Annotated in this window: 52 protein-coding genes, 1 other RNA gene and 3 pseudogenes (2 of these 56 running past the window's edge); 24 read left to right on the forward strand and 32 right to left on the reverse strand. The window is 35.1% G+C overall.

The genetic code is table 11. From position 1 onward, the window contains the following. The 5 genes from ACKXGU_RS13525 to ACKXGU_RS13545 all read left to right on the forward strand — a co-directional run. A protein-coding gene (locus ACKXGU_RS13525; RefSeq protein ID WP_463465802.1) for a glycosyltransferase family 2 protein crosses the window boundary here: on the forward strand, positions 1 to 613 show its 3' portion. It extends 395 nt beyond the left edge of the window; the window shows 613 of its 1008 coding nt (coding positions 396-1008); its start codon lies beyond the left edge, outside the window; the stop codon is at positions 611 to 613. 62 nt (positions 614 to 675) lie between these two features. Beyond that, the gene (locus tag ACKXGU_RS13530) at positions 676 to 1572 is read left to right on the forward strand and encodes a CdaR family protein (protein WP_463465803.1); all 897 of its coding nucleotides are present in this window, start codon (positions 676 to 678) and stop codon (positions 1570 to 1572) included. Beyond that, positions 1569 to 2153: a dephospho-CoA kinase gene (gene coaE / locus ACKXGU_RS13535; protein ID WP_463465804.1), complete on the forward strand. Its 585-nt coding sequence runs from the start codon at positions 1569 to 1571 to the stop codon at positions 2151 to 2153. The genes ACKXGU_RS13530 and coaE overlap by 4 nt, the downstream gene beginning before the upstream one ends. Positions 2154 to 2233: 80 nt before the next feature. Further along, positions 2234 to 3808 carry a sensor histidine kinase gene (locus tag ACKXGU_RS13540; RefSeq protein ID WP_463465805.1) on the forward strand — a complete coding sequence of 525 codons (1575 nt, stop codon included), beginning with the start codon at positions 2234 to 2236 and terminating at the stop codon, positions 3806 to 3808. A gap of 3 nt (positions 3809 to 3811) precedes the next feature. Further along, complete coding sequence (locus ACKXGU_RS13545) at positions 3812 to 4522, forward strand: response regulator transcription factor (protein WP_463465806.1); 711 nt, start codon at positions 3812 to 3814, stop codon at positions 4520 to 4522. A gap of 54 nt (positions 4523 to 4576) precedes the next feature. Here the strand turns inward: ACKXGU_RS13545 and ACKXGU_RS13550 are convergent, their stop codons facing one another. Genes ACKXGU_RS13550 through ACKXGU_RS13590 form a run of 9 tightly spaced genes read right to left on the reverse strand, consistent with a single transcriptional unit; the run spans position 4577 to position 14054 of the window. Then, positions 4577 to 5089, reverse strand: coding sequence for a YybH family protein (locus ACKXGU_RS13550; protein WP_463465807.1), 513 nt, complete (start codon positions 5087 to 5089; stop codon positions 4577 to 4579). Continuing rightward, complete coding sequence (miaA, locus tag ACKXGU_RS13555) at positions 5086 to 6048, reverse strand: tRNA (adenosine(37)-N6)-dimethylallyltransferase MiaA (protein WP_463467437.1); 963 nt, start codon at positions 6046 to 6048, stop codon at positions 5086 to 5088. Before miaA ends, ACKXGU_RS13550 begins: the two co-directional genes overlap by 4 nt. Beyond that, positions 5990 to 6865: an ion transporter gene (locus tag ACKXGU_RS13560; RefSeq protein ID WP_463465808.1), complete on the reverse strand. Its 876-nt coding sequence runs from the start codon at positions 6863 to 6865 to the stop codon at positions 5990 to 5992. Before ACKXGU_RS13560 ends, miaA begins: the two co-directional genes overlap by 59 nt. Positions 6866 to 6890: 25 nt before the next feature. Further along, positions 6891 to 8849 (reverse strand): hypothetical protein, encoded by a 1959-nt coding sequence (locus tag ACKXGU_RS13565; protein ID WP_463465809.1) that lies wholly within the window; start codon positions 8847 to 8849, stop codon positions 6891 to 6893. Between the two features lie 2 nt (positions 8850 to 8851). Then, complete coding sequence (locus tag ACKXGU_RS13570) at positions 8852 to 10216, reverse strand: exonuclease domain-containing protein (RefSeq protein ID WP_463465810.1); 1365 nt, start codon at positions 10214 to 10216, stop codon at positions 8852 to 8854. A gap of 22 nt (positions 10217 to 10238) precedes the next feature. Next, on the reverse strand, positions 10239 to 10910 hold the full coding sequence (locus ACKXGU_RS13575; RefSeq protein WP_463467438.1) for a YggS family pyridoxal phosphate-dependent enzyme: 672 nt from the start codon (positions 10908 to 10910) through the stop codon (positions 10239 to 10241). 1 nt (position 10911) lies between these two features. Beyond that, positions 10912 to 12150: a DUF1015 domain-containing protein gene (locus ACKXGU_RS13580; RefSeq protein WP_463465811.1), complete on the reverse strand. Its 1239-nt coding sequence runs from the start codon at positions 12148 to 12150 to the stop codon at positions 10912 to 10914. A gap of 6 nt (positions 12151 to 12156) precedes the next feature. Beyond that, positions 12157 to 13047 carry a 3-hydroxyacyl-CoA dehydrogenase family protein gene (locus tag ACKXGU_RS13585; protein WP_463465812.1) on the reverse strand — a complete coding sequence of 297 codons (891 nt, stop codon included), beginning with the start codon at positions 13045 to 13047 and terminating at the stop codon, positions 12157 to 12159. 41 nt (positions 13048 to 13088) lie between these two features. Then, positions 13089 to 14054 carry a Gfo/Idh/MocA family protein gene (locus tag ACKXGU_RS13590; protein WP_463467439.1) on the reverse strand — a complete coding sequence of 322 codons (966 nt, stop codon included), beginning with the start codon at positions 14052 to 14054 and terminating at the stop codon, positions 13089 to 13091. A gap of 157 nt (positions 14055 to 14211) precedes the next feature. On the opposite strand from ACKXGU_RS13590, the gene ACKXGU_RS13595 reads away from it, so the two are divergent. Then, positions 14212 to 14853 (forward strand): protein-L-isoaspartate(D-aspartate) O-methyltransferase, encoded by a 642-nt coding sequence (locus ACKXGU_RS13595; protein ID WP_463465813.1) that lies wholly within the window; start codon positions 14212 to 14214, stop codon positions 14851 to 14853. On the opposite strand, the gene ACKXGU_RS13600 is transcribed toward ACKXGU_RS13595, so the two are convergent. The 7 genes from ACKXGU_RS13600 to clpB form a co-directional block, all read right to left on the reverse strand. Further along, positions 14850 to 15368 carry a DUF1648 domain-containing protein gene (locus ACKXGU_RS13600; protein WP_463465814.1) on the reverse strand — a complete coding sequence of 173 codons (519 nt, stop codon included), beginning with the start codon at positions 15366 to 15368 and terminating at the stop codon, positions 14850 to 14852. The two genes, ACKXGU_RS13595 and ACKXGU_RS13600, sit on opposite strands and share 4 nt — an antisense overlap. A 12-nt stretch (positions 15369 to 15380) precedes the next feature. Then, positions 15381 to 15908, reverse strand: coding sequence for a hypothetical protein (locus ACKXGU_RS13605; RefSeq protein ID WP_463465815.1), 528 nt, complete (start codon positions 15906 to 15908; stop codon positions 15381 to 15383). Positions 15909 to 15919: 11 nt separating this feature from the next. Beyond that, on the reverse strand, positions 15920 to 16375 hold the full coding sequence (gene smpB, locus ACKXGU_RS13610) for an SsrA-binding protein SmpB (RefSeq protein WP_463465816.1): 456 nt from the start codon (positions 16373 to 16375) through the stop codon (positions 15920 to 15922). Positions 16376 to 16401: 26 nt separating this feature from the next. Continuing rightward, entirely contained in the window at positions 16402 to 16917 is a 516-nt protein-coding gene (locus ACKXGU_RS13615; RefSeq protein WP_463465817.1) for a phosphoglycerate mutase family protein, read from the reverse strand. 41 nt (positions 16918 to 16958) lie between these two features. Then, positions 16959 to 17657 carry a purine-nucleoside phosphorylase gene (deoD, locus tag ACKXGU_RS13620; RefSeq protein WP_463465818.1) on the reverse strand — a complete coding sequence of 233 codons (699 nt, stop codon included), beginning with the start codon at positions 17655 to 17657 and terminating at the stop codon, positions 16959 to 16961. Continuing rightward, entirely contained in the window at positions 17654 to 18325 is a 672-nt protein-coding gene (gene deoC / locus ACKXGU_RS13625) for a deoxyribose-phosphate aldolase (protein WP_463465819.1), read from the reverse strand. Before deoC ends, deoD begins: the two co-directional genes overlap by 4 nt. A gap of 297 nt (positions 18326 to 18622) precedes the next feature. Then, entirely contained in the window at positions 18623 to 21232 is a 2610-nt protein-coding gene (gene clpB, locus ACKXGU_RS13630; protein WP_463465820.1) for an ATP-dependent chaperone ClpB, read from the reverse strand. Positions 21233 to 21551: 319 nt separating this feature from the next. Between clpB and ACKXGU_RS13635 the strand changes: the two genes are divergently transcribed. The 4 genes from ACKXGU_RS13635 to ACKXGU_RS13650 all read left to right on the forward strand — a co-directional run bounded on the left by ACKXGU_RS13635 (position 21552) and on the right by ACKXGU_RS13650 (position 25126). Further along, entirely contained in the window at positions 21552 to 22472 is a 921-nt protein-coding gene (locus tag ACKXGU_RS13635) for a DnaJ C-terminal domain-containing protein (protein ID WP_463465821.1), read from the forward strand. A gap of 1 nt (position 22473) precedes the next feature. Beyond that, positions 22474 to 22764, forward strand: a complete 291-nt coding sequence (locus ACKXGU_RS13640) for a chaperone modulator CbpM (RefSeq protein ID WP_463465822.1) — start codon at positions 22474 to 22476, stop codon at positions 22762 to 22764. Positions 22765 to 22829: 65 nt separating this feature from the next. Continuing rightward, positions 22830 to 23216, forward strand: a complete 387-nt coding sequence (gene ytxJ / locus ACKXGU_RS13645; RefSeq protein WP_463465823.1) for a bacillithiol system redox-active protein YtxJ — start codon at positions 22830 to 22832, stop codon at positions 23214 to 23216. A gap of 86 nt (positions 23217 to 23302) precedes the next feature. Then, positions 23303 to 25126: a M2 family metallopeptidase gene (locus ACKXGU_RS13650; RefSeq protein ID WP_463465824.1), complete on the forward strand. Its 1824-nt coding sequence runs from the start codon at positions 23303 to 23305 to the stop codon at positions 25124 to 25126. Positions 25127 to 25302: 176 nt separating this feature from the next. Here ACKXGU_RS13650 and ACKXGU_RS13655 read toward each other — a convergent pair whose 3' ends face one another. Both ACKXGU_RS13655 and fahA read right to left on the reverse strand, forming a co-directional pair. Further along, positions 25303 to 27717, reverse strand: coding sequence for a hypothetical protein (locus tag ACKXGU_RS13655; protein WP_463465825.1), 2415 nt, complete (start codon positions 27715 to 27717; stop codon positions 25303 to 25305). A gap of 52 nt (positions 27718 to 27769) precedes the next feature. Next, positions 27770 to 29062 carry a fumarylacetoacetase gene (gene fahA, locus ACKXGU_RS13660; RefSeq protein WP_463465826.1) on the reverse strand — a complete coding sequence of 431 codons (1293 nt, stop codon included), beginning with the start codon at positions 29060 to 29062 and terminating at the stop codon, positions 27770 to 27772. Between the two features lie 202 nt (positions 29063 to 29264). Here fahA and glyA point away from each other — a divergent pair, with 202 nt between their 5' ends. Next, positions 29265 to 30536, forward strand: coding sequence for a serine hydroxymethyltransferase (glyA, locus tag ACKXGU_RS13665; protein ID WP_463465827.1), 1272 nt, complete (start codon positions 29265 to 29267; stop codon positions 30534 to 30536). Between the two features lie 50 nt (positions 30537 to 30586). Here glyA and ACKXGU_RS13670 read toward each other — a convergent pair whose 3' ends face one another. The 4 genes from ACKXGU_RS13670 to ACKXGU_RS13685 form a co-directional block, all read right to left on the reverse strand. Beyond that, the gene (locus ACKXGU_RS13670; protein ID WP_463465828.1) at positions 30587 to 31030 is read right to left on the reverse strand and encodes a nuclear transport factor 2 family protein; all 444 of its coding nucleotides are present in this window, start codon (positions 31028 to 31030) and stop codon (positions 30587 to 30589) included. A 93-nt stretch (positions 31031 to 31123) separates the two neighbouring features. Continuing rightward, a complete protein-coding gene (locus ACKXGU_RS13675; RefSeq protein ID WP_463465829.1) occupies positions 31124 to 32689 on the reverse strand; it encodes a hypothetical protein in 1566 nt (521 codons plus the stop codon). A gap of 64 nt (positions 32690 to 32753) precedes the next feature. Continuing rightward, a complete protein-coding gene (locus ACKXGU_RS13680; RefSeq protein WP_463465830.1) occupies positions 32754 to 33137 on the reverse strand; it encodes an acyl-CoA thioesterase in 384 nt (127 codons plus the stop codon). An 8-nt stretch (positions 33138 to 33145) separates the two neighbouring features. After that, positions 33146 to 34180: a glutaminyl-peptide cyclotransferase gene (locus ACKXGU_RS13685; protein WP_463465831.1), complete on the reverse strand. Its 1035-nt coding sequence runs from the start codon at positions 34178 to 34180 to the stop codon at positions 33146 to 33148. Between the two features lie 89 nt (positions 34181 to 34269). Between ACKXGU_RS13685 and ffs the strand changes: the two genes are divergently transcribed. The 3 genes and pseudogenes from ffs to fsa all read left to right on the forward strand — a co-directional run bounded on the left by ffs (position 34270) and on the right by fsa (position 35988). Beyond that, positions 34270 to 34368, forward strand: an RNA gene (gene ffs, locus ACKXGU_RS13690) — signal recognition particle sRNA small type. Between the two features lie 59 nt (positions 34369 to 34427). After that, positions 34428 to 35231: pseudogene (locus tag ACKXGU_RS13695) on the forward strand (SDR family oxidoreductase); the annotation flags it as partial. A 102-nt stretch (positions 35232 to 35333) separates the two neighbouring features. Continuing rightward, positions 35334 to 35988 (forward strand): annotated as a pseudogene (gene fsa, locus ACKXGU_RS13700) (fructose-6-phosphate aldolase). 71 nt (positions 35989 to 36059) lie between these two features. Here the strand turns inward: fsa and ACKXGU_RS13705 are convergent. Next, entirely contained in the window at positions 36060 to 37517 is a 1458-nt protein-coding gene (locus tag ACKXGU_RS13705) for a TlpA family protein disulfide reductase (protein ID WP_463465832.1), read from the reverse strand. A 131-nt stretch (positions 37518 to 37648) separates the two neighbouring features. On the opposite strand from ACKXGU_RS13705, the pseudogene ACKXGU_RS13710 reads away from it, so the two are divergent. Next, positions 37649 to 39275, forward strand: a pseudogene (locus ACKXGU_RS13710) (ABC-F family ATP-binding cassette domain-containing protein). Here ACKXGU_RS13710 and ACKXGU_RS13715 read toward each other — a convergent pair. Continuing rightward, on the reverse strand, positions 39276 to 39509 hold the full coding sequence (locus ACKXGU_RS13715) for a DUF2007 domain-containing protein (protein WP_463465833.1): 234 nt from the start codon (positions 39507 to 39509) through the stop codon (positions 39276 to 39278). It abuts the pseudogene before it with no gap. Positions 39510 to 39684: 175 nt separating this feature from the next. Here ACKXGU_RS13715 and ACKXGU_RS13720 point away from each other — a divergent pair, with 175 nt between their 5' ends. Then, positions 39685 to 39876 carry a cold-shock protein gene (locus tag ACKXGU_RS13720; protein WP_103052527.1) on the forward strand — a complete coding sequence of 64 codons (192 nt, stop codon included), beginning with the start codon at positions 39685 to 39687 and terminating at the stop codon, positions 39874 to 39876. Between the two features lie 62 nt (positions 39877 to 39938). Here ACKXGU_RS13720 and ACKXGU_RS13725 read toward each other — a convergent pair whose 3' ends face one another. Both ACKXGU_RS13725 and pheT read right to left on the reverse strand, forming a co-directional pair. Further along, positions 39939 to 40778 (reverse strand): phosphatase PAP2 family protein, encoded by an 840-nt coding sequence (locus tag ACKXGU_RS13725; protein ID WP_463465834.1) that lies wholly within the window; start codon positions 40776 to 40778, stop codon positions 39939 to 39941. 7 nt (positions 40779 to 40785) lie between these two features. Beyond that, positions 40786 to 43212 (reverse strand): phenylalanine--tRNA ligase subunit beta, encoded by a 2427-nt coding sequence (pheT, locus tag ACKXGU_RS13730; RefSeq protein ID WP_463465835.1) that lies wholly within the window; start codon positions 43210 to 43212, stop codon positions 40786 to 40788. A gap of 95 nt (positions 43213 to 43307) precedes the next feature. Here pheT and ACKXGU_RS13735 point away from each other — a divergent pair, with 95 nt between their 5' ends. From ACKXGU_RS13735 to ACKXGU_RS13750, 4 genes are all read left to right on the forward strand, one after another. Further along, a complete protein-coding gene (locus ACKXGU_RS13735; RefSeq protein ID WP_463465836.1) occupies positions 43308 to 43535 on the forward strand; it encodes a hypothetical protein in 228 nt (75 codons plus the stop codon). 17 nt (positions 43536 to 43552) lie between these two features. Then, a complete protein-coding gene (locus tag ACKXGU_RS13740) occupies positions 43553 to 44143 on the forward strand; it encodes a hypothetical protein (RefSeq protein WP_463465837.1) in 591 nt (196 codons plus the stop codon). A 99-nt stretch (positions 44144 to 44242) separates the two neighbouring features. After that, positions 44243 to 45475 (forward strand): TlpA disulfide reductase family protein, encoded by a 1233-nt coding sequence (locus tag ACKXGU_RS13745; RefSeq protein ID WP_463465838.1) that lies wholly within the window; start codon positions 44243 to 44245, stop codon positions 45473 to 45475. Positions 45476 to 45635: 160 nt separating this feature from the next. Then, positions 45636 to 46556, forward strand: coding sequence for a DUF6268 family outer membrane beta-barrel protein (locus ACKXGU_RS13750; RefSeq protein ID WP_463465839.1), 921 nt, complete (start codon positions 45636 to 45638; stop codon positions 46554 to 46556). Between the two features lie 153 nt (positions 46557 to 46709). Here the strand turns inward: ACKXGU_RS13750 and ACKXGU_RS13755 are convergent, their stop codons facing one another. Then, the gene (locus ACKXGU_RS13755; RefSeq protein ID WP_463465840.1) at positions 46710 to 47288 is read right to left on the reverse strand and encodes a hypothetical protein; all 579 of its coding nucleotides are present in this window, start codon (positions 47286 to 47288) and stop codon (positions 46710 to 46712) included. 170 nt (positions 47289 to 47458) lie between these two features. Here ACKXGU_RS13755 and ACKXGU_RS13760 point away from each other — a divergent pair, with 170 nt between their 5' ends. Further along, a complete protein-coding gene (locus ACKXGU_RS13760; RefSeq protein ID WP_463465841.1) occupies positions 47459 to 48340 on the forward strand; it encodes a bestrophin family protein in 882 nt (293 codons plus the stop codon). Between the two features lie 10 nt (positions 48341 to 48350). Then, the gene (locus ACKXGU_RS13765; protein WP_463465842.1) at positions 48351 to 49247 is read left to right on the forward strand and encodes a bestrophin family protein; all 897 of its coding nucleotides are present in this window, start codon (positions 48351 to 48353) and stop codon (positions 49245 to 49247) included. 197 nt (positions 49248 to 49444) lie between these two features. Here the strand turns inward: ACKXGU_RS13765 and ACKXGU_RS13770 are convergent, their stop codons facing one another. From ACKXGU_RS13770 to ACKXGU_RS13785, 4 genes are all read right to left on the reverse strand, one after another. After that, positions 49445 to 50917, reverse strand: coding sequence for a cryptochrome/photolyase family protein (locus ACKXGU_RS13770; protein ID WP_463465843.1), 1473 nt, complete (start codon positions 50915 to 50917; stop codon positions 49445 to 49447). Between the two features lie 110 nt (positions 50918 to 51027). Beyond that, a complete protein-coding gene (locus ACKXGU_RS13775) occupies positions 51028 to 51297 on the reverse strand; it encodes a TIGR03643 family protein (protein ID WP_463465844.1) in 270 nt (89 codons plus the stop codon). A 6-nt stretch (positions 51298 to 51303) separates the two neighbouring features. Next, positions 51304 to 52611 (reverse strand): ABC1 kinase family protein, encoded by a 1308-nt coding sequence (locus ACKXGU_RS13780; protein WP_463465845.1) that lies wholly within the window; start codon positions 52609 to 52611, stop codon positions 51304 to 51306. An 8-nt stretch (positions 52612 to 52619) separates the two neighbouring features. Beyond that, a complete protein-coding gene (locus tag ACKXGU_RS13785) occupies positions 52620 to 53276 on the reverse strand; it encodes a TetR/AcrR family transcriptional regulator (protein WP_463465846.1) in 657 nt (218 codons plus the stop codon). 193 nt (positions 53277 to 53469) lie between these two features. Between ACKXGU_RS13785 and ACKXGU_RS13790 the strand changes: the two genes are divergently transcribed. Further along, positions 53470 to 54555, forward strand: coding sequence for a DUF2911 domain-containing protein (locus tag ACKXGU_RS13790; RefSeq protein WP_463465847.1), 1086 nt, complete (start codon positions 53470 to 53472; stop codon positions 54553 to 54555). Between the two features lie 62 nt (positions 54556 to 54617). Here ACKXGU_RS13790 and recG read toward each other — a convergent pair whose 3' ends face one another. Next, a complete protein-coding gene (gene recG / locus ACKXGU_RS13795; RefSeq protein WP_463465848.1) occupies positions 54618 to 56756 on the reverse strand; it encodes an ATP-dependent DNA helicase RecG in 2139 nt (712 codons plus the stop codon). Positions 56757 to 56842: 86 nt separating this feature from the next. Here recG and ACKXGU_RS13800 point away from each other — a divergent pair, with 86 nt between their 5' ends. Next, positions 56843 to 57671, forward strand: the 5' portion of a protein-coding gene (locus tag ACKXGU_RS13800; protein WP_463465849.1) for a peptide-N-glycosidase F-related protein. Its footprint extends 860 nt past the window's final position; only the first 829 of its 1689 coding nucleotides appear in the window; it begins with the start codon at positions 56843 to 56845; its stop codon lies off the right edge, out of view.

Genomic DNA, 57671 nt, shown 5'->3' on the forward strand with positions numbered 1-57671 from the left:
CAATTTTGCGATGACCTCTTTTTTAACAACAGGAGGAATAAGGGGTGGTAAACGTAGTATCGATAAATTTCAACCTCGGAGTTTTAATATGGGGATTTCTAAAGAGGCCTTTTTAGCGACTAATGGTTTTGGCAACATTCACCCGGGAGAGGATCCTGACTTATCTATTCGCCTTTGGAAATTGAATTTTAAAACGAAACTTATACCGGAAGCTTTTGTTTATCATAAAAGACGCATTTCATGGGGCAAATTTTATACCCAAGTCAATAAATTCGGTAAAGTTAGACCCATACTCAACCTTTGGCATCCAGAAACGAAAAGGGTAACCTATTGGATCCCATTTTTATTTGTTTTTGGATTATTGATTTCCATTATTTTATTAGTATTTTATAATTGGTTTTGGCCAATATTGGTATATGGGTTTTATGTCACTCTCGTTTTTTTGGTATCCTTATGGAAAACAAAAAGTATATTGGTTGCATGCTATGCTATTATAGCTGTTTTGCTACAATTTATGGGGTATGGTTTTGGATTTATTGAATCTGTTTTTGCAATCAATGTTTTGAAGAAAGATCCAAAAGAACATTTTCCAGAATTATTTTTTAAGGCATGATTAAAAGTCTGAAATCGAAAATTATATCTTCAATAAAGAACAAGAAAATAAATATTTTCATTTTGTTCTTATCGATTTCTTTTGGTATTCTTTTGTTAACTAAACTATCTAGGTCATACACGAATACAATTGCATTTCATATTAATAAACGTAATGTTCCAGAAGAATATGTACTTTTTGATAATGATCGTGTTCTAAATGTAAGCCTGAAGACTCAAGGATTCAATTTATTAAAGTATTACGTCGGCAATCCAGTAATTGACATTGATTTTTCTAAAAACATTGTGAAAAATGATACTTGTTATATTTGGAATAGTTCAGTAGGTTATTCTGACATCATTGCACAATTTGATAAAAACGTTGAAGTGACTAATATCAATCCTGACACGTTAAAGTTTAAATATGATATTAATGCTACTAAAAAGGTACCCATAATTGTCAACCACAAACTAAATTTTAGTTTGGGATATGATTTAATCGAGTCTTTTAAATTACAGCCTGATTCAATCAGGATAATTGGTCCTGAAATGCTCATTTCAGAAATAAGCAGTATTCAAACAGATACCATTTTATTAAAAGATATAAAAAAAGATATTCAGGTTAAAATCAGTCTCAAGTTACCTGAATCAAAAGAAGAATTGAAATTTTCAGATACTTATACCAATGTGACTGCGCAAGTTGGTAAATTTACTGAAGGCAATCTTAAAATTCCTGTTCAAGTCATGAATGTACCCGATAGTTTAAACATTAAGTATTTTCCCAAGTTTGTCAATGTTTCATACTACACGAGTTTACAAAACTTTAATAATGTCAGCAGAGATGATTTTAAAGTTGAATGCAATTTTGCTGACCTTTCAGATAGTCAGCCATTTTTACGCCCCATAGTGGTGAAAAGCCCTAAAACAGTTAAAAATGTTAGAGTTGGTCAGCAGCAAATAGATTATATTATTACTGAATGAAAATAGTAGGTTTAACAGGAGGTATTGGAAGCGGTAAGACTACGGTCGCAAAAGTATTTAATGAGCTGGGAATTGCTGTTTATATAGCTGATGATGAGGCTAAAGCCTTGATGAACAGATCTAAAGTGATTAAACGCAAATTGATTGATTTATTTGGTGAACTAACCTATGCTGATAATGTACTCAACAGACCATTCATAGCTGATAAAATATTTCATGATAAATCATTACTTGAAAAAATGAATGGTATTGTTCACCCTAAAGTTAGACAACATTTTAATAGGTGGGTAAAAAAGCAAAAAGGCCCATATGTTTTGAAGGAATCAGCTATTTTGTTTGAGACAAATGGTTACAAAAACTGTGACTTCATAATTTTGGTAACAGCTCCAATAGATTTGAGAATTAAGCGGGTTATGGAACGCGATCATACTACAGCAAAAAAGGTCCAAGCTATTATGAACAATCAGTTAAGTGATGCTAAAAAAATGACCAAAGCTGATTTTATAATAGAGAATGTTGATTTAGATAAAATGCGTCAGCAAGTAATGGATACTCACGAAAAACTACTGATAATCAATTAATTACACTATTTTTTTAACATTTTTGTTAATGTAAGGTTAAATGCTAAGACATCTAAATGTTAAAATGTTAATTTTGAGCGATGAGCAAAAGGTTATTCATCATATTGGTGTTGTTAATGAGTTTGTCGCTGGTCGGAATTATTTTTGTTCAGGCATATTATATTAACAATTCCATTGAAAACGAAGAAGAGCAATTTGACTTTAATGTAAAAAAGGCATTAAGTTATACGGTTCGACAAATTGAAGAAGATGAATTAGATGGTTATTATAAAAAGTATCAAAGTTTAGTTGATCAAAAAAAACAAGCTGATACAGTAGCCATTTCTCAATTATTTATTTTCCAACAAAACAACGAAACCAATGAAACGCTCATTACCCGTAGTGGTATACTAGAAGAAAACTATAAGTTATCTTCATCGCTCTTTGACATAGGTTTAGATAGTTTAAACATTAAGCGTATTCTTAACAGTTCGGAAACTAAAATTTTTAGTAATCAGCCTTCACTTGATAACGAAATAAATATAAACCCTATTTCCAGTATTATGAAGTCTGGACGGTTAACAGAGGCTGAAAGAATAAGTTTCGACGAATCCTTCAAACTATTTGCTAGCAGAATTCCAATCCACAAGCGTGTTGATGAAAAGGAAATATCAAGATTGTTGAGTGAAAAATTAGAAGAAGATGGGATTGATTTAAATTATGAGTTTGCTATTTATAGTAATGATTTAGCAACAAAAGTACAAAGTGACAATTTTGAATTACAAAAGGCATCTACATTCAGTATTCCGGTTTTTACTAGTGAGATAAGTAAAAATGATTACAGATTGTTAGTGAACTTCCCCAAGAGAAATAAGTTTGTGCAGTCTTCTATAATCAGAATGACATTGTTGTCCATCATATTCACCTCTATTATTATCATTGCATACTCGAGTGCGTTATTGCAATTATTCAAGCAACGTAAAATTTCGGAAATTAAGACTGATTTTATCAATAATATGACGCATGAGTTTAAAACGCCCATTGCAACCATTAACTTGGCATTGGATGCTATAAAGAATCCTAAAGTTATTGAGGACAAAGAGCGGGTTATGAGATATCTTCAAATGATTAAGGATGAGAACAAGCGTATGCATGCCCAGGTAGAAAATGTATTGAGAATATCTAAACTTGAAAAAAATGAATTAAACATTAGTAAAGACCGTGTAAAATTGCATGACTTAATTGAAGATGCCATTACACATGTGGAGCTTATTGTTGAGGACAGAAAGGGATTTATTAAAACCCATTTGGAAGCAGATAAATCATCGATTTTAGCAAATGAATCACATTTTACTAATGTAATCGTTAATATTCTGGATAATGCCATTAAGTATTCTCCAGATGCTCCTAAAATTGATGTTTACACTGAAAATGTAGGTACAAACATCATTTTAAAAATAAAAGATCAGGGTAGTGGTATGAGTAAAGCTGCCCAAAAACGTGTGTTTGAAAAGTTTTACAGAGAGCACACAGGTAATATACATAATGTAAAAGGACATGGGCTTGGATTAGCATACGTCAAACGTATAGTTGACGATCACCAAGGGCACATATCTGTAGAAAGTGAAAAAGAAAAAGGAAGTACCTTTATTATAAAACTTCCATTAATATCATAAGTTATGAGTGACGTACAAAAGAAAATTTTATTAGTAGAAGACGACCCGAATTTCGGAACCATTTTAAAGGATTATTTAATCATGAACGACTATGAAGTAACCCATGCCAAAAATGGCATGGAAGGTTTTGAGAAGTTCAAAAAAGATGATTTTGATCTTTGTATTTTGGACGTCATGATGCCTTATAAAGATGGTTTTACGCTTGCGAAAGAAATCAGGGAAAAAAACACCGAAGTGCCTATAGTCTTTTTAACCGCTAAAGCTATGAAAGAAGATGTTTTAAAAGGTTATAAAGTAGGTGCTGATGATTATTTAAATAAACCTTTTGATAGTGAAGTACTACTAATGAAAATAAAAGCTATCATGCAGCGTAAGGCTACCGAAACGGTTGCAGATAGTAAGCAGTTCCAATTTAAAATTGGGGACTTTGATCTAAACTCGAAACTTCGCTTCTTGACTTATAATGGAGGCGAGCAAATTAAACTGTCTCCCAAAGAAAATGAATTGTTACGCCTTTTGGCATTGCATGAAAACGATTTGATGCCACGGGAATTAGCTTTGACGAAGATCTGGAGGGATGATAACTATTTCACATCAAGAAGTATGGATGTTTATATTGCCAAATTACGAAAGTATTTAAAACTGGATCCAAAAGTTGAAATTCTAAATATTCATGGAGAAGGGTTTAGGCTAGTCATTAACAATGAAGAATAGAATTCAATAAGTTTCTTTTAATTATAATTAAAAACCCAGCATTGCTGGGTTTTTTTAATACTTGTCATAGTCATCAATGCCAAAGGCTTTATTGTAGGAATCTTGGTCAATACTATTGCCTTCCGATGAATCATAGTCAACGGCAATTTTCCAAACACCATTTACTTGTCTTAATATCACATGAAATTTACCATAATAATTTTGCTCTTGTTCGGTGTTGGGATTCAAGGATAATTTATAAATGCCTCTTTCCGAAGCGGCATTATCATCGTGCAATCGTTCTAAAAACCGGAAAGAAATAGTTTGTTTACTCGAACTGTTATTCCATCTTTCTTTGTATCCGGCAATGTAAGTTTCTTTACCTTGAACGCGTTTGCCATCACCACTTATTCGCACTAGATCGTCAGTATGTAACTTGCCAAAAAGACTGTAATTATGGGTTTCAAATGCGATAGTGAATGGTTTCCAAATTTGATTATCTATAGCTTTCAGAGTTTCTTCGTTTTGGGAATAGCTAAATGAAATTCCAAAAACACAGATTAAAATGAATAATTTTAGTTTTCTCATGATGAAATTAATTTTCTATCAATATAATCAATAACAGTATTTAATTTATATTCAAAGTCAAACCATTCAATGGTTTCATCTTTTCTAAACCAAGTCAGCTGTCTTTTAGCGAAGCGTCTAGTGTTTTTCTTAATTTCGGAAATAGCAAATTCCAAAGACCATTCATTGTCCAAATAATTAAACAACTCTTTATAGCCAACGGTATTTAAACTATTTAAATTTCTATGTTGATATAAACTTTTTACTTCATCTAATAACCCATCTTTCATCATGTTATCGACTCGTTGATTAATTCGGTCGTAAATAACTTTACGATCAGCTGTTAAACCAATACTTATGGTTTGGAATGGCCTATTGCTTTTACTTTTATTGATAAATGATGAATAGGGTTTGCCAGTACCAATACAAATCTCCAGAGCGCGCATCACACGATGTGGATTATCAATGGCAATTATTTTATATGTTTTGGGGTCCAACACCTCAAGTTGTTTTTGCAGCGGTAATAAACCATCCTCATTAAAAGTTTCAGTTAATGATTTTCTTATGGTTGAATCTACTTTTGGAAAATCATCAAGCCCTTTCGTAACGGCATCCACATAAAGTCCTGAACCACCAACCATGATGATAACATCGTGTTTTTTAAAGAGCTCTTCCAATTTAGTTAAGGCATCTGTCTCAAATGATCCCACATTATAATCTTCCGTTATGGATTTGTGGTGTATGAAATGATGTGGTGCTTCCTGAAGTTCATCGGGAGTTGGTGCTGCAGTTCCAATTTGCATTTCTTTAAAGAATTGACGTGAATCTGCAGAAATAATTTCCGTTTTAAAGTGTTTTGCTAAAGCAATACTTAAGGATGTTTTGCCTATTGCTGTGGGACCAACAATTGAAATAAGTGTTTTATTTGTCATGGTGTAATTTACAACCACATTTAAAACAATATTCAGCACCATCAACATGTTGTTCATTTAAACAATTTGCGCAGCATTGTGAGTTTAAGTGAACTATGGGTTCATTGGGATGTGGTGGTATTGGTCCTGAGTTTAAATCATCATTGGCTTTCTTGGTATATTCCGCGGAAACAATGCCTGTTGGTACAGCAATAATACCATAACCAAGAATCATAATAATGGTTGCAATAAATTGTCCCAATGGCGTTACTGGCGCAATATCTCCAAAGCCAACCGTTGTTAAGGTTACAATACACCAATACACACTTTTCGGGATATTGGTAAAACCACTCTCTTCACCTTCAACTAGATACATAATGGTTCCAAATATGACAGCTGCAATCAATACGGCAAACAAAAAAACAGAAATTTTAGCACGACTGGCCTTTATAGCTGAAGCTAAATGGTTTGAAGCCCCTAAATAACGCGCTAACTTTAGAATTCTGAAAACTCGTAATAATCGTAATGCCCGTAATGCAATCAATGCATGAGTTCCTGCAAATATGAGTGATAAATATTTTGGAATGGTTGAAAGTAAATCTATAACCCCATAAAAACTGGTGATATATTTTATGGGTTTTTTAACGGTAATGATTCGTAATACGTATTCGATGGTAAACAGAATAGTGATAACCCATTCAGAAATATTAAGAAATGTATGGTATTTGGCATCAATGCTTTTAACACTTTCCAGCATGACCAATAAAATACTCGCTAAAATAGCTATGAGAAGAACAACATCAAATAATTTTCCGGCAGGTGTGTCGGCCTCATAAATAATTTCATGAAGTTGATCTTTCCAATTTTTTAGTTTTCTTTCTGTCATAAACCGATATGATACTAAAGATAATTTATTTTTTCTTAATGACTATGAGTGAATTATTTTCAGAGTTAACAATTTGATCCATAAACTTTTTTAAATAACGATAGTATTCACGCTCATATATTTCCTTATCAAAATCAATTTTATAATAAATTCGAACTATGTTGCCGTCTTTTAAAACCTTAAAAATTAACTCTCCTGAATTATTAGGTAGTTTAGCATTAAGAGGTTTTGGAACTTCAACTATCTCGTAGCTTTCATCAACATGCACCGTTAAATTGTATAAGAAAGAGTCTTTGTATCCAAAATCTATTGGATAGGTTCTTTCTTGGAGTTTGAATGGGTTCTCTTTGAAAAACTTGAATACAAAAGGATCTAAATAAATGACACCTCCTAAATCTTCTGCAGAAAACTCGAATCCCACAGTCTCAACAAAATTGAAACTAGTTTTTTCTTTTTGCTCCACTTCATGATTAAAGATATCTAATTCGGGATAATTGTCTTTTATAGATTTATAATAATTATCAGGATTATCAGCATAGGCTTCTTTTTTGGAAAGAGCATGATAACCGGTAATATTTGCATTCAGTATGCCAGAAATAGACCCTCCAGAATCGACTTCTAGTTCAACCTTTCTAGAGATTGTGGAACTTTTACTAGGTTTAATATCTACCCATTCACTCCCATTTTTAAAATCTAATTTCCTTCCATATTGGTTTAGAGCTCTAAATGGCAACATTCCAAAACTTAAGTATGGATCGGTAGCATCCAAATGATATATTTTATTATTTATTTTTGCTTGAACGATTAAATAATTAAAGTCAGATATTACTGGGTATATTTTTGTTGGTAAACCATTATTTCTTGTAGATAATAATATTGGGTATACCTCTATATTGTTTTCGTTTAAAAGATTGTGCAAGAGGATATTGATTTCTGCTACATTTCCAGATTTTTCACGCACTAAATCTTTAACTGATGATTCATTGTAAATGCTGTAGCGTTCATTCCATTTAAAATTATCTTGTACAAACTTGTATATAGCTTCAGCTCGTATTAACGGATTATTTTCATTTGCAATTTCACTAGGAAGATCTACATCCGAAGAAACATTTTTTTTAAGCTGTCGTCCAATGCTTTGTTCGGTTTTCAATTCTTTATCCACCGCATCCCAAGTTTTTGAGATATGATCTACAGTTCCATCAAACTTATTTACTGTTCGTAATTCATAATCAATTCTTGATAAGTAGTTTTCTCGAGTGGTCATGTAATCTTCTTCGATGAATGCTGGTATGTCCTTCATGATGTATACAGAATTTGCACAGTCTGCATAGGTTCCATTGCCTCCTTCAATACACCTGTCTTTTTTATAGGCGTCATTAGTAGATAGGGAAAGCGGACCCACCAACTTGATATTGTAATCGTAAATTGCTGGTATACTCGTATGGTATTCACTATGTAATTTTGGGATATCATCTTGAAACTCCCAAGCTTTAAACTTATAAATAAATGGAGATTCTATAGAGTACCCATAAGTTATTACAGAACCTTCTTTGATATTTGGCATCGTAAACTTAACCAATGTATAATTATCATTATAGCGTTCTGTAAATATCTGATCTTCAGTTAATGATGTTTTTTGAATTTCGCCATTGACTAAATTTTGTGTTATGGCGCGAATATTTGAAATTTTTTCTTTTGATTTATCATTGTTGTAAAGATAAATGCTTATGGTTGCTTTTTTAAAACCATTTCTATTTAAAATCTTAAGTTTTTGTTTGAATTCAAATTTAAGATCAAAAGAAGCATTATCTATGAAGCTATTCCCATATTCATATATAACTAAAGCATTTGCAGTTGAATCTTTTGAAAAATTACTTAATTCTAAATCATCTCTTGTGACAATGAAATTTTCTGAATTAAAACTGTCTTGAGCATAATTGGATAGTCCTAAAATCAGGAAGATAAATAAGTAAAATACTTTCATAATTAATTCAATTGAATGATTTTTAGCTTTTTGTTACGTCTTAAGTAGCTTTGGATAATATGTTGGGCATCGCGATTGTTTTGCATAGGAGTAATGATGGTACGTAGCACTTCAATATTAGTTATCTGATAATTTAAATCAAAATAACCTAGCCCTTTAAAAATACCATTTTCAATTAAAATGGCACAACGTTCTTCAATGTCACGACCTCGATCAATTACAACCATATTTTGTTTATCATAACTATTTTTTGAAATTAAAGCCAATACACGAGAATTGTAGGCTTCACTATGTTCTTCTTGGATGCAGGCACCTAGGCACAAATCAATATTGTAATTGAAGCAGCTTTTTTTAGTTGGGTAAAGGCCCACAAGTTTTTGACAAAGATTAAAATCATCTACAGCTTTAAATAAAAAGCTTTTGGCACTTTGTCTATTTGAGAATGTGGTAATAGGTTTTTTTCTACCATCGGCTTTGTCAATTTTAAGATTGATGTAACCTTGGTCATCCTGAAAACTATATAGGGCATGGGTAAACAAGCTTCGGCGTAAAGCTCTGTTAAATAATGGTTTGATACGTTTTATCTCTTCGCTTTCTTTCAATAGCGCAACCAATTCACTACCTGTTTTTTCATAGGTTATACTCGATACTTGACGCTGTAATTTTTTGGATTTAGGACTGGTATTTGTAAAATGCTGACTGATTCTACTTTTGATATTTTTACTTTTACCAATGTAAATAACATCACCGTTTTCGTTGTGAATATAATAGACTCCAGTTTCGTTGGGCAATTCATTGATGATTTGCTTGAGATTAGGTTCCATTTGATACTTGGGCTCTACACGAATAGCATCCTGAACAATAAATCTTTCTAAATCTTTTGAAAGCAACATTTTAAAAAGTTTTACTGTGGCCACCGCATCTCCATTAGCTCTATGTCTGTCACTTACTGGAATGCCAAGGGATCTTGCCAGTTTACCCAAACTATAAGAATCCTGACCAGGAATGAGTTTTTTTGCCAATTCAACTGTACACAATGTTTTGCGTTTGAATCCAAAACCTAAACGTTTAAATTCAGTTCTTAAAATCCGATAGTCAAATTGAGCATTATGGGCAACTAGTATACAATCGTCAGTAATTTCGACTATGCGTTTGGCTATTTCGTAAAATTTTGGAGCAGTACGCAACATATTGCTGTTTATACCTGTTAGGTTGACCACAAATGGCTGTATTTCGCGTTCTGGGTTAACTAAGCTGATAAATTGATCCACCACTTTATGGCCGTCAAATTTGTAGATTGCAATTTCAGTGATACCTTCTTCATTGTATTTGCCTCCAGTGGTTTCTATGTCTAATATTGCGTACAAAAAGTGATTCTATTGATGTGTTTTAGTGTGAATAATTCCGTTCTCCAAAAATACTGCTTCCTATTCTAACCATAGTGCTACCACAAGATATGGCTAAATCATAATCGCCACTCATGCCCATTGAAACAGTCTTTAAATGGCAGTTTTTAGATTGGATGTTTTTTAGTTCTTCAAAAATGGTTTTTAAGGTTTTGAACTCCTTTTCAATTTGATTCGTGTCTTCAGTAAAGGTAGCCATTCCCATAACACCGACAATGTTGATATGGTTCAGTTCCTTGAGTTCATTAGATTCTAAAATTGTTTTGGCATCCAATGGAGTCATTCCAAATTTGGAATCTTCTTCAGCAATTTTTATTTGCAATAGACAGTCAATGACACGGTTGCTTTTTTTGGCTTGTTTGTCTATCTCTTTCAGGACCTTAAAGTTTTCAACACCGTGAATTAAACTCACAAAAGGTGCCATATATTTTACCTTATTCCGCTGAACATGACCAATCATATGCCATTCAATATCTTTAGGCATGTGTTCATGTTTTTCAACCATTTCTTGAATCTTATTTTCACCAAAAACACGTTGACCAGCATTATAAGCTTCCATAATTGAGTCAATAGGCTTTGTCTTGGAAACTGCAACGAGAGTAACATCTTTAGGTAGTTTGCTTTTTATTTTTTTAAGATTTTCTGAAATAGACATATTAAAACTCATATATGGTTACGCCACTTCGTAACTTGGGTTCAATGAAAGTAGATTTTGGGGGCATTTTTAGGCCATCATCAGCTATTTGCTTCATCTCATTAATATTTACAGGAATCATACCAAAGCCAACGGCAAAAGCACCACTATCAACCTGACTTTTTACGTTAACCACATCTTTTTTGCCATTACTGTACATTATACGTAAATCGTTACGTAAATCAGTAATGCCCAATATGGGTTCCAAAATGGTTTTAAAAAGGATTTGTGCGTCTAATGCATCTAAAGATGTTTCAAAGGAATATAGCGATTTTCGAAGATACAGTGAGTAGAATTCACCATCTAGATACATGCTAAAATGATGCTTTTTAGATGGCTTATAAGGCATTTTACCACGATTTTCTATTCGATAGATGGTATCTAATTTTATTAGAAATTCTTCTTTTGTCAAACCATTTAAATCTTTAACCAATCTATTAAATTCATGGATTCTTAAATCCGATTCCGGAATTAAATAACTCATAAAATAATTGTAGGTTTCTTTTCCAGAATGATGTGGATTTTGAGATTTTTCATCCTTATATAATAAATAAGAAGATGCTGAACGATGATGACCATCAGCTATGTAAATGGTTGACATGTCTTCAAATTCTTTTTGAATAATATCAATGGAATTTTTGTTTTCGATCAGCCACAGATAATGTGTGTCGCGATAGGTCGTCGTAAATTCAAATTCTGCACGTTCTTGTTGGACTTCCCCAATAATGGTGTCTATTACCTGATTGTCTGGATAGGTAAGTAATACAGGTTCGGCATTAAACCCTACGGTTTTCAGATAATCCTTAAAAATAATTTCTTTATAAGCTAATGTGTCTTCGTGCTTTCGAATAATATTATTTTCATAATCTTCAGCGCTTGCAGCAGCAATAATGCCGTTGAATTCCTGATTGTCTCTATCAACAATTTTATAGACGTAATAACAAGCTGTTGGGTCTTTAATAAAAATGTCATCCTCTTTAAACTCCATGTAGCGATTTCTAACTAGCTGATAACGTTCAACACCAGTTATTTCGCGATCGTATTTGTAACCTGGATTTACAATATGTAAAAATGAAAACGGGTTGTAATCCAGACGGGCTTCCCGTTCGGCTTGGGTATAAGTTTGGTAAGATCGTGAAGCAACCAGACTCACTTTATCCCTGGTTGGACGTACGGCTTTAAAAGGAATGATTTTAGCCAAACTATTTTATTTAGAAAATTGCTTTGCTACGGTTTCAGCTTTTCTACTTTCAGAGTAATCATAAAACCCTTCGCCAGATTTTACACCCAATTTACCAGCTCGTACCATATTAACCAATAAAGGACAAGGTGCATATTTTGGATTTTTGAATCCTTCGTACATGACATTTAAAATAGACAGACAAACATCTAATCCTATAAAATCAGCCAATTGCAGTGGTCCCATAGGATGAGCCATACCCAACATCATAACCGTGTCTATTTCTTTGACACCAGCTACACCATTGTAAAGGGTTTCAATAGATTCATTTAACATAGGCATTAAGATTCTATTGGCAACAAACCCTGGATAATCATTAACTTCTACCGGAACTTTACCTAACTGTTTTGATAAATCCATAATCGTATTGGTTACGTCATCACTTGTGTTGTAGCCTCTAATAATCTCAACCAATTTCATAATGGGCACAGGATTCATAAAATGCATGCCAATGACCATATCAGGTCTGGATGTAACAGCACCAATCTGGGTAATAGAGATTGAGGAGGTGTTGGTGGCCAAAATGGTATCATCTGGACAAGCCTCATCTAATTGTTTGAAGATGTTTAATTTCAAATCCACATTTTCAGTAGCAGCTTCTACTACCAAACTGGCATATTCAACACCTTCTGTGATACTTGTAAATGTGGTGATGTTTCCAAGAGTCTCATCTTTTTGAGATTCTGTTATTTTTTCTTTGGCTACCATGCGATCCAAATTTTTGGCAATGGTATCCATACCTCTCTTTAGGGAGGCTTCACTAATGTCAATTAATTGCACTTTAAATCCGTTTTGGGCAAAGGTGTGTGCAATACCATTTCCCATTGTTCCTGCTCCAATAACAGCTACATTTTTCATATTAAAAGAATTTTTCCACGAGTTGTGGTTATTTGTTTTATTTAGTTTATAAATTGATTGATAATCATCGTAGCAACGCGAAGGGCTTCCGTACCATCATGTAAGGTTACTACTGGTTTGGTATTATTTGTGATGGCTTCGGCAAAGGTTTCCAATTCATCTAAAATAGCATTGTTTGCAGCTACTTCAGGATTATCAAAATAAATTTGTTTTTTGACGCCTTCAGCATTTTGAAGCACCATATCAAAATCACCAGGTACTTCTGGAGCATCTTTCATTTTAACTACTTCACATTTCTTTTCTAAAAAGTCCACTGAGATGTAAGCATCTCTTTGAAAGAAACGTGTTTTTCGCATATTCTTTAATGAAATTCTACTGGCGGTTAGATTAGCAACACAGCCATTTTCAAATTCTATGCGTGCATTGGCAATATCAGGAGTATCACTGATTACTGATACACCGCTGGCAGAAACCTGCTTGACTTTAGATTTAACCACGCTCAAAATAATGTCAATATCATGAATCATTAAATCCAATACAACTGGGACATCAGTTCCTCTGGGATTAAATTCGGCCAATCGATGCGTTTCGATAAACATGGGATTTTCAATTTTATCCCTGACAGCTATGAAGGCAGGATTAAAACGTTCCACATGACCAACTTGTCCGCGAATATTATGCTGCGCTAACAGCTCTCTTATTTCTTCGGCTTCTTCTACTGTATTCGTGATAGGCTTCTCAATAAATATGTGCTTACCATGTGCAATGGCTTTTTTTGCACAATCATAGTGCGAAAGGGTAGGCGTTACAATATCCACCATATCGACAGCCTGAATTAAATCATCAATAGAGGAGTAGTATTTATAACCAAATTCGGCTTCTACTTTTTTGGCATTAGCTTCATCAGCATCATAAAATCCAACCAATTCATATTTATCAGACTGTTGCAGTAATCGCAAATGTATTTTTCCAAGATGACCAGCACCAAGAACACCAGCTTTTATCATCGTATTTTCGTTTTCAACAAAAATAAGGTTTTTAACCATTTTTTTGCATGAATTAGGGCATAAAATCCGGCTAGTCAGTTTCGATAAAAAAATGGTCAATTTTTAATTTTTAGGGTCAAAATGTTTGATTAATTTTAACCATCAAAAAAGGCACCCATTGAAAGATACTTTTAAGCACAAAGGCATGCGTCAAAAATTAGTCAAGACGATTGAAGCCAAAGGAATTAAGGATAAAAATGTTTTGCAAGCCATTGGCAAAATACCAAGACATTTGTTTATGGATTCCGGTTTTTTGGATCATGCCTATCAAGATAAGGCGTTTCCCATTGCTGCCGATCAAACCATTTCACAACCTTATACCGTAGCTTTTCAAACAGAATTATTGCAAGTGGAAAAAGGTGACAAAATATTAGAAATAGGCACCGGAAGCGGTTATCAAACAGCTGTTTTATGTGAATTAGGAGCGCAAGTTTTTAGTATTGAAAGACAAAACGAATTGTTTAAGAAAACGAGTAAATTTTTGCCAAAATTAGGCTATAGGGCGAAAAAATTAATTTTTGGAGATGGTTATCAAGGATTAAAAGAAGAAGCTCCCTTTAAAGGTATCATTGTAACTGCAGGTGCACCTTTTGTGCCCAAACCACTTTTAGGTCAATTGGCTGTTGGTGGTCGACTGGTTATTCCAGTAGGTGATGCTGTTCAAACGATGACCCTTTATATTAGAAAGGGTCTTAAGGAGTTTGAAAAACATGAGTTTGGTGAATTCCGGTTTGTACCTCTTTTGGAGGATAAAAATTAACTCTTATAAGTGCCTAGATTTTTAAAAATATAGACTATTGGAAAAACAGTCATACCAATTATTAAAATGATAATCATGTAATTAATAGCAGGATTAATTTTTTTAGAAATATCCATCGCTATGTTTATTATTTCAAAACTTATTATTGAAAACAAAAAGGCTATACATAGGTTTAGACACCGTATCATTTTTGTTGCATCTGAATAGAATTTTTCAGCATTTTCTGGTGTAATTTTTTGCGGGTAATTGAAAATGTGTGGAAACTTATTCAAATAAAAACCGCCATAAACTACAAGGAAACCAATTATGTTTAATGCCCAAATAGAATCTTTACCGCCATAGCGGGTCACTTTTCCAGAATAATTGAAGTGCATAGGTATATTTTCAGGTAAACGGCTATAATGGATAATGGTATAAATTAACGAGCAAAAAATTAATCCCCAAGTCAAGTATTCGAGGAATAAATCTGTTTGTGATTTTACTAGGGTTAATCTTGGTCTGTCGTCATAAAACATACAATGACGAATTTATTCTTTTGGTAAGTAGGTTTCTGGTATGGGATTATCAGCGGTTTCCTGTTTCCAATAAATGTTTATGACCCACCAGCGAGTTCCATCATTCAAAAGTTGAATACTATTGATGCCACGCATAAAAGGTTTTTCGTCTGTTTTATTGTGATAGGATTCATAGGTGCTGAACACTTGAGTAATTTGTCCGAAAGAGTCAGTGGTTCTATTGATTTCCACTTCGTGGAATCCGTTTTCAACTAACCATTTACCTGAAGATTTAATATAATCACTTGGAGTCATATATCTGGCAAGGTATTTACCTTCTTGGTTTCTCCCCGTTGGAATTAATTTAGCATCTGGATGAAATAAAAATTTAAATAAATCCCAATTTCGTTCTTCTCCCTTGTCACCTGAAATAACTTGATATAATGTTTTAATTGTAGCGTCTAAAGTAGATACATTATCAGCATACATAATGGTTTTGTCTTGCGCAGTAGTGATTGATGTAGCTAATAGAATGACTGAAAGAATTAGTGTTTTTTTCATGGTGATTATGATTAGTAGTTTTTCTTTATTCTATCCAAACGAACTTTGTTTTCTCGGTCTTTTATGGTTTCGCGTTTATCATAAAGCTTTTTACCTTTGGCCAGGGCGATATCCATTTTGGCGAACCCTTTTTCATTAATAAACAACCGTAACGGAATAATGGTTAAACCGGTATTTTGGACTTCCTTTTCTAATTTTTTTAGTTCCCGTTTATTAAGCAACAATTTACGTTCGGCCTTGGGTTTGTGATTGTAATAGGTTCCATATAGATATTCTTCTATGGTCATATTGATAACGAACAGCTCGCCACGATCGTTAAATTCGCAAAAACTTTCGGCAATAGAGGCTTTACTGTTTCGAATCGATTTTATTTCTGTACCTGTCAAAACAATTCCAGCGGTATACTTATCTAGAATTTCGTATTGAAATTTAGCTTTTTTATTAAGTATGTTAATCTTTTTCTGCATAAGGTCAAAGGTAACCAATTAAGTTACTACTGGAAATTAATTTCTAAAAGGACATCTGTAGTGTGTTTTTCAGACATGGTAACGATATATAATTGGCCATTGTTGAGGTCATCGATATCGTCATATTTGTCAGTGTCTATTAGTTTATTAACTAAAGATGGTGTTGTGTCGCTATGGCCTACAATAAGTACATTTTTTCCTTTATTTGCATTTTTAAAAGACTGAATATCCAATTGTTTTGGGTTATAAATCATGATCTCCAAGTGATTGTTATTTGCCAAAGGCATAGCAGTTTCTTGAGTTCTATGAAAATCAGTTGAATAAATGGCATCAAATTTCACATGTTTTAGGATGTTACTCCAGTGCTGTGCCCTTTCATGCCCTTTTTTAGTCAAATGAGGGTTTTTGTTGCTTGGGTCACTTCGATCTTTTTCAGCATGACGAATGAGATAAAAAGTAGTAATGCCTTCGCTTAAGGTGTTTTGAGCTTGAGATTTAAATGTGAATGCCATTAGAATAACAAATGAAAACAAATACTTCATGTAGTTATGATTTGCAATAAAGATACCAAATAATGGCTCGTTTAAGCCAGTTCTAAAGCAATTTCAATCATTTCCCTAAAAGTGGATTCACGCTCTTGACTGGTGGTGCGCTCTCCAGTAACCAAAGAATCTGAAATGGTTAAAATGGACAGTGCGTGCACATTATGTTTTGCTGCAACCGTATATAATCCGGCAGTTTCCATTTCTACACAAAGAATACCGAATTTGGACCATTTTTTATAGGATTCAAAATTATCGGCGTAAAATTCATCCGAAGTAAAAACGTTTCCAGCTTTCAAAGGGATATTTTTGGCTTTTGCGGCCTCAACGGCTTTTTGAAACAAACCAAAATCTGCTGTAGGCGCATAATCAGCACCTCCAAAACGTAATTCATTAACTCCAGAATTAGAAGAGGCAGCCATAGCTAAAACAATATCGCGTACTTTCACATGTTCTTGATAAGATCCAGCACTTCCGACTCGAATCAGGTTTTTAACATCAAACTCATTGATTAATTCATGGGCATAAATAGAGATACTGGGTACGCCCATTCCAGTTCCCATAACTGATATACGATTTCCGTTGTAAGTACCTGTGTATCCAAACATATTACGTATTTTGTTGAAGCAAACGGGGTTTTCTAAAAATGTTTCGGCAATCCATTTAGCTCGAAGTGGATCGCCAGGTAATAAGATGGTTTCGGCAATATCGCCTTTTTTTGCTTCAATATGTACGCTCACGCTGCAGGTTCTTGATATAGTGTTTTACTTTCTGATACCATATTGACACCAGAAGAGGTGCCAATTCTATCGGCTCCCAAATCTATATATTTTTTTGCAGTTTCCAAATCTTTAATACCACCAGATGCTTTAATCTTGGCTTGATTTTTAACTGTCTTTTTGATCATTTTCACTGCTGTTAATGTCGCGCCACTCTTTGCAAATCCAGTTGAGGTCTTTACAAAATCAGCTTTAGCATCCACACATATTTGTGATGCTTTTACTATTTCGTTTTTTGATAGTTCGCTAATCTCAATGATGACCTTTAAAGGAATTTTTCCAATGGCTAACTTAACGTCTCTAATATCTTTATAGACACTAACAAAATTTTCACTTTTCAACATTCCAATATTCATAACCATATCAATTTCATCAGCTCCTGATGCTACGGCTTGTTTAGCTTCAAAAACTTTCGTTTCTGTTGTGCAAGCTCCCAATGGAAATCCAACTACGGTACAAACTTTGACATTGGATTTTGACACCAGCTGTTTAGCAAAGGCAACATAGGACCCGTTAACACAAACTGAATAAAACCGATACTTTTTGGCTTCTGCGCATAAATTTTTGATATCCTTTTGGCTCGCAGAAGGTTTCAGAAGCGTATGGTCTATATAATTATTAATTTTCATAGTAAATGTAGGTTAAGATGTTGTAAAAATACGATAAACTGCACGTTTTATTGCATTTTTAAGCAAATTTTAGACGAACGGTAAGCGTTTTTTTTCAATTTATTGAATATGAATTTATTACATATTTGTTTATATAAGTACGATTTTGATAAAATATTGGATTGAATTTAGGCTTTATTTAACGTTTCAATAAAAAAAAGCAATGCGCTTCTTAATTAAAAGATTTGCATTGCTTTCAAACTAACTAACCAACTATTAATGAAAACGGAATAGTTTACAATTTATTACGTCGTTTCATTAAATTTCTTCAGTTACTAGATCCCCTTGATTTCTAAACACCAATCTATCGTCAAAAGCATCTAGAAGTATAATGCTATCGGTTGTCACTCGGCCAGATAAAATCTCTTTACTTAACTGGTTGAGTACTTCTTTTTGTATAACACGTTTAACAGGTCGAGCGCCATATTCTGGGTTGTAACCTTTTTCAGCCAGATATTCAATGGCTTCTGGAGTAGCATCGAATGTGATGCCTTGTTTTGCAATCATTTTGGTAACACCTTTTAATTGTAAACCAACAATATCTTTAATGTTCTCCTTAGTTAGAGGTGTAAACATGATAGTATCATCAATACGGTTTAAAAACTCGGGTCTAACCGATTGTTTTAATAAGGCTAATACATCTATTTTTGCGGCTTCCATTGCAGCATCAATATCTTTAGTCGCATCAAAGCGCTCCTGGATAATTTGGCTGCCCATATTAGAGGTCATAATAATAATGGTGTTTTTAAAATCGGCAATACGACCTTTATTGTCAGTTAAGCGGCCTTCATCCAAAACTTGTAATAAGATATTAAATGTATCAGGATGAGCTTTTTCGATTTCATCCAATAATACTACAGAATACGGCTTACGTCTAACAGCTTCTGTTAATTGACCACCTTCATCATAACCAACATAACCAGGAGGCGCACCAACCAAACGGCTAACAGCATGACGCTCTTGATACTCACTCATATCGATTCGTGTCATGGCATTCTCATCGTCAAACAGGTATTCTGCCAGGGCTTTTGCTAACTCCGTTTTACCAACTCCCGTTGTACCCAAGAACAAAAAGGTTCCAATAGGTTTTTGAGGATTTTGTAAACCAGATCGGCTTCGTCTTACGGCATCACTCACGGCTTCTATAGCTTCTTCTTGGCCAACCACACGTTTATGCAATTCATCTTCTAGCTTCAATAGTTTTTCACGCTCACTTTGCAGCATTTTAGTTACCGGAATGCCTGTCCATTTAGCCACCACTTCAGCGATATCATCATAGGTAACTTCCTCTTTGATAAGTGAACTGCCACTTTGATTTTCCTGTAATTCCTTTTGAAGCTTTTCCAAATTTTCTTGGGCTTCTTTTATTTTGCCATAGCGGATTTCAGCTACTTTACCGTAATCGCCTTCACGCTCGGCACGCTCGGCTTCCAGTTTGAAGTTTTCAATATTTGATTTGGTCAATTGTATATTATCAACCACTTCCTTTTCACTTTTCCACTTCGCGTTTATTTCATTCCGTTCTTCTTTCAAATTCGCCAGTTCAGACCGCAATGATTTTAATTTAGCTTCATCTTTTTCGCGTTTGATAGCCTCAATCTCGATTTCCAATTGCATGATCTTACGATCTAAAACGTCCAGTTCTTCTGGTTTGGAATTGATCTCCATGCGTAATTTTGAAGCTGCTTCATCCATTAAGTCAATAGCCTTGTCAGGCAGAAAACGATTGGTGATGTAGCGCTCTGATAATTCTACAGCACCAATAATGGCTTCATCCTTAATACGAACCTTATGGTGAGTTTCATATTTCTCCTTGATGCCACGCAATATTGAAATAGCGCTTTCTGTGTCTGGTTCATTGACTGTTACCTTTTGGAAACGACGCTCCAATGCTTTATCCTTTTCAAAATACTTTTGGTATTCGTCTAGTGTCGTGGCGCCAATGGCACGCAATTCACCTCTTGCCAAAGCTGGCTTTAAAATATTAGCTGCATCCATAGCGCCTTGTCCGCCACCAGCGCCTACTAGCGTATGAATTTCATCAATAAAGAGCACAATGTCTCCCTCGCTCGTAGTCACTTCTTTGATAACAGCTTTCAGGCGCTCTTCAAACTCACCTTTGTATTTGGCACCAGCAATAAGTGCTCCCATATCTAAAGCGAAAATTTGTTTTTCCTTCAAATTTTCGGGGACATCACCATCTATAATTCTATGGGCCAAGCCTTCTGCTATGGCTGTTTTTCCTGTGCCTGGTTCACCAACCAGAATAGGATTGTTTTTGGTTCTACGTGACAAGATTTGTAAAATACGTCTTATCTCCTCATCACGTCCAATAACAGGATCTAGTTTACCATCTCGAGCTAACTGATTGAGGTTCTTGGCATATTTGCCTAAAGCATTATAGGTTTCTTCTTGACTTTGGGATGTCACACGGTCTCCTTTACGCAATTCTTCAATAGCGGCAGTTAAAGCTTTTTCAGTGACCCCTTGGTCTTTAAGCATTTGAGCTACTTTGCTATTGGATTTAAAAACAGCAAGTATTAAATGCTCAACAGAAACGTATTCATCTTTCATTTTTTTGGCAATGATGGATGCCTCATTTAAAGTTTTACTAGCCTCACGTGATAACATAATATCACCACCTGATACTTTAGGATAACTCTCAATTTGCTTATCTAATGCTAATTCTAAAGTATTCACATTGACATTCAGTTTCTTTAAAAGAAAAGGTAATACGTTTTCATCAACATTGAAAAGAGCCTTAAAAATATGCTCGTTTTCTATTTGTTGATTCTCGAAGCTTTGAGCAAGCTGTTGTGCTTGCTGAATAGCCTCTTGCGATTTTATAGTATAATTGTTAAAGTTCATTGATTTATTTTTTTTCTTAATAATGTTGCGTTGTTTATGAGATCAATGTCAATTATCCTACCACTTTAAATCGTAAGACAAAATGTCTGCTTGAGGCTTATATTTAGTGACTTTTCGTCAGTTTTGATTATTGAATTAAGTTTGATTAATTATTAAGGATTAACACTCTTACGATGTGAATTTATTCTGTGGATTAGTAACTTTGGTAACAATTTTGATTATGAATAATTCGTATCTTTAAATTACTTGCACCAATTTTAAGTGACAGTAACAATTAATCAGAATAAAGAATCTTTTACACTAAATATTAGAGAATGCTATGGATTTTATTGATTATTATAAAATTTTAGGAGTCGATAAGTCAGCTTCCCAAACTGATATTAAAAAGACCTACAGGAAGTTAGCACGGAAATATCATCCCGATGTCAACCCCAATGACGATGCGGCTCAAAAGAAATTTCAACAAGTCAATGAAGCGAACGAAGTTTTAAGTGACCCAGAAAAACGTAAAAAATATGACCAATATGGTAAGGATTGGCAACATGCTGATGCTTTTGAGGAAGCCAAAAGACAAGGTGCTCACCAAGGAGGTGGTTTTGGAGGTCAACGCGGAGGAACTTACCAGCGTTATTCGTCAGAAGATTTTGATGAAGCTGATTTTTCTGATTTTTTTAATTCCATGTTTGGTGGAGCCAGAGGGACACGAGGTTCTCAAGGTGGATCGGTGAAGTTTCGGGGTCAGGATTTTAATGCCACTTTACAACTACATTTAAAGGATGTTTACACTTCCCAAAAACAAGTGCTGACCGTCAATGGTAAAAACATCCGATTAACCATCCCAGCTGGTGTTGAAAATGGTCAGACCATAAAAATAAATGGTTATGGTGGCGAGGGTGTCAATGGTGGACCTAAAGGCGATTTATATATTACCTTCGATATTTTACCAGATAGAAACTTTAAACGAGATGGTGCTAATTTGTATACTGAAGAAACCATAGATCTTTACACGGCTGTTTTGGGTGGCGATGTACATATCAACACCTTTACTGGTAAGGTGAAGCTAAAGGTGAAAGAAGGTACGCAAAATGACACTAAAGTAAGACTTAAAGGAAAAGGTTTTCCGGTCTATAAAAAAGAAGGTCAGTTTGGAGATTTGTATGTGACATTTAAGGTTGAGATACCAAAAAAATTAACAAATGAACAACGAGAATTATTTGTAAAACTCTCTAAATTAGGTTGATATGAAAGATAAAGTATTGGTAAGCGTGAACGAAATTATGATACATCATCAACTTGATGAAACTTTTATAAATCAAGTAGAAAACTATCAATTGGTATCATTTGTTATTAAAAATTCCCAAAAATTCATAATAGCTGACGAGATGCCTCGTATGGAAAAAATTATCCGATTGCATTATGACTTGGATATAAATATGGAAGGTATAGAAGTTATTAAGAATATGCTGGATAGAATGGAGGCCCTGCAGAATGAAGTCAGAAAATTACAGAACAGGCTTCATATTTATGAGTAGTTTGAGTGTAAGATTTTGAAATGTAAACGACCTATTTAAAATAATTGATGAAATGATGACTTATTATGGGAATACTAAATAAACTATTTGGATCTACAGACCCCAAAGAAACGAAGCAATTACCTTGGATTCCATTAAATGACACCCAGCAGCTAAATCATATAACCGAAAAATCCAAAACTAAAACCCAAGTAATTTTTAAACATTCTACGCGCTGTGGTATCAGCAGAATGGTCATGAATCAGTTTATTGAAAATTATCAGTTTACTGAAAAAGATCTGGATTTATATTATGTGGATTTATTGTCCTATAGAGATGTGTCGAATGAAATTAGCTATAAGTTTCAGGTCATGCATGAGTCACCACAATTATTGGTCATTAAAAATGGTTTTACGGTAGCACATGTCAGTCATGGTGCTATCAATACGATGTCATTACGACAATTTGTTTAGGAATTTATAAATAATCTCAAACCACATTAACATCAAAATCCAGCTATTTTTTGTAATTTCAGCAGTCTAATTGAAAAACTCCTGAAATGAAAAACACAATTCTGTTTCTTGCTATGCTATTTTTGGTTGCTGGATGTAAAAATGATCACCAGCAAGTTGAAATTTCTAATGCTTTAAAAAACGAGGTCAATGACTTTTTAAAAGTCTACAATGATAAGTATAAACAGTTGTATTATCAGTCGTCGTTGGCTGAATGGGAATCCAATACCCACATTGTTGCTGGTGACAATTCCAATGCCGAAATAGTCCAAAAGGCCAATGAAGCATTAGCAAAATTTACGGGGAGTATTGAAAACATTGAGCAAACTCGAAAGTATTTAGAAAAAAAGGACAGTTTAGATATCGTGCAGGTTCGTCAATTGAACACCATTTTATATATGGCGGCCAATAATCCACAAACCGTTTCTGACATGGTTTCTAAACGAATTACATTTGAAAATGCCCAAAATGAAACTTTGTTCGGATATGATTTCCAAGTAGATGGTAATTCAGTGACTACTGGGGAGATAGATGCCGTCTTGCGGGAATCATCTGATTTAAAGGAGCGCTTGTCGCATTGGGAAAGCTCAAAAGCTGTTGGTAAGGACCTTAAAGAAGGCCTTAACAACTTAAAAATCTTACGAAACGAAACAGTTCAAGCATTGGGCTATGATGATTACTTCAGTTACCAGGTATCGGATTATGGTATGACCCGAAAGGAAATGCTGAAAGAAATGAATCAAATGGTGCAAGAAGTCTGGCCATTATATCGAGAGCTTCATACATGGGCGCGTTATGAGCTAGCTAAAAAATACAATCAGAAAGTGCCTGATTATTTACCTGCCCATTGGCTGCCAAACCGCTGGGGACAAGATTGGAGTGCCTTGGTAGATGTTGAAGGCTTGGATATTGATGCAGCCTTGGAAGACAAACAACCGGAATGGATTGTGAAAGAAGGTGAAAATTTCTACAAGAGTATTGGTTTTAATGCCTTACCAGCTAGTTTTTATGAAAAAAGTAGTATGTATCCTTTGCCAGCCGATGTGACTTATAAAAAGAACAATCATGCATCAGCCTGGCACATGGACTTGGAAAACGATTTACGCTGTCTAATGAGTGTGGAGCCCACAGCCGAATATTATGAAACCATCCACCATGAATTGGGTCATATCTATTATTTTCAGGCCTATACCAATCCAAATGTGCCGCCTTTGTTACGTAATGGCGCCAATAGAGGCTATCATGAAGCTATTGGTAGTTTGTTGGGCTTGGCAGCTATGCAAAAGCCATTTTTGGCTGAAAAAGGTTTAGTGGAGGCAAACACCCAGATTGACGAAACCCAAAACTTATTAAAGGAAGCTTTAAATTATGTAGTGTTTTTACCGTTTTCAGCAGGAGTGATGACCGAGTTTGAAAATGCCCTTTATGCAGAAGATTTACCCATTAATCAGTTTAATGCCAAGTGGTGGGAATTGGCCAAAAAATACCAAGGAATGGTGCCACCAACTGATAGAAGTGAGGAATACTGCGATGCAGCCTCTAAAACTCATATTAATAATGATGCTGCACAATATTATGATTATGCAGTGTCTTATATTTTGCTCTTCCAGTTCCATGACCATATTGCCAAAAACATCCTCAATCAAAATCCACATGCCACCAATTATTATGGTAGTCAAGAGGTAGGTGACTTTTTAAAGGGAGTTTTGGAAGTGGGTGCCAATTGTGACTGGCGTGAACTCTTGCAAAACAAGATTGGTAGTGGTATGAGTGCGAAACCTATGCTGGATTACTTTGAACCTTTAATGACCTATTTGCAGGAGCAAAATCAGGGTAGAAACTATACCTTGCCAGAAACACTTTTACAATAGGTGATTAAATATACCTGTTGAAAATGCATTTGTAAAATTGAGATAGATAATGATAATGCAGAGGAGATATTATCCTGAAATAAAAAACACTCCCAAAATCTGATTTATTGTATCGATAAATTGGGAGTATTCTTTTAATTATAATTATTTCTGCTGCAAAAATTTTATCTAAAAGGTTAATCCATGTCAATCACTTGGTGGAATAAAGCACCTTGATCATTCATGCCATTAATGATAAGCTTAACGCCATTGGCATCTTCAACATTAACTTTTAGGGTATTGAATTTATTTGGGTCTACTATAAAATTAGGAACCCAATCCAAGGCTTTAAAGTTTTCTTTTGATTTATAGGTAGGGAATTGGAAAAAAGGATTTTGGAACTGTGACTCTGGGATGCTGAAACCAAAATCAGTAGCACTGTGTTGCATATCAGGATTTTCTCTAACAGGTGGTTTACCATCGCTCCCTTTTTTGGTCACAAAATTAATGACTCCTTTTGGGTATAAGGCTCCATAGCCCGCACCACGATGGTTAACTATAACATACTCAAATTCAGATGCCATTCTAAATTCTATAATGCTCAAGTCGGTACCTAAAGGCGTGCCGTCTAAAATAATGGTCAACGGAGCATCACCCGTATTGTTCAAAGTTTTTAAGAAGCGTTCGTTGTTGAGATAAGGTGTGTTATCTTGGGTGTATTTGACCGTAACCCCTGATAAGGTTCTTAAATATTGCAAAATATCACCTTTGGAGTAACTGGAGTCATCAATTCTATAAACCCTAGAAAAACCTACTCCTTGTACACCTGATTTGGATAATTTTCTTTGGGTTTCCTGCTCTCTTTTGATGCGGTCAGCTTTAATGACAACTTCGTCCAGTTGTTCAACATCACCCCATTGAGGCATGCTTAAATCAAATGCTTCATTCGATAACTCATTAGTTTGGGATGTGATATGGTTGTTGTCCACATCATCTTGTTGATTGATTTTGGGATTATTTTTATAGTTTGTATAGTTTTTATAAACAAAGAATTTAGCTTTTTCAATTTCTCCTTTTTTGTTCAATAAGGCTAATTGATATTGCGTGGGATAACTTAAAAGTAAATTATTGAATTCAAATGATTTATCACTATTTAAAGGTTGTACCAACAGAATGTTATTATCTTTGGAGGTAAGCATGACACTATATTTTGCCGGATCGTTGATTTCGGTGTTAACTTTTCCTTTAATGCTAATGCCATTTTCACTTTTAAAAATTAAATCGGATTTGTTTTTATAAGGAAATGCTTGATGAAAGGTTTGGGTTTGCAGTAAAAAATCTAAATAGCTGCTATTTAATTTATCATCATTAATAAATCCTCCATTTCCTTGTATATAAGGACTGATCAAGAATGATGATAAAATGGAGTAATCGTCTGTATAAACTTTGGTTTGTTTCGGTAGCACCGAAATGCTCAAATTAGCAGGTAATTCGTCGTTAACAAGTCTGAAATTTATATTAAGGGAATCATTGGCCATCTGTCCTTTGGTTACTTCTAAAGGGATATTCTTTCCGGTTTCCCAGAAAAAATGACGTTCAGAAACAGGTTGATTTTGTTCATTAAAGATGGTTATGGTGTTAATGCCATTAAATACGTCCTTTGCTAAAAAAATTATGGGGTAGTTGATGACTTCCTCACTTAATTCGATAGGAGCGACTGATTTTACAGAGCCATTTCTGTGAAGAACTGCAAAAAGGTTTTTACCATCCAGACCTTTAATAGTCTGACCATTTGTTTTAAGTTCAAAATTGATGGTTTTGGAATTGTAGTTGCTGGTTCGTTTATGGACTATAAATCCTTTTTCAACTGCATTCGGAAGGTCTACTTGAACTTCTTTATCATCAATATTTAGTACCGCTGAAAAACGAGCGTCATACATTACTTTAAAAGCACCAATGCCATAATCGTTACTTCTTAAAGAGGCTACTGTTTCCCCTGAAACGGAATTAATGATTTTGCCGCTAATGTTTTTTGATGTTGAAAAACTTACCATGTTTTGTACGTCCTTCAACATGGTGTTGCTTTCAGGAAAAAAAGTAATGATGGGTTGGTTGCTCGTATTGTTTTGAGAGATATGATTACTGGCAACTTGCTGATTTTCAGTTTCTTCATTAAGCTGTTTTAAATTCTTAATCTCAACTTTAAAAACGGTTCCATCTTTAAAATTACGATTCCATTCAGAGTCCAACTCTAGATAGTAAGTCCCAGACTCAAGATCTTCTGGTAAATCTATTTGACCATAGCATGTGCCTTTGTCAACAAAAAATAACTTGCTTTCTACAAGCGACTTATCAGGTCCATAGATATTGATATGTAGATTTGTAGTCTGTAAAAAAGGGGTGTTCAGGTCGTCATCAACGATATAGGCTTTAAACCAAATTTTTTCACCGGTAAAATAGGTGGATTTATTCGTGTGCAAGAAAAATTTCTCAACCTTGAATTGGTGAAAGTTATTTTCATTTAAAAGTTTGTCGGCTTTATCCTGAACTGATTTTTGACCGAAAACAACAATAGTAAATAAGGAGCAAATTATAAAAGACGAAAATCTCATATGTGGGTTTTGAGTTTAAAAAGTTTGTAATGCGGATTAAATAATCTTTTGATTACTTACTTTTTTTAGGATTATAAACAGGTAATAATTGGGTGGAAACCTCACCAAATCCAATTCGAGTACCGTCTTTTTCGCAGTGTCCACGCATGATAACGGTATCAAAATCATTGATGAACTTACGCTCCGTACCATCGGTCATTTTTAGTGGTTTTTCACCGCGCCAGGTCAATTCAAGCATAGAACCATAAGAATCAGGTGTTGGGCCAGAAATGGTACCACTACCCATCATGTCTCCAGAATTTACTGGGCAACCGTTAACAGTATGGTGCGCCAATTGCTGGCACATGTTCCAGTACATATATTTAAAATTGGAGTTGCTAACCACAGTTTCTTTCGCTTTTTTAGGTTTTATGGCAACCTCTAAATTTATGTCGTAACTCTTTTTTCCTTTGTATTGCAAATAAGGTAGTTGCGGTTTCTTGGGTTTTGGACCGGCTACTCTAAATGGCTCTAAAGCGTCTAACGTTACAATCCATGGGGAAATGGATGACGCAAAGTTTTTTGCCAAAAATGGTCCTAATGGTACATATTCCCATTTTTGGATATCACGAGCTGACCAATCGTTAAATAAGACCAGTCCAAAAATATATTCTTCAGCCTCTTCAATAGGAATGGGTTCACCCAAGTCGTTTGCATCTGTGGTAATGAAAGCCATCTCCAATTCAAAATCCACCAATTTACTGGGTCCAAAAACAGGTGTGTCACTACCAGCAGGAAGGGTTTGTCCTTGCGGTCTGTGGATGGGAATGCCTGATGGAATAATAGAACTACTTCTACCATGATAACCCACAGGAATATGCAGCCAGTTTGGCATTAACGCATTTTCAGGATCACGAAACATAGTACCCACATTGGTAGCATGCTCAATACTCGAGTAAAAATCCGTATAATCGCCAACCTGAACTGGTAACTGCATTTCAATTTCATCCAAACGGAATAATACAATTTCCTTATGTTGTTTGTTGTTTTTTAACGTCGTGTTTTCAGCATCAAAAATCTGTGCAATACGATTGCGCACCGCACGCCAGGTTTTTCGACCATCAGCAATAAAATCATTCAGGGAATCCTGTAAGAAAATATCATCGGTTAATGGAATACCATCAAAATATCCCAATTGGTGCAAGGCACCCAAATCAATGGCTGTATCACCAATACGTGTACCAATGGTAATGATATCATCGCGTGTTAAAAACACACCAAAGGGTATGTTCTGAATTGGGAAATCGGAATTTTTATCGACGTGTAACCAAGACTTTCTATCTGGATTGTTGGCTGAAAGTGGCATAGTATTTTATTAGTTTAATGGTTGTTAAATCTAGTCAAACCTACATAACTTTTTATTTTTAAACTAATTTTAAACATAAAATATAGGCCTGATGAAGTTATTTACAACTGTGCAAAACTTCTTAAGGTAAATATATGTTTTTTGAATAATTAAACTAATGGTTTTGTTATTTTTGGGTTCATTTTAACGATAACCAAAATTTATGCAACGCGACGAACAAATTTTTGAATTGATAGAGGCTGAAAAAGAGCGTCAGCTTCACGGTATAGAACTTATTGCATCGGAGAATTTTGTTAGTGACCAGGTGATGGAAGCTGCAGGTTCGGTTTTGACTAATAAATATGCTGAAGGCTATCCAGGCAAACGCTATTATGGTGGCTGTGAGGTAGTCGATGAGGTTGAGCAATTGGCCATTGACAGAGCCAAGGCCTTGTTTAATGCTGAATATGTCAACGTTCAGCCACATTCAGGAAGTCAAGCCAATACTGCCGTGTTTGCTGCTTGCCTAAAACCTGGAGATACCATACTAGGATTTGATTTGTCTCATGGTGGACATTTAACGCATGGTTCACCAGTAAACTTTTCAGGAAAATTATACAATCCAGTTTTTTATGGTGTTAAAAAGGAGACAGGTTTAATAGATTACGATCATGTTGCCATAATGGCACAAAAAGAAAGACCTAAATTAATAATTGCAGGTGCTTCAGCTTATTCACGTGATATGGACTTTAAACGATTCCGTGAGATAGCTGATTCGGTTGGAGCCATTTTGTTGGCTGACATTTCGCATCCTGCAGGTTTGATTGCTAAGGGTATTTTGAACGATCCGTTACCTCATTGTCATATTGTAACGACTACTACCCATAAGACCTTACGTGGTCCAAGAGGTGGTATGATTATGATGGGTAAGGATTTTGATAATCCATTTGGATTGACCTTGAAAAATGGTAGTTTACGTAAAATGTCTTCATTGTTGGATTCTGGAGTGTTTCCAGGGAATCAAGGCGGTCCATTAGAACATATTATTGCAGCTAAAGCTGTGGCTTTTGGTGAAGCACTTACGGATGAGTTTTTACATTATATGTTACAGGTGAAGAAGAATGCCGCTGCTATGGCTGAAGCATTTGTAAAGCGAGGCTATCATATTATTTCAGGTGGTACAGACAATCACATGATGTTAATTGATTTACGAAATAAGAACATCACTGGTAAAGATGCGGAGCAGGCTCTAGTAAAAGCTGAAATCACAGTAAATAAAAACATGGTGCCTTTTGATGATAAGAGCCCATTTGTAACCTCCGGAATTCGAGTAGGAACGCCTGCAATTACCACACGAGGATTAAAAGAAGCCGATATGGAGGCTATTGTAGCCTTGGTGGATGAAGTGATATTAAACTATGAGAATGATACAAAATTAGAGCAAATAGCCAGTAAGGTAAATACCATGATGGAAGGGTTGCCCTTGTTTGTCTAATAGCTTAATGACTATATAAAAAAACCTGCTCATCAGCAGGTTTTTTTAATTCATGACTTTTCTTCATAAGGACCCTCCCAAAGGACCTGCTCAATCATCCACTTATTACCGCGTTTGGACAATAGAATATAATCAATGCCCCACCAGGCTGTGACTTTTGCTGCTGCTATACTGTTGCTCATATTGAGCACTTCAACTTCTTTAGGGGAGTTAGGTTTTGCAAAGTTTTTCTTGGCTTTCACATTTTCAGCATAAGCCAATGCTTGATCATAAGACATATAGTCTACTTGCTTGTAGTCTCCAGTTTCCTTGTCCTTCCAAAAACCAAATTTGTTGAGCTCGGGTTGTAAACTGGCTTTCAGTTTAGATGTGTCCCCTTCATAAAATCCTTCAATGTAATTGTAGCAGGCTTTTTCTACCTTTTCGTGTTCCGTTTGTGCATGCCCAATAACCATGGAGGTTATAAATAGGGCAATTGAAATAAATTTTTCCATGCTGTTCGTTAGTTTGATTAAAATTTAGCAATATGAGGTTGCGTAATAAAAGTAACTATTAAAACAGTAACTAGTTGTTAACGAGACGTTAATCTAAAATGTAATATGTTGGAAAGCACCAGAATCTAGTGTTTCTGAAGATAATCTATCTATATTAAGTATGTCAAATTGCGTGGTGCCATTAACAAATGCTGGCGAACCAATGTTGATAGCTCCGGAGTTTTCACCGATAATCAGTTTGTTGTTTTCAGTATCCATAAAATGAGGATCTATATTGAATACGATTCCATCATACAGGTCTGAGTTGTTAAAATCATAATTGTCATCCGTGAAATTGTTATTCGGATCTGAAAATCGTATCAAGCAGTTTGAAAACTTAAATTCAAAGAGTACAGGATCGTTATTATCATTAATTTCATCCAAAATAAATTCTGGGTTGTCATTTCCATATATAATGCAGTTATTAAAATTGGCTTCAGCAAGGTCTGTAATAACCGTAGCTTCGGCCGTTTCAGAATAATTGTTTAATAAGAGGGCTGGAAACTGTCTGAAACTGTTTCGCCAGTAATTTACAATAGTAGAATGGGTGAAATTGTATCGGCCACCCAAAGTTCCGGCTAATGACGATTGTCCGGAGTTGTTGATAACCACATTCTGTCCTGTAATTGATGTGTTTCTACCCAAAATCCCAAAATTACTGGAGTTGTAAATCTGTGAATTACTGATTTGTAATTTGGCACCTGATTCATCGGGATTGCCATCACTTAAAACACCAACACCGGCATTTTTAATGGTAGCATAATTGATTATGTTATTGGCACTACCTTCAAACAGCCAAATAGTTCCCCATTGACCTGGAACATCACTAAAAGCAGGTTCGAGTCGGTCACCTTCAAAAACAACTTCGTTTTCTAAAAGATCTTGGTCGAGACTGTACGCTCCATTGACGTGGAGTGAAGCCCCTTCTGTCACTAAAATACCAGAATTGGCATGGAAATGCACGCGAGCACCTGCTTCAACTGTTAAGGTTTCACTATTTGGAACGGCGGCATAGCCATAAACAACATAAGGGCGTTCGTTGGTAAATGTCAATTCATCGGGCATTAAATAGCGACCCTGAATATCGGTTTCCACCTGTTCGCCTCCGATATTTAAAGTGAGTGTTTCAATTATTCCTGTGGTATTATCACGATCTGGATAGATAAAAATAGCATCTTTAACTAAAGTAACTAAATCAACCTCTTGTTTATTCATTCCTGAGTCAAACTCTATTTTATCGATATATAAAAATTCGCCGTTAGTATCGGGTAAATTATTAATATCTATCGTTGTTTCAATAAACACGTACATACTGTCCTTTGCCAATATTTCTACATTCTGAAAGGATTTTCCAGGAATGCCATCCACATTTAATCGGTATTCAGAATCCTCACCCAAGCCCAATCTGATGGTGGGGATGCTGATATCATCATTACTACGGTTGTAAACCTTTAGGGTGTATGTGCTGGACCCAATATTAGTAAATACGGTATCTAGATATACCGTATCTTTAGAAAACTGTAAATTTCCAGTACTGGGTGAAAATTCCAAATCTTTTCTACAGGAACTCACACTTATTAAAAAAACCATGGTTAAAAGTGTGTAAAGGACATGCTTCATGTGGATTTCAATTTGTTCAAAAATATAACTTTTGAATTGATGATTTCGTATGCCAAGACGAAAATTACTCAAATAATTTTTTGACTTCTTCAGTTATTCGAGTCGGTTTTAGAGTTGTTTTACTCATAAAACACCATTGCGTTTCCGATTTTGCCAATAGCGAATCACCTTTATAAAACTCGACCATTCTTGAGGATGTCACACCTTCTGACTTGGTTACATAGGTTTTAATGGTAATGATATCATCCAATAGAGCAGGTTGCTTATATTGGATGTGATGTGATATCATGACCCAAAAATAATCCTTTAATATCGTTTCAGAGGCTCGAGTTAACCAGTGTTTTTCAGCAATATCCTGAACCCATTGCACATATTGTACATTGTTAACATGATTTAAAGCGTCTAAATCCGTTTTAGAAACTGTTTTAAGAATTTCAAAGATTTGCATGATGTGGCTTATTTTTCAACAATTTCCACTTCAAAAAGTTTGTCCCAGTATTTCCCAGTAACAAATAAGGTTTTCGTTTCAGGATTGTAAGCCAATCCATTAAGGACATCCAATCTTGGGTGTTGGGTTACCTGATCTCTTAAAGGCGTGAAGTCAATAACACCTTCAACAGCACCGTTATTTGGATTTATTATGGCTACACCGTTTTTATTCCAACGGTTGGCATAAATTTTCCCATTAATCCATTCTAATTCATTTAATTCCACAACTTTGCCTTTATTGTGATAAGCCTGTATAAAACCTTCCTCAACCAATGTTTCAGGATTTAAGGTCCAAATTTTTTCAGTACCATCACTTTTGTATAATTTCATTCCATCATTGCAAATGCCCCAACCTTCCAAGCTGTTACCATATCTAAAGCTACCTGTTTTCTCAAAAGTATTGACATCATACACGAATCCAGTACCTTTTTTCCAGGTTAATTGGTAAATCTTATCGTTTAGAATGGTAATACCTTCGCCAAAATATTCATTGGCTAGATCAATATTTTTAAGTACTTCACCCGTTTTATAATTCACTTTTCGCAATTTTGATGCACGATACTGACCAGTGCCTTCATACAGCTCACCCTTATAAAATTCTAATCCTTGTGTGTAGGAATTCATATCATGAGGGTATTCATTGAGGATATTAAAGGTATAGATGGTAGGCGATTGATTGTTGAGAATTGTTATGCTTTCTGAAATACTGACGTCTTCACCTTCCAGTTTAAAATTGGCAATGACATCATGCGTTCCCAAATGTAAATCCGTAAGATTGGTACTTGAGGACACAGGGTTGCCATCTAAAGTATAGGTTAAACCTTTTATGTCGTGATTTTTTGGGTTTTTTAAAGATAATTCCAGTTTATTTCCAATTTCTATAGCATTATTAGCTGAATTGGTTACAATGGAAATATCCTTTTTTAGGATATCTACATTCGAACCGCAGGAGATAACAATTAAGCCTAAAAATATGATAGTAAGATACTTATAAGAAGTCATGATTTTATGTAAATTTTGACCAAGATATTTATTAAAATTCAGTTTAAAAAATCATTGTGAGAAATTTAAAAGGGTTGTATCTTTGCACCCGGCAAGTCCTACACAACCAGCTCCTGCTGAATCCCCCAGGGCGGGAACGCAGCAAGGGTAAGCGGTCGTAGCGGTGTGATGTAGGTAGCTTGCCTTTTTTTGTACCCAAAACTTTCCTTTTTTATTGTATTTTTAACCTGCAAAAGCTCAAAATTTATGTTCTAAAGTTGTATTGATAACCGGTGGTTCGTCAGGGATTGGAAAATCGATTGGTGAATTTTTAACTGAAAAAGGATTTGAGGTTTATGGAACGAGTCGGTCACCAGAAAAATATTCAAACAGTAAAATTTCAATTGTAGGTCTCGATGTTACAAAACCAGAAACTATCAGTAACGCTGTTACTCATATTATTGAAAAGGCCGGAAGAATTGATGTGCTGATTAATAATGCTGGAGTCGGTATAACAGGACCAATTGAAGAAATTCCAGAGGCTGAAATAAAAAACAATTTTGAAACCAATTTCTTTGGGCCTATAAATGTCATTAAAGCTGTGTTACCTCATATGCGGAGCCAACAATCAGGATTAATTATCAATGTAACATCAATTGCAGGTTATATGGGATTGCCTTATCGTGGCATTTACAGTGCCAGTAAAGGTGCTCTGGAGTTGTTAACCGAAGCCTTTAGAATGGAACTAAAACCATTTAAAATTAGAATGACCAATGTGGCTCCAGGTGATTTTGCGACTAATATCGCGGCTGGTCGTTACCATGCACCAGTTTTAGATAGCTCGCCATACAAAGAGACCTATGGAAAATCTTTAGAGCTGATGAACGAGCATGTGGATGCTGGTAAAGATCCATTGGAAATGGCTAAAGCTATTTTGGCCATTATTAATACACCCAAACCCAAAGTTCATTATAAAGTAGGGGAGTTTATGCAGAAATTTTCTATAGTTCTAAAACGCATTCTGCCCGATACTGTTTATGAAAAAATGCTCATGAACCATTACAAGATATGATGGCTACATTTGTTAATTATTTTTAATAAAATGACAACATATAAACTCCCATTTAGTTGTACTTTTGCACCATATTAAACACAACTTATAACAATATTTTCTATGAAATTTTTTATTGATACGGCTAACCTTGATCAAATTCGTGAAGCACAGGATTTAGGTGTTTTAGATGGTGTGACTACCAATCCATCTTTGATGGCTAAAGAAGGCATTACTGGGCACGATAATATCATGAAGCACTATGTAGATATTTGCAATATCGTTGATGGTGATGTGAGTGCTGAAGTAATCGCTACCGATTTTGAAGGCATGATTCGTGAAGGTGAGGCTTTGGCCGAATTGCACGATCAAATTGTGGTTAAATTACCCATGATTAAAGATGGCGTAAAAGCATGTAAATACTTTTCGGATAAGGGCATTAAAACCAATGTCACGTTGGTGTTCTCTCCAGGTCAGGCTTTATTGGCTGCTAAAAGCTGGTGCCACTTATGTATCACCATTTATTGGTCGTTTGGATGATATTTCAACTGATGGATTAAACTTGATATCTGAAATTCGTCACATATATGATAACTATGCTTTTGACACTGAAATTTTAGCGGCTTCGGTTCGTCATACCATGCATATTATCGACTGCGCTAAATTGGGAGCAGATGTTATGACTGGGCCATTAAGTGCTATTGAAGGCTTATTAAAGCACCCATTAACGGACATTGGATTGGCTAAATTTTTAGAAGACTTTAAAAAGGGCAATTAATACCTGTTTATTAAAGATAAAAAAGCCTCAACAATTGTTGAGGCTTTTTCTTTTTCATAGATTGTAAATGGCTACTGATTCAGTAAGCCTAATAGTTCTTCTTCAAAGCGTATGTTGAACATGCTAGTGTGGGCATTGGCAATTTCACCCTTTTGATTGACTATCATTACCTTATTAATAGGGTAGATTGCTAATTTATGTCTTGCATCTTTAGGATTGGCAAATAAAAATTCTGATTGCGTATCGTAGTGATATTGCTTGACAAGTTTTTGCCATAAATTTTTATCATCGTTATTGACATTAATGGCTATAAACTGAATTTCAGGATATTTAATTTTTAACTCGTTTGCTTTTTTATGACTTTCTATATGCGAACGATAGGTAGAAGACCAAAAATAAATAACAGTAGGTTTGTGGATTATAGACTTTAAAGATTTTTCCTTACCAGAACCATCAATAATATTCACCGCAGGCAATTTATTACCTGTTTTAAGTCCTTTAAGAGATTCTACAATACTCGTAACATAATTACGCTGTTTAGGATTGTTATTCTTGTTAATGAAAGACTGTAAAACAGTGTCGTAGTTGTCAACATCCTTGCTGTTACTAATGTATTCGATAGCCGTTTGAGTTAACAATGAATTTCTAATGGAGTCATTAACAACCAAACTATCAATCAGTTTTAGCCGAATCATATTATAATCCAATGACTTGATATTATAGACACTATCATTGGACTGTTTAAAATGCTCGGCTAAAGCAATATTTTCAAAATGATGCTTCAGGAACGAGTAGTAAGGAAAATAGTCCATTAAACTACAATAGTTATAGTCTATTTGTTTTCTGTAGTTATAAAAACCTTCAGGTAAAGACTCGAAATTTTTTCGTTCGTTTTGAGAATAGTTTACAAAAGGATATACTTCTTTGCTTAAGTAGTAGTCGTAATTAATATTGCCCTCAACCAATTCATTAAACATTGGGGATACCGTATTGTTTACCGTGAATTTTTTGAGTTCCTTAAACTTATGATTTCTAATAGAATCTAGGCGACTTTCAAATTCTGCTGCAGGCAACTGACTATAACCCAATATAATTTTATCTTCAACTTCGCCATCAAGAAACAAATTAATCAGGTAATTGTTTTTTTTGGCACCATTGCCGGTATAAACCAGAGATTCATCAAACTCAAGGGTGTTTAAGCGAAACATAATACTGTCACGAGGTTCCAAAAGCACCATTTGATATTCTAACCCTTCAGCCGCTGGTAATTTAAATGTGTAAAGACCGTTCTCTAAATTTTCAATTTTATAGAGAAAGCGGTTGTTGGCATCTAAGGTCACCGTGTCTAAAACCCTGTTTGACTTTGAAAGGATTACAAAGTTTTTCCTTGGGTTAATAATTTCACCTCCCAGGTAAGCGTAATCAGTATCCTGCTCAGTTGTGTCATCTTTACATGATACAAAACTTAAAGCCATAAATAGAATCAGGCTCAATCGTTTTATAAATCCCATCATACTTGTATCTAGCATATTCTGCTAACAAAAATAAATGTTGTAAACAAAACCTCTTGTTAATACGTTGTTAAATATTAAATACATGGGTTTTGTTTTACAAAATGCCTGTAATTGTCTACTTTTGCAAAAAATTTAACAAGGATTATATGTTATCAGTTTCTAATTTATCGGTTCAATTCGGAAAACGTGTCCTATTTGATGAGGTAAGTACGAGTTTTAATCAAGGCAATTGCTATGGTATTATTGGCGCCAATGGTGCCGGTAAATCAACTTTTTTGAAGATTTTATCTGGTAAACAGGACCCCACTTCTGGCCATGTGCATTTGGAACCTGGAAAGCGCATGTCTGTTTTAGAGCAGAATCATAACTTGTATGACGATAAAACCGTATTGGAAACGGTTATTATGGGTAACAAACCCCTATTCAAGATCAAAACAGAAATTGATGCCTTGTATGCTGATTATTCCGATGAAAATGCAGAAAAAATTGGCGAGCTTCAAGTAGAATTTGAAGAAATGAACGGCTGGAATGCAGACAGTGACGCTGCAGCCTTATTATCCAATTTGGGTATTAAAGAAGATTTGCATTACACCATGATGGCTGATTTAGATGGAAAACAAAAAGTTCGTGTGCTTTTGGCACAGGCACTTTTTGGAAATCCTGACGTATTGATTATGGATGAGCCTACCAACGATTTGGATTACGAAACAATTTCCTGGTTAGAACACTTCTTGGCCAATTATGACAACTGTGTCATAGTTGTTTCGCATGACCGTCACTTTTTGGATGCCGTTTGTACACATATTTCGGATATCGATTTTGGGAAAATAAACCATTATTCAGGTAATTATACGTTTTGGTATGAATCATCCCAATTAGCTGCTAAACAGCGTGCGCAACAAAACAAAAAGGCTGAAGAAAAGAAAAAGGAACTGGAAGAATTTATACGTCGTTTTTCTGCGAATGTGGCTAAAAGTAAGCAAGCTACCAGTAGAAAAAAGATGATTGATAAATTGAACATTGACGAAATCAGACCTACTAGTCGTCGTTATCCTGCTATTATTTTTGAGCGTGAACGTGAGGCAGGTGATCAAATTTTAAATATTGAAGGGCTTTCGGCTTCTATTGATGGTGAATTATTATTTCAAAATATAGATTTAAATCTAGCCAAAGGTGACAAGGTCGTGGTCTATTCTAAAGATTCTAGAGCTACAACAGCTTTCTATGAAATATTGAACGATAACCTAAAAGCTGATTCAGGGAAGTTTAGTTGGGGTATAACAACCACGCAATCATATTTACCTTTGGATAACAGTAAATTTTTTGAAAACAATCTAACCTTGGTTGATTGGTTACGCCAATGGGCAAAAACTGAAGAAGAGCGCGAGGAAGTTTATATTCGTGGCTTTTTAGGTAAAATGATTTTTAGTGGTGAAGAGGCTCTCAAAAAATCAAATGTATTGTTCTGGTGGTGAGAAAGTCCGTTGTATGTTAAGCCGCATGATGATGATGCGTGCCAATGTATTGATGTTAGACGAGCCAACAAATCACTTGGATTTGGAGAGTATTACAGCATTCAATAACTCGCTTAAAAACTTTAAAGGAACTGTGTTGTTTACGACCCATGACCATGAGTTTGCACAAACAGTTGCTAATCGCGTCGTGGAATTAACACCAAATGGCGTTATTGACCGATATACAACGTTCGACGAGTACATGCAAGATTCTAAAATTAAGGAGCTGCGAAATAAAATGTATGCTGTTACGGTGTAATCAAGTTTCTAATTCAGACTTGACACTTTCAACAACAGGAATGGCACTTTCCAATTCGTCAACATTGACGTAAATATCTTGGTAACCTGGCACTGAAGAACCAAATCCTGCCAATCTAGCGGATTCTGTTTCATCTTTGACTATGGCAGTGATTCCTAATGCGTTTAATTTATCAATGATTAATTGGGCTACAATAAAACTTCCCGTGTATATTTTTTTATAGTCTGAATCCATAATTTAGATGATTTAGCTTCCTAATAAAGATACAAAATTTATGTATAATATTGAGCTTTTAAAAGCCGATTGTAACTACCTGAAAATACGATAATTAAAAATTAACCCTAAAAAAACTTATAGATAACATTAATAGTCTATATTTGTACTTTATTAAAATTTTTAAATTATTACAATGAGTAAAGGAACAGTAAAATTCTTCAATGATTCAAAAGGATTTGGATTTATTGTTGAAGACGACACAAAAAAAGAACATTTTGTTCACATTTCTGGATTAATCGATGAGATTCGTGAAGGTGATGTAGTAGAATTCGATCTAACAGAAGGTAGAAAAGGAATGAACGCAGTAAACGTTAAAGTATTATAATATATATATTATTTTAAACTTATTGAAAGAAAAAGCCTCGAATAGTCGAGGCTTTTTTATTTTTAAAAAGTTCCAATAAAACCTATTTGATTGCTCGAAAAGGTTAGATTCCAGCTTATTTTAGAAGGCTTTTTATAATTGTATTTTTCTTTTTTGTATAAGAACCTGTCGATACAATCAACGACTACAATACTCAAAATAGAACCAACAGCAACATCTGTTAACCAATGAGCACCTTCAATAAGTCTGGTAATTGGTGTAATGGATCCAATAGAGTAGATACCAATTTTAACCCAAGTATTATCAAATTGTTTTGCAATAGCGTGTGCCATGGTTACCGATAATACGGTATGACCTGAAGGGAATGAATGATACATGGCCTCACTGGAAAAAGGATTGAAAGTATCATAATCTTCTCCAGAATTGGGCCTGGCCCGTCCAAATGCAGTCTTGCTAAACGCCTGTAAAGTACCAGTTGTGATAGCCGATGAAATAATCAAGACACTTGTTTTTCTTAACGATTCATTTTTTGTGAATAACCCAACACCGTAAATACCAACATTTAAAGCAAAAAAGGTTTGAGGTTTTCCAAACCTGTACCCAAAATCTCTGGCGAATTGCGGATAATCATCTCGCTGACCAGTAAAAAATTCGGTGGCTTTTTCATCGGCTATTGATAGGGCAAAAACACCAATAGACATTGTGGTTAACTTTCTGAAATCATCTTGTTCCCAACGAAGAGGACTTGTAAAAGCATGAGCTACCCCTTGCGTAGTGGTTTTGGCATCATATTTTAATAGTTCCCATACGGTTGTTGTGTCTTTTTTAGATAGTGTTAATTCTTTTTGCCCGAACAATGCCGTACTAAAAAAAACGCAAATGATGTAAAGGAAAAATCTCAATGACTATTTATCTTAATTCAGCTCCCAATTGTTTTTCAAAGTTAACCTGAAGCTTATTCATGATTTTATCAATTTGCTTATCGGTAAGCGTTTTGTTTTCATCTTGCAGCGTGAAACTCACAGCATAACTTTTCTTGCCTTTAGGTAGATTCTTGCCTTCATAGACATCAAACAGATTCACATCTTTTAGCAATTGCTTTTCAGTTTGCATGGCAATAGTGTCTATTTCAGCAAAAGTTACTGATTCATCAAGCAGTAATGCGAAATCACGACGAACAGCTGGATATTTTGGTATAGCTGTGAAGGAAACCTTACTATTTTTAGCTGCATTGATGACGGCATCCCAATTAAAATTAGCAAACAATACATTCTGGGAAATACCAAAATGTTTTAAAATGGATTTTTTTACCAAGCCGAATTCCACTAACGCTACTTTCTTTTGAGACAATTTTAGTCCCTCGCTAAAAACATCAGAAGAAATGGGTGATGCTTTTAAGTTGTTAATGCCCAAGCGATTGAAAACAGATTCAATTATTCCTTTCAGATAGTAAAAATCACTCGGTTGCACAGATGAGTTCCAACGTTCGGTGTGTCTGTTTCCAGTTATAAAAAGTGCTAAATGTTTAAATTCCTCTCGCTTATCATTATAAGCATGATAGGTCTTACCAAATTCAAATAGTTTCAGGTTCTCCTGTTTTCTATTGATATTATGACGGATACTTTCCAAACCTGAAAACAGCATAGACTGTCTTAAGACACTCAAATCATTACTCAACGGATTCAACATCTCGACATGCTGTTCTGGATTTAAATCATGACTTAAATTCGCGTAATTTGGTGTAGTCAATGAATTGGTCATCGTTTCATAAAACCCTTGTGAAACCAATTGATTACCTATGATATTTTGAAGCTTATAATCCTCATACTTTGACGTATTGGATATGGAAGCATTTAATTTTTCGGTGGTTTGAATGTTGTTATAACCGTATACACGCAAAATTTCTTCTATAATGTCGGCTTCTCGCTGAACATCATTCCTATAGGCTGGAACTGTAAGACCTAATCCCGTTTCGGTAACATTATTAATTTTAATATCCAAGGACATTAATATTTGCTTGATGGTCTCACGTGGAATTTCTTCACCAATTAATTTTTTGGCATTTTCGAAACTTAAACGAACCTGATAATCCTCAATCTTTTTAGGATAGATATCAATGATATCGCTGGTAATTTCGCCACCAGCTATATCCTCAATCATCAAGGCAGCACGTTTTAAAGCATATTCTGTAATGTTTGGATCTATGCCACGCTCAAAGCGGAAAGAAGCATCAGTATTTAATCCATGGCGTTTAGCCGTTTTTCGTATACTTACAGGGTCAAAATAAGCACTTTCTAAAAAGATACTGGTTGTATCTTCAGTTACTCCCGATTCCAATCCTCCAAAAACACCAGCAATACACATCGGCTTTTCGGCATTGCATATCATAAGATCATCCTCATGTAACTCACGCTCTACACCATCCAATGTGGTAAATTTAGTACCCGATTTTAGGGTTTTAACTTCCACCTTGTTACCATTTATCTTGGATGCGTCAAAAGCATGTAGGGGCTGTCCCAACTCATGTAGTACATAGTTGGTAATATCAACGATGTTATTTATTGGTGCCAAACCAATGGCTTTCAGTCTGTTTTGAATCCAAACCGGAGATTCCTCAACTTTAAGCCCAGAAATAGTCACACCACAATAGCGTGGTGCTAAATTTTTGTTTTTCACCTCGACGTCAATCTTTAAGGCGCGTTTTTCGACGTGAAAAGCACTAACCGAAGGTGTTATCAACTCCAAATTGATTTCTTTTTGGAGTAAACCTGCTTTTAAATCGCGAGCCACACCGTAATGACTCATGGCATCAGCACGATTGGGCGTTAAACCAATTTCAAAAACCTGATCATCTTCTACTTCAAATAATTCAGAAGCTAAAGTTCCTACTTTGGTATCTGCATCAAGCACCATGATACCATCATGAGAAGACCCCAATCCCAGCTCATCTTCGGCACAAATCATACCATGACTTTCTTCACCACGAATCTTACCTTTTTTAATAGTCCAGGCTTCACCTTCAGGCGTGTAAAGTGTTGTGCCTATTGTAGCAACCAGCACCTTTTGACTAGCGGCAACATTGGGTGCGCCACAAACTATCTGTAAGGGCTCACCAGCTCCAATGGAAACGGTAGTCACCTTCAATCGGTCAGCATTACTATGTTGTTCACAGGTTAATACTTCACCTACAACAATGCCATTCAAGCCGCCTTTAACCGACTGAAACGGTGTAACGCCTTCAACTTCAAGGCCTAAATCCGTTAAAAGTTCACTTATTTGTTCTGAATTCCAATCAGTTTTTATAAATTGCCTAATCCAATTGAGAGAGATCTTCATGTGCGAGTCGCTGTTTAAGTGTGCAAAGATAAAATATTGCCACAAGCATTCAAACATTGGTATAAAAATTGTAATTTTAGGACGAAATAATTAATATGAGGCAGATATCTAAACTTTTAATCTTGTTATTATTCGTTGGTTTTTGGTCTTGTAGAGACACCAAAGAAGCTGACGAGGCTGTTGAAACGGAAGCGCAACAAGAGACTACGGGAACAGAAGCCACAGACAATTCGATTGATCCAGAAGTAGATAAAGCTACAGAGGAACTGGACAAGGAGGTTAAAGAACTAGATGACGCTCTAAATGAACTCGATACTATTTAAGAACTAAAAAAGAAATCATGAAAAATTTAAAAAACACCTTTTTAGCTGTTGTACTAACTATGTTTGTTGGCACAGTAATGCAAGCTCAAGAAAAGGCTAAAGACGTAAGGACTAAAAATCAAAGTAGCGAAATTAACAGTCAATTGACTGCTGAAGATGCTGAACATACCAGAATGCTGGAAATGTTTGATAGGGCAAGGGCGCAAGCTAAATCTGATGAGGAACGCACTATGATTGATAAAAAGCAAGCTGCTTATGAAGATTTACGAAACAATAACACCCTTGAGCGAAGAAATTCGGAAGAAATGCAACAGCAGGAAGTGAAATCAACACGTGCCGAGTTATCTAAAATGGATCAATTAAAACAAGCTTACGCAGAAACGGAAGAGGTTGAATATAAATTGGAAGCCAGTAATATGAAAATTAAGGAGGCTAAAGAGCGTCTGGAAGCAGCTAAAAAAAGTCAATCGCTGACTGCTGAAGAGATAGCCCAAAAAGAAGCGAAGTTAAGAGCGGCCGACAAAGAACTTCAAGAAGCTAAACAAGCTCTGGAAAATCAGCGTCGCGTTATCAAGGAAAAACATGCCGAGTTAGAAGGTAATAACTAGAAAATTTTCAATTAAATGATAAAAAAGGTGTTAATGTGTTAACACCTTTTTTTTGTTGCAATTATTTTTTGTTTCTTCGACTAACATCAAAAATTCATTATGCGCTATCTTATTTTTTCTCTCGTTTTTATAACACTATTTTCCTGTAAAACAGAAAACAAAACGGAAACCAAATCCGAATCTAACACTCTGGAAACTGGCACGTATCGTGTAGCATTAGATTTGAATAATGGGGTAGAACTGCCATTTCTAATGGAAGTAACTTCTTCGACTACAGCCAAAGTATATAATGCCAACGAGGTGATAGAAATTGATGAAATAACCTATGAAAACGATTCAGTTTATATAAAAACGCCTGTTTTTCAAGCCTATTTGCTAGCTAAAATTAATGAGGATGGTTCATTGACTGGAAATTATGTTAAGGAAGCGCTTAATCGCTATGTGCCGTTTGTAGCAATCCAATCGGATGTGCGTTTTGAAGCGAACGAGCCAGCGACAAGTGACTTGTCTGGAACCTGGGAAACAGTGTTTAGTCCCAGTTCTGATGACAATCGTTATATATCCAAAGGTGTTTTTAAACAAACAGGTAATAAGGTTACAGGAACATTTGAAACCACCACAGGTGATTACCGATTTTTAGAAGGAGTGGTTTCTGGTAACGAATTGAAATTATCAACTTTTGATGGTGCTCATGCTTTTATGTTTACAGCTAAAGTAACTGATTCCACTATGACTGGAACGTTTTATTCTGGTAACCATTGGCAAGAACCGTTTACCGCCAAGCGCAATCCAGATTACGAATTGCCAGATGCCAATAGCCTGACCTATTTAAAAGAGGGTTATGATAAAGTTGCGTTTAGCTTTCCAGATGCTAACGGAAACCAAATATCATTAGAAGACGACCGCTTTAAAGACAAGGTGGTGTTGGTGCAATTAATGGGAACCTGGTGTCCCAATTGTTTAGATGAAAGCAAATATCTATCCAAATATTATCAGGAACACCAAAAAGACGGACTAGAAATAGTGGCTCTGGCATTTGAATATGTCAGTACTGAAGACCAAGCCTTTAAGAATATTCAAAGACTGCAAGAACGCATTGGGATTACGTATCCTATTCTATTGGCTCAAACGGGAACTTCCAATAAAGCCAAAGCCCAGGAGAAATTACCCATGTTGAATCAGGTATTGAGTTATCCGACAACTATTTTTATTGATAAAAAGGGGCAGGTTCGAAAAATACATACCGGTTTTAATGGTCCAGCTACTGGTGAAAAATACACCCAGTTTACAACAGAATTTGAAGGGTTTGTAGGGGAGTTGTTGGCGGAATGATATAAAAGCCTCAATATTTTATGTTATGCATCATGCTATTTATAAAAGGAAGCATAACAAGTCGTGTTTGGTTGATTATTTTTCTTTAATGTTAAGTAACTTAAATTCAGTATATTGTAACAAATGCCCCATTTTAGATTGTTTGTAAAAGCATTATTCTATGAGTTCGGGGTTTTTAAAGAGTCTGATTTTTGTCTGTTTTTTTTATCCGGATTTTTCTTTTGCGCAAGATTATCTGGATATTTTTAAAATTGGGTATTTTAATTCCTTTAATAATTCTTTTGAAGGAAGTAGCAGTAGTACAAACGTATCGGTATTAGAAGCAGATCTAACATTTCCAATTATTTTAAATTCCAATAGTGCAATAGTTACAGGCTTTATCTTCAGTAAGAACCGCTTGCAGCTGTACCCACCAGATAATGGTGTTGAAAGCCCATATAGTAGACTATTTAGTACAACATTTAAATTAGGTTTCAGTTCTACGCTAAATGAGAAATGGAGCTTGACTTTTATATTATTGCCAAAAATTCAATCAGATTATCATGCGATATCTCAAAATGATATTTTTATTGGTGGCATTGGCATTTTGAAAATGAACAAGAGAAAAAACCTGTCCTACAGACTGGGCCTGTATAGTTCTTCTGAAGCATTTGGTTTTTATACGACGCCCATAATTGGTTGGTACTCATTGAGTAAGAATAAAAAATTCGAAATGGATATGTTTTTGCCTATTTCGGCAGATATTAATTATACCGTAAAAAATCTCACTTATGGATTTAGCTATTTTGGTATTGGCAGAAGTTTTAATTTAGAAAAGGACAATTCCAATCAATATGTACAATTGAATTCTTTGGAATTTGCTGGGTACGTACAATTAAACAGAATATTCAAAAATGTATTACTTCGTGCAAAAATAGGATTTAGCAGTGATGATTATCAAGTACATGAATATGGAAACAAAATTGGTTTTGGGTTTATAGCATTTAATTTTAAAGATGATAGGATACAGTTAAATCCAAAGATTAACGGAAGCCCTTTTCTGAAACTTGAGTTGGTTTATCGAATATTCCCAAATAAATAAATCAGCCTTTAAAAGGGCTTGAGTTTGTTTTTTCTTTTCTTTAATTATGAAGGTTCCTCATTATGTAGTTCATGGTTTTGTGGTAAACAATCAAAACTCTAGAATGGTCAATCAAAGTTAGAGCATGACTAATCAAAACTCTGGAACGACTAATCAAAGGTGTGGCATGGCCAATGTTGCCAAAAGTTTTTTCTTTTCAATTTTCTTTATTAATTCTCTGAATTTAGGCCATCCAAAGGAAGGCCAATCCGTAATCATTAATGTAGAATCCCTTGAAATCACATAATTCAGGATTCCGCTGTGCGAAATTTGCTGTTCAGTTGTCAGTTTGTAATTTATTAATTCAGAAATACTTTCCTCTATTAAACTCAATTCCGATTGATTTAAAATTATTTTCTTTTTCTCAATAACTTTAGGCTCACTTTTATCTGAATATGGATCTTTACAATCAATAATTGTGTGTTTATAGTCAGCAAAAACTTTTCCTTTCTGCTCCGTTTTGTAAATCCGAATTTCTTGTGTGTCGCCTCCCCATTCTCCGCACTTATCTCCTTTTTGTTTTAATAAAAGTTCTTGATAAGTATCAATAATTTTCAAAGTTCCATTTTCCATATTCACGAGGTTTTCAATCAAACTTTCTGCTGTTTCTACAACTTCTTCTGTTTCAGTTTTTTTGTTAGTGCAATTGGACAATAAAATTCCGATTATTAATGTCAGCAGGATTTTTTTCATAATGTCTTGTCCTGAAATATGGTTAAATGTAAAATATAAATTTAATCTTCAGATCTGACATTAAGAATAATTTCTATTAAAATGCTTGATTGTTTTTATTTGCATGTTTTTAATTGTTTTTTTAATATATATTTAAACTCCATTTAAAAGCAAAATAAGCCAATTAAAGCATGTATTTAAAACATCCTAAAACAATAAAATTTATCTTCAAAGCCATTGCTTGGGAGTTACTTATTATAGCGATAATTTGTGTGATTATTGGTGAGCTCGATGACAATTTATATTTGTTAGATGAATTTAACTTGGCAATTCCTTCTTTTTTAGGTACAGTTTTGGTAGTTACCATAGCTTTTAGAACCAATAAAGCTTATGCAAGATGGTGGGAGGCTAAACAAATTTGGGAAGAAATCGCTAATAATACTAGAAGTTTTAACCGTTTTGTTTTAACTCACTTAAGTTTTGACGTTGCAAAAAGAATGGCTAAAGAACAAGTTGCATGGGCTTATATTCTTGCATATAGATTAAGGGGAAAAGAAGTTCCTAAAGAATATTTAAAGTATTACACAACAGAAGAAATTGAAAGAATAAATAAGCACGATAATCCAAATCAAATTATCTTATTATTTCAATCAGAAAGACTCATAAAAAAATATAGAGATGAAAAAATAAACATTTTTCTTCATACAAAAATGGAGAGCTTTTTATATCAGATTGAAGCAGACATGGGTAAAGCAGAACGTATAAAAAAAACTATAATCCCAACTATTTATGACAGACTTATCCATATTACCATTTACATATTTGTCATAATAGCAGTATATTTTATAGATGATGACAAAACTTTTTTTGAAGCATCTGTTACGTTTATAGTATCTGCACTTTTTTTAGCATTTTACCGAATTGCAAAAGAATTAGAAAATCCTTTTGAAAATACCCCTTCAGACACACCGATGCTTTCTGTCTGCCATAATATTGAACAGGAACTTAATGATTTGATAGGAGAAAAAGTTGAACACAAAAACCCATATATAGATGATAAATTTATTATGTAATTGAAGAACTATGCTTATAAATACAAAAATACCATTAAGCTACGTTTTAGGTAGAATTAAATATAAAATATTGATTGTTATCATCTTGGCAATAGCAATGGGTTTTGGTGGTGATCTAATTGATAAATATGCTGTCATACAGCACCCAATAGGAATACCGGCCTTTGTTGGTACTGCTTTAGTTTTTATTCTAGCCTTCAGGACCAATCAAGCTTATGACAGATGGTGGGAAGCTAGAAAAGTTTGGGGGGCAATAGTAAATGATAATAGGTCCTTATCTCGTTTAATTTTAACATTTATTAGTGAAGATGAAAAAGAGCTCAAAGAAAGGATGATTATGCGTCAGGTAGGTTGGAATCATATATTAGTAAAAAGATTAAGAAAACTACCCATTTCAGAAACTCAATTACAATATTTTGATACCAATGAACAAGTTAAGATTAAAAATGCTGTTAATGCCAATCAAGTTATTTTAAAATTGCAGTCTGAAGATTTAAAGAAAGTACTTTTTTCAAATAAATTAGACATCATACATCACATAGAAATTGAAAAAATATTGACAGCTTTAGAAGCCTCTTTGGGTAAAACCGAACGTATTAAATCAACTAAATTTCCTGTTTTATACGATTTGTTAATTGTTATTTCAATTTATGTATTTTCAGGCTTATTAGCATTGGCAATAGTAGATTCGGCACACTTCTTCGAAGTCATTTTTACTACCGTAATCTCAACTATATTTTTATCGTTAGAACAAATTTCTGTAGACATGCAAGATCCTTTTGAAGATTTACCTAGTGATATTCCTATTTCTAGCATATCCTACAGTATAGAAAGAGGTTTGTTGCAATTAATAGAAAAAAATGCCTTATCCGAACCTCCTGTTGGGGGTAAATTTTGGGTTAAATAATCCCTCCCTAAAATAAAAAGTCTATTAAAAAACGCAGTACATGGTTCAAATTCTGATTGTAGCCTTATTTCAGGATGAGTCAAAATTAGCTACAGCGTTGAGATAAATTCTGTTTTAATTGATTTTATCGACTGATAAGCGAAGTTAGTTTTTTCAATCCACAATTTCAATATGTACTTATACGTAATTACTAATAGTTATAAACTATTCAGGAAGTTTTGAGCTGTTTTAAAATGAGCTTGTCTGGTTGCATTATCCTGTCGGTTGAGGTTGTGGGCCACCATACTGGTTCTGGGGTTTGATTTAAAAAAATCTTGCTGCTTGTTTACAAAATTCCAAAACAAACCATCCCAAATAGCCTCCCAGTCACCGCTACCGTAATTGCTCATTTTTTTAATATAGTTGGAGCTCGATATATAAGGTTTTGTAGCAAACAAACCACCATCGGCAAACTGGCTCATACCATATACATTGGGCACCATAACCCAGTCATAGGCATCAATAAACAGTTCCATAAACCATTTGTAAACAGCATCCGGATGAAACTCACAAAGCAGCATAAAGTTGCCTAAAACCATCAGGCGTTCTATATGGTGACAATAACCCGTTTTAAGCACTTTTTTAATGGCTTCATCAACAGGTTCTATACCTGTGGTCCCATTGTAAAACGAGGCAGGTAGTTCCCGCTTAAATCCCCAAAAATTTTTGGTTCGCGAAAAACTACCTTTGTGCTCGTACATGCCACGCATAAATTCGCGCCAACCTAATATTTGGCGGACAAAGCCTTCCAAAGAATTTATGGGAATTTGCTCTTGTTCTGCAAAGGAAATAGCGGCCTCAATAATTTCGTTGGGCGCTATCAAACCCACATTAAGCATGGGTGTGAGCACACTATGGTTTAAAATAATTTCTTGTTTGACAATGGCATCTTCATAAGCCCCAAAATCATAAAAGCGGTATTCTAAAAATTGCTGTAACCAATCTTTAGATTCTTCAGGGGTAATAGGGTAGAGGCGTTCTTTAGTCAGTTCGCCAGGATTGTTTTTAAAATGGGTTTCAGTATAATTTACAGCCTGATTCCAGTACTCGGATGCATCTGGGTAATGGATGCTTGGCGGTGTTTTATCTTTAGGATATTTTTTTCGGTTTTCGGTATCGAAAGTCCATTTGCCGCCTTTGGGATCCTGATTGTTATCTAACAGGATGTGTCGTTTTTTACGTTGTTGTTTGTAAAAGACGGTCTGGGAGAAGTTCTGCTTATACGGCTTAAAAAATTGCTTGAGATCATCTGGAGTATTGATAAACAAAGGGTTGTTATATGTTACCAGTTTGTTACCATCTAAATTGGATTTTAGGTGTTTTTCCAGCCAGTTATCAACGGGATCTATGACATGATATTCGGTTACGCCTTCTTTATTTAGTTGATCAATTAATAATCGAATATCAGATAGGTTATTCTCGCTATCAATATATACAACGGAATGGTTGTCTTTTATGAGTTGTGCCTCATAGCATTTCATGGTTGCTCTGTGAAAGGCTATTTTCTGTTTGTGAAATGCATATTGTTTGAAAAACAAATATTCTTCAACCAGATATTTAGGATAATCGTTTTCTAGCAAAGGCGATTGAGAAAACAATTGATGCGGAAATATGATATTGACAGCTTTCATGTCTTGCAAATAATAGATTAATTATCTCATTGAGGTTTGAATTGCAGCATAGCGAATGGGATCAATTTGATTAATCCGCCGTTGAATACTTTCTATAGTCGTTGGAAAATCTATCGTTTGGCTATTTTATTGTTGGAAATAGTTCGTTGTCTTGAACATTTGAATCTACTTATGTTCACATTACGGCGTTTGAGGTGCTTTTGACTCACACCGCTCTTCACGCGTTTTCGCCACAATTTAAATGAACTCGGTTTTAGTTCTTTGCGCATGATTTCAATGACATCGGATTCCGATAGCCCAAACTGATAATCAATAGCTTCAAAAGGTGTTCGGTCTTCCCAGGCCATTTCTATAACCCTGTCCAGTTGTCTTAAATCCATAAACAATTAAAATGCGATATTTTTAATTCTAATGTGATTCGCTTTTAAATCGAACATCAAATTGTAAAGACCAAAAAACGACCGGTTCATATAAATAAAGTGCTTTGACCCACGATTACCATTCATTTTGCGAAGTTGTGTGTTTTTAGAGTATTTCTCGCCCAATCGCGCAATATTTCCAAAAAAGTCAGCGTTTGAAAAATCAAAATATTCCTCATGCAGGGGTTGCGTAAACAGACTCAACATCTCATGGAACATTTCTGAAAAAAAGGCTATTTCTTTTGGAGAATCATCTGGTCTTAAAATTTCCAATTCATACATTTTTTGAGTGAAACGTTCTTTGTTATTCAAATTTTCTTTCAGTGCCAATTCAAAATAGGGTATATAGAATTCTTCCGGTATTTCCTTCATACAGCCAAAATCCAAAACAATTAAATCATTGGAATTGGATACTAAAAAGTTACCTGGATGCGGATCGGCATGTACTTTCTTTAATTTATGAATTTGATACATGTAGAAGTCCCATAAGGTTTGCCCAATTTTGTTCGCCAGATCTGCGTCTTGATTATGTTTAGTGAATTCTGACAAATGAATACCTTCCATATAATCCATGGTAATAATGCGTTCTGACGATAAATCCTCGTAATAGTTTGGGAACAGTATCCCTGGAATGTGAGAACAGGCATCTGCTATTTCCTGGCTTTGCTGGAGTTCCAGTACATAATTGGTTTCTTCAATCAATTTACTCTCAACCTCCTTAAAATATTTGTCTGAACCATCACCTTTAATATTAAACATGCTCATGGCAATGGGTTTAACCATAGCTAAATCTGAAGAGATACTTTCGGCAACACCAGGGTATTGAATTTTCACAGCTAATTTTTTCCCGTCCTTTTGGGCTATATGTACTTGACCAATACTGGCGGCATTGACTGATGTTGCCTGAAACATATCAAATATTTCATTGGGTAATTTTCCAAAATACTTTTTAAATGTTTTAATAACTAATGGAGGTGATAATGGAGGGACTGAAAATTGTGCCAAGGAAAATTTTTCAACATAAGCTCTTGGCATGATACTCTTCTCCATACTCAACATTTGGGCAACCTTCAAGGCACTTCCTTTGAGTTGCTTCAAACCATCATATATATCGGAAGCGTTATTTTCATTTAACCGTTCTTTGGCTTCAATTTCGGTTTTGGTAAGTTTATCACCATAATACTTCAGGTAATTAACACCTACTTTCGCTCCTGTTGACACCAGTTTGGAAGCGCGTTGTAATTTTGATGTTGGTATTTTGTCTATGGTTTTCATGGTAGGCATTAGTTCATGAATGATTTTTCTTTTATGATAAACTTGCCTAAGTCAATTAAGCTTTTTAAGGCTGAAACGTCCAAGAGGTCAAATGTAGCATTGACAGATTTCTCAATGAAAATATCTGTTTTTTCAAAATTTGCAGATTGATCTTGCATCCAGAATTTGAGGGTAAATAGTAGTTGAGCCCAGGCAGTTTCTTCAAGTCCTTTGGTTTGAATGCTATCAATTTGCTTGTTTTTAAAATCAGGTAAATCAATATGTAAACCTTTAATGTAAGATTTGAAACTTTTTCGTAAATGGGATAACATTTTGAGATTTTTAAGCTGATTGGAATGTTGGCTTAATATGTACTTGACAAAACTTCTATTGGCTGTCAAGTTCTCAAAGAATGTATAGTAAAAACTCAATAACTGATGCCTAGAGTCGTATGATTGATAATCTTCACTGTTATTTAAGACTTCTAAAGTGCTGTTGAAGAACTCGAGAAATATTTGTTGGTCTAAAACTTCTATAGACCCAAAATATTTGTAAAAGGCTTGTTCTTCGAAGTTGTAAGCTTTTGCCAAGGCATAAACTGATTGAGGACGTTTATTATTTTCCAATACGTAATCCATGTAGAAGCCTAATATATCTTGCTGGGTTATTTTTTTCTTTCTTGCCATGATAAAATATAATTTTGTTTAACTTTTAAATAAAAAAGTTAGACAAAAATAAATAATTATTTTTTAGTTAACAAGCAAATAGCTTCTTAATAAATAGTTAATTAACAATTGATTGCTGTTAATTAACACAACGCTAACATCTTGCAGTTCAGTTTGTATCTAACTTCAACCCAACTAATTAATCCACTTTATTATGAAACAGATTAACTTTTTTTCCGTGTTGATTTACTTCGTGTTTAGCCTCTCGGCTCATGCACAACTAAACACGCCTCGTGGTAGCCAACAAGCTACGGTTACACAGCGTGTGGGAATTACCGATATTAGTATTACCTATTCAAGACCCAGTGTCAATGGTCGCGATATCTGGGGAGCATTGGTGCCTTATGGAATGAACAATTTAGGTTTTGGAACATCTAAAGCTGCTCCTTGGCGTGCCGGAGCTAATGAAAATACAACCATTTCCTTTAGTCATGATGCTTTTGTGGAAGGCAAACCCATTAAAGCGGGTACCTATGGATTATTTTTTGAAGTTAAAAACAATGATACTGCAACTTTAATCCTTTCAAAGGATTACCAGGCCTGGGGAAGTTTTTATTATGACCAAAAAAACGATGCCTTAAGGGCTGAAATTACCACCAAAAAAGCAGCGTTCCATGAGCTCTTGACGTTTGAGTTCAACACCGTTAATCCCAATGATGCGGTAGCATCATTAATTTGGGGAGATAAGGAATTTCCATTTAACTTATCTGTTGATGTTACCGATGTGGTTTTGGATGAATTTCGTAGTAAAACCAACGGTCAATTTGGTTTTAGTCGTCAAAACTGGGAACAAGCAGCTGCCTATGCACTAAATAATGGCGGTGATTTAAATGAAGCGCTTGGCTGGATTGATGGTGCTATTTCGGGGAATTTCTACAGTCAAAAAACGTTTAATAATTTGGCAATTAAAGGTCAAATACTGAATAAGCTCGGACGCACAGATGAGTATGCATCTTTAATGGATGAGGCTGCAGCTATAGCTAATAAACAACAGTTAAATGCTCTGGGCTATCAAATGATGAATGCGAAAGACTACGATCGAGCTGTGAAATTTTTTAAGCAAAATATAGCGAATTATCCTGAAGACCCTAATGGATATGATAGTTTAGGTGAATGCTACAAAACCATGGGAGAAAACCAAAAAGCAATAAAGAACTTTAAAAAATCGTTATCCATGAACCCACCTGAGAATGTCAGAACCAATTCCGAGAAACATCTCAAAGAATTAGGTGCTTTGTAAGGTCATCAATCCAATCACCAATAGTTTGTTTAAAGGGCTCATCCACATGCGGTTGAGCCCTTTTAACTGATATAATTCCAGATATTCCGGTATTTGGCCATTTGTCTATAAGTATTCAAAATAGCTTTGTTACTTGGTGAAGATAATGATGGGTCATTATTCAAGATTTGTTTCGCATAATATCGTGCAGATTTTAAGATATCATTATCTTTTATTAAGTCCGCTATCTTGAGATTGAGGACGCCGCTTTGCTGGGTGCCCATAATGTCGCCTGGGCCACGGAGTTTTAAATCTACTTCGGCAATTTCAAAACCGTCATTGGTACGTGCCATGGTTTCTAATCGGGTTTTACTATCGTTACTCAGTTTATGGCTTGTCATTAATATGCAATAACTCTGTTCGGCGCCGCGACCAACACGACCTCGCAACTGATGAAGTTGGGATAGGCCAAAGCGCTCGGCACTTTCAATGACCATTACAGAGGCATTGGGAACGTTTACACCTACTTCAATTACGGTTGTGGCTACCATAATTTGGGTTTCGCCTTTTACAAAACGTTGCATTTCATAGTCTTTGTCAGCCGCCTTCATTTTTCCATGCACTATGGATATTTGGTATTTTGGCTTTGGAAAGTCCCTTTCAATACTGGCATAGCCATCCATTAAATCTTTGTAATCCATTTTTTCGCTTTCCTGAATGAGTGGATACACAACGTAAATCTGCCTACCTTTTTCTATTTCATCTCGGATGAACCTAAAAACTTTCAGCCTGTTTTTGTCATATCGATGGACTGTTTTGATGGCTTGTCGTCCAGGAGGCAACTCATCAATTATAGAAATGTCCAAATCACCATAAACCGACATGGCTAAAGTTCTTGGAATAGGTGTTGCGGTCATGATTAAAATATGTGGCGGAATGGCATTTTGAGCAGGCGCGTTTTCAGGATTTTGGTTTGGACCTTTGTGCCATAATTTGCTTCTTTGAGCTACTCCAAAACGATGTTGCTCGTCGATAATAGCAAGTCCTAAATTTTTGAATTTTACAGTATCTTCCAAGAGGGCATGAGTACCAATTAGGATCTGTAATTGACCATTTTCAAGATTTTTATGAATTTCTTTTCGTTCTGAAGTATTACTTGAGCCAGTTAATATTTTTATGCTGATTTTCAATTTATTACACCACTCAAGTAATCCGTTATAGTGCTGGACTGACAAAATTTCAGTCGGAGCCATTAAACAGGCTTGAAAACCGTTGTCAAGTGCCATGAGCATTGACATGAAGGCAACTATGGTCTTCCCGGAACCCACATCGCCCTGTAACAAGCGATTCATTTGTGCCTGACTACCTAAATCGGTTCGAATTTCCTTAAGCACACGCTTCTGGGCCTGGGTCAATTCAAAAGGTAAATGGTCATTAAAAAAGGTATTAAAATAATCACCCACTTGATTGAAAGGAAGGCCTTTTATTTTTGATTTATGAATGAGGTTTTTTAAAATTAGTTGTAATTGGATGTAGAATAATTCTTCGAATTTTAATCGGTATTGTGCTTTGGTTAAAAGCTCCTGATTTTTTGGAAAATGAACATTGAATAATGCATCGCTTTTTGATAGTAATTTTTGGGCTTCCAGAAGTTCAGGTGATAAGGTTTCTATAAAACGACCGTTGGTTTCCAAAAACAACTGTTGCATAGTTTTAGTGATTACACGATTGCTGATGCCTTTGTTGGTCAATTTTTGAGTAGAAGGATAGAGGGGCTGCATCGCAGAACTTAAACTTTTATTGTGTTCCGATAGCAACTCCATATCTGGGTGGGGCATGCTAAACTTGCCATTAAACCAATTGGTTTTTCCGAAAATTACATAAGGGGTCTGTAGTTTTAAGCTATCACGTATCCATTTCTGGCCTCGAAACCAAACTAGTTCCATGGTTCCTGTGTCATCCTGGAAGGTTGCTACCAGGCGTTTCCCTTGTTTTTGTCCAATTTCTTCAAATTTGACAATTTTCCCTACAACCTGAACGTCAGAACTATTGCGCTCAAGGTCACTTATTTTATAGTATTTAGTGCGGTCTAAATATCTGTTCGGAAAAAGATTTAGTAAGTCTTGATAGGTGTGAATACCTAATTCTTTTCGTAATAGGTCTGCTCTGTTTGGACCAACATTTTTTAAGTAATCTATGGGAGTTTGTAAGTTTACTGCCATCTTAAGTTTATGGAAGACTAAAATACAAGTTTATTGACAGATTTTCATAAATTGCATTCTGTTAATTTAAAAAATCAAATAACAGTATGAGGTATTTTAAAGCCGCAATATGGTTTATAGCAGTCGTGGTTATGGCGGTTAGTTTTAATTGTAGTAGCGACGATAGTTCTGGTGACAATTCGGGAGCAAATTTAATTGTAACAGGGTCATTTATCCATTTTGGAGAGGTCGATGTGTTAAGTGTTTCTGGTTCACAGGCTGTTACAGTCAAGGGGCAGAATTTAACGGCAGGTCTCAATGTAACTGTAACTGAAAATTTTGAGGTGTCATTGGATGATATAAATTTTTCAAATAATGTGTCAATTTCAAAAAGCGATGCCAATTCAGGAAATGTTTCGGTATATGTGAGGTTCGCGCCTCAAGAAACAGCTGTTGGAAATGTTCAAGGAACCGTAACGTTTCAAAGCTCGGGGGCAACGAATAAAGTTTTGAATGTTATAGGTATAGGGGTTAGTATTGCTCCTGTGGTCACGGTTAACCGGGTTAGCTTGGATTTTGGTGAAATAGTTGTTGATCAGGTTTCTGATGTCCAGCAAATAATAGTTAATGGGGATAATTTGGAAAACGCAACTACGGTGAATGTTTCCAGTGATTTTGAAGTGTCTTTAGATGGGGTTTCTTTTGGTGATTCTGTTTTAATAGATGTGGCTAATGTAAATGATAATACAGTTGTATATGTGCGATTTGCCCCTTCTTCAGCTGAAGAGCTGTCCGGAATTTTGACTGTTCAAAATGCTTTAACCGATGATGTTGAAGTAGCATTGACTGGAACAGGGTTACCGATTATTCATAATTATATGACCTTTGATCAGCAGCCATTGGGCTTTGGAGGTGGTTTTAATCAGTCGGCTTCTC

The organism is Hanstruepera sp. CR43 (genome assembly GCF_055227665.1).

Coding starts and splice junctions, on each gene's coding strand:
- coaE (WP_463465804.1), top strand. CDS start 1,569: ATGAAAATAGTAGGTTTAACAGGAGGTATTGGAAGCGGTAAGACTACG.
- ACKXGU_RS13540 (WP_463465805.1), top strand. CDS start 2,234: ATGAGCAAAAGGTTATTCATCATATTGGTGTTGTTAATGAGTTTGTCG.
- ACKXGU_RS13545 (WP_463465806.1), top strand. CDS start 3,812: ATGAGTGACGTACAAAAGAAAATTTTATTAGTAGAAGACGACCCGAAT.
- ACKXGU_RS13550 (WP_463465807.1), bottom strand. CDS start 5,089: ATGAGAAAACTAAAATTATTCATTTTAATCTGTGTTTTTGGAATTTCA.
- miaA (WP_463467437.1), bottom strand. CDS start 6,048: ATGTTGATGGTGCTGAATATTGTTTTAAATGTGGTTGTAAATTACACC.
- ACKXGU_RS13560 (WP_463465808.1), bottom strand. CDS start 6,865: ATGACAGAAAGAAAACTAAAAAATTGGAAAGATCAACTTCATGAAATT.
- ACKXGU_RS13565 (WP_463465809.1), bottom strand. CDS start 8,849: ATGAAAGTATTTTACTTATTTATCTTCCTGATTTTAGGACTATCCAAT.
- ACKXGU_RS13575 (WP_463467438.1), bottom strand. CDS start 10,910: ATGTCTATTTCAGAAAATCTTAAAAAAATAAAAAGCAAACTACCTAAA.
- ACKXGU_RS13585 (WP_463465812.1), bottom strand. CDS start 13,047: ATGAAAAATGTAGCTGTTATTGGAGCAGGAACAATGGGAAATGGTATT.
- ACKXGU_RS13590 (WP_463467439.1), bottom strand. CDS start 14,054: ATGATAAAAGCTGGTGTTCTTGGTGCTGGTCATCTTGGAAAAATACAT.
- ACKXGU_RS13600 (WP_463465814.1), bottom strand. CDS start 15,368: ATGTTTTATGACGACAGACCAAGATTAACCCTAGTAAAATCACAAACA.
- ACKXGU_RS13605 (WP_463465815.1), bottom strand. CDS start 15,908: ATGAAAAAAACACTAATTCTTTCAGTCATTCTATTAGCTACATCAATC.
- smpB (WP_463465816.1), bottom strand. CDS start 16,375: ATGCAGAAAAAGATTAACATACTTAATAAAAAAGCTAAATTTCAATAC.
- ACKXGU_RS13615 (WP_463465817.1), bottom strand. CDS start 16,917: ATGAAGTATTTGTTTTCATTTGTTATTCTAATGGCATTCACATTTAAA.
- deoC (WP_463465819.1), bottom strand. CDS start 18,325: ATGAAAATTAATAATTATATAGACCATACGCTTCTGAAACCTTCTGCG.
- clpB (WP_463465820.1), bottom strand. CDS start 21,232: ATGAACTTTAACAATTATACTATAAAATCGCAAGAGGCTATTCAGCAA.
- ACKXGU_RS13635 (WP_463465821.1), top strand. CDS start 21,552: ATGGATTTTATTGATTATTATAAAATTTTAGGAGTCGATAAGTCAGCT.
- ACKXGU_RS13640 (WP_463465822.1), top strand. CDS start 22,474: ATGAAAGATAAAGTATTGGTAAGCGTGAACGAAATTATGATACATCAT.
- ytxJ (WP_463465823.1), top strand. CDS start 22,830: ATGGGAATACTAAATAAACTATTTGGATCTACAGACCCCAAAGAAACG.
- ACKXGU_RS13650 (WP_463465824.1), top strand. CDS start 23,303: ATGAAAAACACAATTCTGTTTCTTGCTATGCTATTTTTGGTTGCTGGA.
- ACKXGU_RS13655 (WP_463465825.1), bottom strand. CDS start 27,717: ATGAGATTTTCGTCTTTTATAATTTGCTCCTTATTTACTATTGTTGTT.
- fahA (WP_463465826.1), bottom strand. CDS start 29,062: ATGCCACTTTCAGCCAACAATCCAGATAGAAAGTCTTGGTTACACGTC.
- glyA (WP_463465827.1), top strand. CDS start 29,265: ATGCAACGCGACGAACAAATTTTTGAATTGATAGAGGCTGAAAAAGAG.
- ACKXGU_RS13670 (WP_463465828.1), bottom strand. CDS start 31,030: ATGGAAAAATTTATTTCAATTGCCCTATTTATAACCTCCATGGTTATT.
- ACKXGU_RS13675 (WP_463465829.1), bottom strand. CDS start 32,689: ATGAAGCATGTCCTTTACACACTTTTAACCATGGTTTTTTTAATAAGT.
- ACKXGU_RS13680 (WP_463465830.1), bottom strand. CDS start 33,137: ATGCAAATCTTTGAAATTCTTAAAACAGTTTCTAAAACGGATTTAGAC.
- ACKXGU_RS13685 (WP_463465831.1), bottom strand. CDS start 34,180: ATGACTTCTTATAAGTATCTTACTATCATATTTTTAGGCTTAATTGTT.
- ACKXGU_RS13705 (WP_463465832.1), bottom strand. CDS start 37,517: ATGCTAGATACAAGTATGATGGGATTTATAAAACGATTGAGCCTGATT.
- ACKXGU_RS13715 (WP_463465833.1), bottom strand. CDS start 39,509: ATGGATTCAGACTATAAAAAAATATACACGGGAAGTTTTATTGTAGCC.
- ACKXGU_RS13720 (WP_103052527.1), top strand. CDS start 39,685: ATGAGTAAAGGAACAGTAAAATTCTTCAATGATTCAAAAGGATTTGGA.
- pheT (WP_463465835.1), bottom strand. CDS start 43,212: ATGAAGATCTCTCTCAATTGGATTAGGCAATTTATAAAAACTGATTGG.
- ACKXGU_RS13735 (WP_463465836.1), top strand. CDS start 43,308: ATGAGGCAGATATCTAAACTTTTAATCTTGTTATTATTCGTTGGTTTT.
- ACKXGU_RS13740 (WP_463465837.1), top strand. CDS start 43,553: ATGAAAAATTTAAAAAACACCTTTTTAGCTGTTGTACTAACTATGTTT.
- ACKXGU_RS13745 (WP_463465838.1), top strand. CDS start 44,243: ATGCGCTATCTTATTTTTTCTCTCGTTTTTATAACACTATTTTCCTGT.
- ACKXGU_RS13750 (WP_463465839.1), top strand. CDS start 45,636: ATGAGTTCGGGGTTTTTAAAGAGTCTGATTTTTGTCTGTTTTTTTTAT.
- ACKXGU_RS13755 (WP_463465840.1), bottom strand. CDS start 47,288: ATGAAAAAAATCCTGCTGACATTAATAATCGGAATTTTATTGTCCAAT.
- ACKXGU_RS13760 (WP_463465841.1), top strand. CDS start 47,459: ATGTATTTAAAACATCCTAAAACAATAAAATTTATCTTCAAAGCCATT.
- ACKXGU_RS13765 (WP_463465842.1), top strand. CDS start 48,351: ATGCTTATAAATACAAAAATACCATTAAGCTACGTTTTAGGTAGAATT.
- ACKXGU_RS13770 (WP_463465843.1), bottom strand. CDS start 50,917: ATGAAAGCTGTCAATATCATATTTCCGCATCAATTGTTTTCTCAATCG.
- ACKXGU_RS13775 (WP_463465844.1), bottom strand. CDS start 51,297: ATGGATTTAAGACAACTGGACAGGGTTATAGAAATGGCCTGGGAAGAC.
- ACKXGU_RS13780 (WP_463465845.1), bottom strand. CDS start 52,611: ATGAAAACCATAGACAAAATACCAACATCAAAATTACAACGCGCTTCC.
- ACKXGU_RS13785 (WP_463465846.1), bottom strand. CDS start 53,276: ATGGCAAGAAAGAAAAAAATAACCCAGCAAGATATATTAGGCTTCTAC.
- ACKXGU_RS13790 (WP_463465847.1), top strand. CDS start 53,470: ATGAAACAGATTAACTTTTTTTCCGTGTTGATTTACTTCGTGTTTAGC.
- recG (WP_463465848.1), bottom strand. CDS start 56,756: ATGGCAGTAAACTTACAAACTCCCATAGATTACTTAAAAAATGTTGGT.